The 56592-nt window shown below is 70.0% G+C and carries 53 protein-coding genes, 3 pseudogenes and 1 riboswitch (2 of these 57 running past the window's edge); of the genes and pseudogenes, 40 read left to right on the plus strand and 16 right to left on the minus strand.

The genetic code is table 11. The annotated features are described in order from the left end of the window. From rpsP to J7E87_RS27085, 16 genes and pseudogenes are all read left to right on the plus strand, one after another. A protein-coding gene (gene rpsP, locus J7E87_RS27010; RefSeq protein WP_215097146.1) for a 30S ribosomal protein S16 crosses the window boundary here: on the plus strand, positions 1-225 show its 3' portion. 216 nt of this gene lie to the left of the window's left edge; the window shows 225 of its 441 coding nt (coding positions 217-441); the start codon falls outside the window, past its left edge; its stop codon occupies positions 223-225. A 2-nt stretch (positions 226-227) separates the two neighbouring features. Continuing rightward, a complete protein-coding gene (locus J7E87_RS27015) occupies positions 228-467 on the plus strand; it encodes an RNA-binding protein (RefSeq protein ID WP_215097147.1) in 240 nt (79 codons plus the stop codon). 79 nt (positions 468-546) lie between these two features. Further along, positions 547-1101, plus strand: coding sequence for a ribosome maturation factor RimM (rimM, locus tag J7E87_RS27020; RefSeq protein ID WP_215097148.1), 555 nt, complete (start codon positions 547-549; stop codon positions 1099-1101). Next, positions 1101-1922, plus strand: coding sequence for a tRNA (guanosine(37)-N1)-methyltransferase TrmD (gene trmD / locus J7E87_RS27025; RefSeq protein WP_215097149.1), 822 nt, complete (start codon positions 1101-1103; stop codon positions 1920-1922). The genes rimM and trmD overlap by 1 nt, the downstream gene beginning before the upstream one ends. Positions 1923-2053: 131 nt before the next feature. Next, positions 2054-2404: a 50S ribosomal protein L19 gene (rplS, locus tag J7E87_RS27030; RefSeq protein ID WP_215097150.1), complete on the plus strand. Its 351-nt coding sequence runs from the start codon at positions 2054-2056 to the stop codon at positions 2402-2404. 71 nt (positions 2405-2475) lie between these two features. Continuing rightward, a complete protein-coding gene (gene lepB, locus J7E87_RS27035; protein ID WP_215097151.1) occupies positions 2476-3279 on the plus strand; it encodes a signal peptidase I in 804 nt (267 codons plus the stop codon). Further along, a pseudogene (gene lepB, locus J7E87_RS27040) lies at positions 3272-4280 on the plus strand (signal peptidase I). The gene lepB (J7E87_RS27035) and the pseudogene lepB (J7E87_RS27040) overlap by 8 nt, the downstream one beginning before the upstream one ends. Next, the gene (lepB, locus tag J7E87_RS27045; protein WP_374195232.1) at positions 4240-5169 is read left to right on the plus strand and encodes a signal peptidase I; all 930 of its coding nucleotides are present in this window, start codon (positions 4240-4242) and stop codon (positions 5167-5169) included. Before lepB (J7E87_RS27040) ends, lepB (J7E87_RS27045) begins: the two are co-directional and overlap by 41 nt. A gap of 72 nt (positions 5170-5241) precedes the next feature. After that, positions 5242-6024, plus strand: coding sequence for a signal peptidase I (gene lepB, locus J7E87_RS27050; protein WP_215097152.1), 783 nt, complete (start codon positions 5242-5244; stop codon positions 6022-6024). 55 nt (positions 6025-6079) lie between these two features. Then, positions 6080-6619 carry an NUDIX hydrolase gene (locus tag J7E87_RS27055; protein WP_251018072.1) on the plus strand — a complete coding sequence of 180 codons (540 nt, stop codon included), beginning with the start codon at positions 6080-6082 and terminating at the stop codon, positions 6617-6619. Between the two features lie 55 nt (positions 6620-6674). Next, complete coding sequence (locus J7E87_RS27060) at positions 6675-6983, plus strand: DUF2469 domain-containing protein (protein ID WP_005311352.1); 309 nt, start codon at positions 6675-6677, stop codon at positions 6981-6983. Positions 6984-7083: 100 nt separating this feature from the next. Next, positions 7084-7455: a YraN family protein gene (locus J7E87_RS27065; protein WP_215097153.1), complete on the plus strand. Its 372-nt coding sequence runs from the start codon at positions 7084-7086 to the stop codon at positions 7453-7455. Further along, positions 7455-9071: pseudogene (locus J7E87_RS27070) on the plus strand (YifB family Mg chelatase-like AAA ATPase). Before J7E87_RS27065 ends, J7E87_RS27070 begins: the two are co-directional and overlap by 1 nt. Beyond that, a complete protein-coding gene (dprA, locus tag J7E87_RS27075) occupies positions 9071-10264 on the plus strand; it encodes a DNA-processing protein DprA (protein ID WP_215097154.1) in 1194 nt (397 codons plus the stop codon). Before J7E87_RS27070 ends, dprA begins: the two are co-directional and overlap by 1 nt. 242 nt (positions 10265-10506) lie before the next feature. After that, positions 10507-11343: an RNA polymerase sigma factor WhiG gene (whiG, locus tag J7E87_RS27080; RefSeq protein ID WP_215097155.1), complete on the plus strand. Its 837-nt coding sequence runs from the start codon at positions 10507-10509 to the stop codon at positions 11341-11343. A gap of 61 nt (positions 11344-11404) precedes the next feature. After that, positions 11405-11962 carry a TetR/AcrR family transcriptional regulator gene (locus J7E87_RS27085; RefSeq protein ID WP_215097204.1) on the plus strand — a complete coding sequence of 186 codons (558 nt, stop codon included), beginning with the start codon at positions 11405-11407 and terminating at the stop codon, positions 11960-11962. A gap of 314 nt (positions 11963-12276) precedes the next feature. Here J7E87_RS27085 and J7E87_RS27090 read toward each other — a convergent pair. After that, positions 12277-12825 (minus strand): annotated as a pseudogene (locus J7E87_RS27090) (M23 family metallopeptidase); the annotation flags it as partial. A gap of 258 nt (positions 12826-13083) precedes the next feature. On the opposite strand from J7E87_RS27090, the gene rpsB reads away from it, so the two are divergent. The 9 genes from rpsB (at position 13084) to J7E87_RS27135 (ending at position 22923) form a co-directional block, all read left to right on the plus strand. Further along, a complete protein-coding gene (gene rpsB, locus J7E87_RS27095; protein WP_215097156.1) occupies positions 13084-14052 on the plus strand; it encodes a 30S ribosomal protein S2 in 969 nt (322 codons plus the stop codon). Positions 14053-14158: 106 nt separating this feature from the next. Next, positions 14159-14995: a translation elongation factor Ts gene (tsf, locus tag J7E87_RS27100; RefSeq protein WP_215097157.1), complete on the plus strand. Its 837-nt coding sequence runs from the start codon at positions 14159-14161 to the stop codon at positions 14993-14995. 159 nt (positions 14996-15154) lie between these two features. Continuing rightward, positions 15155-15937, plus strand: coding sequence for a UMP kinase (pyrH, locus tag J7E87_RS27105; RefSeq protein WP_215097158.1), 783 nt, complete (start codon positions 15155-15157; stop codon positions 15935-15937). 128 nt (positions 15938-16065) lie between these two features. Beyond that, on the plus strand, positions 16066-16623 hold the full coding sequence (frr, locus tag J7E87_RS27110; RefSeq protein ID WP_215097159.1) for a ribosome recycling factor: 558 nt from the start codon (positions 16066-16068) through the stop codon (positions 16621-16623). After that, positions 16623-17738 (plus strand): phosphatidate cytidylyltransferase, encoded by a 1116-nt coding sequence (locus J7E87_RS27115; protein ID WP_215097160.1) that lies wholly within the window; start codon positions 16623-16625, stop codon positions 17736-17738. Before frr ends, J7E87_RS27115 begins: the two co-directional genes overlap by 1 nt. An 88-nt stretch (positions 17739-17826) precedes the next feature. Then, on the plus strand, positions 17827-18933 hold the full coding sequence (rlmN, locus tag J7E87_RS27120; RefSeq protein WP_215097161.1) for a 23S rRNA (adenine(2503)-C(2))-methyltransferase RlmN: 1107 nt from the start codon (positions 17827-17829) through the stop codon (positions 18931-18933). Between the two features lie 19 nt (positions 18934-18952). Then, a riboswitch (TPP riboswitch) is annotated at positions 18953-19077 on the plus strand. 68 nt (positions 19078-19145) lie between these two features. Then, positions 19146-20237, plus strand: a complete 1092-nt coding sequence (locus J7E87_RS27125; RefSeq protein WP_215097162.1) for a thiamine ABC transporter substrate binding subunit — start codon at positions 19146-19148, stop codon at positions 20235-20237. A 38-nt stretch (positions 20238-20275) separates the two neighbouring features. Further along, on the plus strand, positions 20276-21892 hold the full coding sequence (locus J7E87_RS27130) for an iron ABC transporter permease (RefSeq protein ID WP_215097163.1): 1617 nt from the start codon (positions 20276-20278) through the stop codon (positions 21890-21892). Beyond that, positions 21892-22923: an ABC transporter ATP-binding protein gene (locus J7E87_RS27135; RefSeq protein ID WP_215097164.1), complete on the plus strand. Its 1032-nt coding sequence runs from the start codon at positions 21892-21894 to the stop codon at positions 22921-22923. The genes J7E87_RS27130 and J7E87_RS27135 overlap by 1 nt, the downstream gene beginning before the upstream one ends. A 1-nt stretch (position 22924) precedes the next feature. Here J7E87_RS27135 and J7E87_RS27140 read toward each other — a convergent pair whose 3' ends face one another. From J7E87_RS27140 to J7E87_RS27170, 7 genes are all read right to left on the minus strand, one after another. Continuing rightward, the gene (locus tag J7E87_RS27140; RefSeq protein ID WP_215097165.1) at positions 22925-23347 is read right to left on the minus strand and encodes a nuclear transport factor 2 family protein; all 423 of its coding nucleotides are present in this window, start codon (positions 23345-23347) and stop codon (positions 22925-22927) included. Positions 23348-23430: 83 nt separating this feature from the next. Then, positions 23431-24351, minus strand: coding sequence for a hypothetical protein (locus J7E87_RS27145; RefSeq protein ID WP_215097166.1), 921 nt, complete (start codon positions 24349-24351; stop codon positions 23431-23433). A gap of 84 nt (positions 24352-24435) precedes the next feature. After that, a complete protein-coding gene (locus J7E87_RS27150; RefSeq protein WP_215097167.1) occupies positions 24436-25563 on the minus strand; it encodes an LOG family protein in 1128 nt (375 codons plus the stop codon). An 89-nt stretch (positions 25564-25652) separates the two neighbouring features. Next, a complete protein-coding gene (locus J7E87_RS27155) occupies positions 25653-26816 on the minus strand; it encodes a hypothetical protein (RefSeq protein WP_215097168.1) in 1164 nt (387 codons plus the stop codon). Continuing rightward, positions 26798-27526 carry an ABC transporter ATP-binding protein gene (locus tag J7E87_RS27160; RefSeq protein WP_215097169.1) on the minus strand — a complete coding sequence of 243 codons (729 nt, stop codon included), beginning with the start codon at positions 27524-27526 and terminating at the stop codon, positions 26798-26800. The genes J7E87_RS27155 and J7E87_RS27160 overlap by 19 nt, the downstream gene beginning before the upstream one ends. Before the next feature lie 190 nt (positions 27527-27716). Beyond that, positions 27717-29096: an aspartate aminotransferase family protein gene (locus J7E87_RS27165; protein WP_215097170.1), complete on the minus strand. Its 1380-nt coding sequence runs from the start codon at positions 29094-29096 to the stop codon at positions 27717-27719. Then, on the minus strand, positions 29081-29572 hold the full coding sequence (locus tag J7E87_RS27170; RefSeq protein ID WP_215097171.1) for an Lrp/AsnC family transcriptional regulator: 492 nt from the start codon (positions 29570-29572) through the stop codon (positions 29081-29083). Before J7E87_RS27170 ends, J7E87_RS27165 begins: the two co-directional genes overlap by 16 nt. Before the next feature lie 180 nt (positions 29573-29752). On the opposite strand from J7E87_RS27170, the gene J7E87_RS27175 reads away from it, so the two are divergent. Then, on the plus strand, positions 29753-31192 hold the full coding sequence (locus J7E87_RS27175; protein ID WP_215097205.1) for a gamma-aminobutyraldehyde dehydrogenase: 1440 nt from the start codon (positions 29753-29755) through the stop codon (positions 31190-31192). Between the two features lie 128 nt (positions 31193-31320). Here the strand turns inward: J7E87_RS27175 and J7E87_RS27180 are convergent, their stop codons facing one another. The 5 genes from J7E87_RS27180 to J7E87_RS27200 all read right to left on the minus strand — a co-directional run bounded on the left by J7E87_RS27180 (position 31321) and on the right by J7E87_RS27200 (position 35034). Further along, positions 31321-31890, minus strand: a complete 570-nt coding sequence (locus J7E87_RS27180; RefSeq protein ID WP_215097172.1) for a TetR/AcrR family transcriptional regulator — start codon at positions 31888-31890, stop codon at positions 31321-31323. Next, the gene (locus tag J7E87_RS27185) at positions 31887-32249 is read right to left on the minus strand and encodes a DUF1304 domain-containing protein (RefSeq protein ID WP_215097173.1); all 363 of its coding nucleotides are present in this window, start codon (positions 32247-32249) and stop codon (positions 31887-31889) included. The genes J7E87_RS27180 and J7E87_RS27185 overlap by 4 nt, the downstream gene beginning before the upstream one ends. Before the next feature lie 199 nt (positions 32250-32448). Further along, entirely contained in the window at positions 32449-33237 is a 789-nt protein-coding gene (locus tag J7E87_RS27190; RefSeq protein ID WP_215097174.1) for an SAM-dependent methyltransferase, read from the minus strand. Positions 33238-33283: 46 nt separating this feature from the next. Further along, positions 33284-33988 (minus strand): glycerophosphodiester phosphodiesterase, encoded by a 705-nt coding sequence (locus tag J7E87_RS27195; protein ID WP_215097175.1) that lies wholly within the window; start codon positions 33986-33988, stop codon positions 33284-33286. 20 nt (positions 33989-34008) lie between these two features. Beyond that, positions 34009-35034 (minus strand): adenosine deaminase, encoded by a 1026-nt coding sequence (locus J7E87_RS27200; RefSeq protein WP_215097176.1) that lies wholly within the window; start codon positions 35032-35034, stop codon positions 34009-34011. Positions 35035-35190: 156 nt separating this feature from the next. Between J7E87_RS27200 and J7E87_RS27205 the strand changes: the two genes are divergently transcribed. After that, the gene (locus J7E87_RS27205) at positions 35191-35895 is read left to right on the plus strand and encodes a DUF4190 domain-containing protein (protein WP_215097177.1); all 705 of its coding nucleotides are present in this window, start codon (positions 35191-35193) and stop codon (positions 35893-35895) included. Here the strand turns inward: J7E87_RS27205 and J7E87_RS27210 are convergent. Next, positions 35885-36442, minus strand: a complete 558-nt coding sequence (locus J7E87_RS27210; protein ID WP_215097178.1) for an NADAR family protein — start codon at positions 36440-36442, stop codon at positions 35885-35887. The genes J7E87_RS27205 and J7E87_RS27210 overlap by 11 nt on opposite strands. Before the next feature lie 175 nt (positions 36443-36617). On the opposite strand from J7E87_RS27210, the gene J7E87_RS27215 reads away from it, so the two are divergent. The 8 genes from J7E87_RS27215 to J7E87_RS27250 all read left to right on the plus strand — a co-directional run bounded on the left by J7E87_RS27215 (position 36618) and on the right by J7E87_RS27250 (position 46267). Beyond that, positions 36618-38132, plus strand: a complete 1515-nt coding sequence (locus J7E87_RS27215; RefSeq protein WP_215097179.1) for a gamma-aminobutyraldehyde dehydrogenase — start codon at positions 36618-36620, stop codon at positions 38130-38132. Positions 38133-38204: 72 nt separating this feature from the next. After that, on the plus strand, positions 38205-39452 hold the full coding sequence (locus tag J7E87_RS27220; RefSeq protein WP_215097180.1) for a spermidine/putrescine ABC transporter substrate-binding protein: 1248 nt from the start codon (positions 38205-38207) through the stop codon (positions 39450-39452). Positions 39453-39490: 38 nt separating this feature from the next. Continuing rightward, the gene (locus J7E87_RS27225; protein ID WP_215097181.1) at positions 39491-40642 is read left to right on the plus strand and encodes an ABC transporter ATP-binding protein; all 1152 of its coding nucleotides are present in this window, start codon (positions 39491-39493) and stop codon (positions 40640-40642) included. Further along, complete coding sequence (locus tag J7E87_RS27230; protein WP_215097182.1) at positions 40639-41565, plus strand: ABC transporter permease; 927 nt, start codon at positions 40639-40641, stop codon at positions 41563-41565. Before J7E87_RS27225 ends, J7E87_RS27230 begins: the two co-directional genes overlap by 4 nt. After that, entirely contained in the window at positions 41565-42362 is a 798-nt protein-coding gene (locus tag J7E87_RS27235; RefSeq protein ID WP_215097183.1) for an ABC transporter permease, read from the plus strand. The genes J7E87_RS27230 and J7E87_RS27235 overlap by 1 nt, the downstream gene beginning before the upstream one ends. 20 nt (positions 42363-42382) lie before the next feature. Then, positions 42383-43795 carry an FAD-binding oxidoreductase gene (locus J7E87_RS27240; protein ID WP_215097184.1) on the plus strand — a complete coding sequence of 471 codons (1413 nt, stop codon included), beginning with the start codon at positions 42383-42385 and terminating at the stop codon, positions 43793-43795. 113 nt (positions 43796-43908) lie between these two features. Beyond that, a complete protein-coding gene (locus J7E87_RS27245; RefSeq protein WP_251018050.1) occupies positions 43909-44367 on the plus strand; it encodes a bifunctional DNA primase/polymerase in 459 nt (152 codons plus the stop codon). 49 nt (positions 44368-44416) lie between these two features. After that, on the plus strand, positions 44417-46267 hold the full coding sequence (locus tag J7E87_RS27250) for a chitinase (protein WP_215097206.1): 1851 nt from the start codon (positions 44417-44419) through the stop codon (positions 46265-46267). Here J7E87_RS27250 and J7E87_RS27255 read toward each other — a convergent pair. Next, a complete protein-coding gene (locus J7E87_RS27255; protein ID WP_215097186.1) occupies positions 46218-47027 on the minus strand; it encodes a phosphatase PAP2 family protein in 810 nt (269 codons plus the stop codon). The two genes, J7E87_RS27250 and J7E87_RS27255, sit on opposite strands and share 50 nt — an antisense overlap. 160 nt (positions 47028-47187) lie before the next feature. Beyond that, on the minus strand, positions 47188-48522 hold the full coding sequence (gene gabT, locus J7E87_RS27260; protein WP_215097187.1) for a 4-aminobutyrate--2-oxoglutarate transaminase: 1335 nt from the start codon (positions 48520-48522) through the stop codon (positions 47188-47190). Between the two features lie 366 nt (positions 48523-48888). On the opposite strand from gabT, the gene J7E87_RS27265 reads away from it, so the two are divergent. From J7E87_RS27265 to J7E87_RS27285, 5 genes are all read left to right on the plus strand, one after another. Next, positions 48889-50994 (plus strand): ATP-binding protein, encoded by a 2106-nt coding sequence (locus tag J7E87_RS27265; protein ID WP_215097188.1) that lies wholly within the window; start codon positions 48889-48891, stop codon positions 50992-50994. A 108-nt stretch (positions 50995-51102) separates the two neighbouring features. Further along, positions 51103-52671, plus strand: coding sequence for a PucR family transcriptional regulator (locus J7E87_RS27270; RefSeq protein WP_215097189.1), 1569 nt, complete (start codon positions 51103-51105; stop codon positions 52669-52671). A 104-nt stretch (positions 52672-52775) separates the two neighbouring features. After that, entirely contained in the window at positions 52776-53735 is a 960-nt protein-coding gene (locus tag J7E87_RS27275; protein WP_215097190.1) for an EamA family transporter, read from the plus strand. 186 nt (positions 53736-53921) lie between these two features. Further along, entirely contained in the window at positions 53922-55367 is a 1446-nt protein-coding gene (locus J7E87_RS27280; RefSeq protein WP_215097191.1) for an aldehyde dehydrogenase family protein, read from the plus strand. Positions 55368-55578: 211 nt separating this feature from the next. Further along, positions 55579-56592: the 5' portion of an acyl-CoA dehydrogenase family protein gene (locus J7E87_RS27285; RefSeq protein ID WP_215097192.1), read on the plus strand. 933 nt of this gene lie beyond the right edge of the window; only the first 1014 of its 1947 coding nucleotides appear in the window; the start codon lies at positions 55579-55581; its stop codon lies off the right edge, out of view.

Genomic DNA, 56592 nt, shown 5'->3' on the forward strand with positions numbered 1-56592 from the left:
ATTCTGAAGCTCACCGGTGACTGGCAGAAGCACAAGGGCCTGCCGGCCCCGGCGCCGCTGCTCGTCGCGGAGCCGAAGGACAAGCGCGCCGCGTTCGAGGCCTTCACCAAGAGCCTCGAGGGCGACGAGCCCAAGGGTGAGGCCATCACCCCGAAGGCGAAGAAGGCCGACAAGAAGGCGGACGAGGCTGCTGAGGCCCCGTCCACCGAGTCGACCGAGGCCTGAGCATGCTCGAGGAGGCTCTCGAGCACCTCGTGAAGGGCATCGTCGACAACCCGGACGATGTGCAAGTGGCCTCGCGCGATCTGCGCCGCGGTCGCGTGCTCGAGGTCCGGGTCCACCCCGACGATCTCGGTAAGGTGATCGGCCGCAATGGCCGCACCGCGCGCGCCCTGCGCACCGTCGTGGGCGCCATTGGTGGCCGTGGCATCCGCGTCGACCTCGTCGACGTGGACCAGGTTCACTGACATACGCAGCACCGGCACGGGCCGGGGAGGGCCTTTGGGCCGTCCCCGGCCCGTAGTCGTCGACAGGAGAGAGTGCGAAGTGCAGTTGGTAGTCGCCCGGATCGGCCGCGCCCACGGCATCAAGGGTGAAGTCAACGTCGAGGTGCGCACGGACGAGCCGGAACTCCGGCTCGGGCCCGGCGCCGTACTGGCCACCGACCCGGCCACCGCCGGACCGCTGACGATCGAGACCGGCCGGGTGCACAGTGGCCGGTTGCTGCTGCGCTTCGAGGGCGTGCGGGACCGTAGCGCCGCCGAAGCCCTGCGTAACACTTTGCTGATCGCCGAGGTGGACCCGGAGCAACTCCCCGAGGATCCGGAGGAGTTCTACGACCACCAGCTGATGGACCTCGATGTGGTCCTCGCCGACGGCACCGAGATCGGCCGCATCAGCGACATCAGTCATCTGCCCTCGCAGGACCTGTTCATTGTCGAGCGGCCCGACGGCAGCGAGGCGATGATCCCCTTCGTCGAGGAGATCGTGACCGAGATCGACCTCGAGAACCAGCGCGCCGTCATTGACCCGCCGCCCGGGCTCATCGACGACAGCCAGGCGGAGATCGCCTCGTCGCGCGATGCCGAGGACGAGAACTGATGCGGCTCGACGTCGTCACGATCTTCCCCGAGTACCTGGAACCGCTGAACGTCTCGCTCGTCGGCAAGGCACGCGCGCGTGGGCAGCTCGATGTCCATGTGCACGACCTGCGCGAGTGGACGTACGACCGGCACAACACCGTCGACGACACCCCCTACGGGGGCGGCCCCGGCATGGTCATGAAGACCGAGCCCTGGGGTGACGCGCTCGACGACGCGCTGGCGAGCGGCTACGAGGCGGGCGCGCACGGCCCGGTCATAGTCGTGCCCACACCCAGCGGCCGCCCCTTCACCCAGGAGCTCGCCGTAGAGCTCTCCGAGCGGCCGTGGCTGATTTTCACCCCCGCTCGGTACGAGGGCATCGACCGCCGGGTCGTCGACGAGTACGCGACCCGGATGCCGGTCTACGAGGTGTCCATCGGCGACTACGTCCTGGCCGGCGGCGAGGCGGCGGTACTGGTGATCACCGAGGCCGTGGCGCGGCTGCTGCCCGGGGTCCTGGGCAACGCCGAGTCGCACAGGGACGACTCCTTCGCGCCCGGCGCGATGGCCAATCTGCTCGAAGGGCCCGTCTACACCAAGCCGCCCGAGTGGCGGGGACGCGCCATTCCTCAGGTGCTGGTCAGCGGGCACCACGGGAAGATCGCGCGCTGGCGGCGGGACGAGGCGATCCGCCGTACGGCCTTCAACAGGCCCGACCTGATTGAGCGTTGCGACCCCGCCGCCTTCGACAAGAAGGACCGGGAGATCCTCTCCATTCTCGGCTGGGCGCCGGAGCCCGGCGGCCGATTTTGGCGCAGGCCCGAGGCCGTGGAAGAATAGGCCGCTGCTGTACGTCCAGCAGGCGCCCCTGCCACAGGGGGAACGACGCCCGCTCGATGTGGACAGCACCCTGACTCTCATCTCGATCATTCCGCTGATGACCTGTGGCATCGGCGAGGAAGCAGACCTTCATGGCCAGCCTGCTCGACTCCGTCAACTCCGCGTCGCTGCGCAGCGACGTCCCCGCCTTCCGTCCCGGCGACACCGTGAACGTCCACGTTCGCGTCATCGAGGGCAACCGCTCGCGTATCCAGCAGTTCAAGGGCGTTGTCATCCGCCGCCAGGGCTCGGGCGTCAGCGAGTCCTTCACGGTCCGCAAGGTCTCCTTCTCCGTCGGCGTCGAGCGCACCTTCCCGGTGCACAGCCCGATCTTCGAGAAGATCGAGCTCGTCACCCGCGGTGACGTCCGTCGCGCCAAGCTCTACTACCTGCGCGAGCTGCGCGGCAAGGCTGCCAAGATCAAGGAGAAGCGCGACAACTGAGCTACGGCTCACACCTCGCGGCGAACTTTGGACTGAGGAGCCACAGGGCGGCCGGATAGGCTCTGCCCCTGATGGACACCGAAGCGAAGCACATGGAGCGCGACCGCTCTTCCACCCTCGAAGCCGGGGAAAAGGGAGAGGGGTCGCGCTCTGTGCGTTCATCGCGCCCCTCCGAGGGCCTTGGCAGACGTCTCTCCGTCATGTCCTGGCGCAGCGCCGGGCTGCTCGGCGCCGCCTGCACCGTCGTTGTGCTGCTGTTCAGCCAATTCGTGGTGCAGCCCTTCCAGATCCCCAGCAGCTCCATGGAGCCCACCCTTCAGATCGGCGACCGGGTGCTGGTGAACAAGCTGGCGTACCGTTTCGGCTCCGGGCCCCAGCGGGGGGACGTCGTCGTCTTCGACGGCACCGGATCCTTCGTACAGGAGGGCCTGGAGGAGAATCCGGTCAGCGCCATGACGCGCGGCGTGTTCGCGGCACTTGGGCTGGCCGAGCCCGCCGAGACCGACTTCGTCAAGCGCGTCGTGGGTGTGGGCGGTGACCGCGTGGTCTGCTGCGACAAGGGGGGCAGGGTCGAAGTGAACGGCGCACCTGTCGATGAGGGATACCTCCATCCCGACGACGTCCCGTCCGAGGTCCCCTTCGACATCATCGTCCCGCAGGGAACTCTGTGGGTCATGGGAGACCACCGGAGCCACTCGCGTGACTCCCGCGACCATCTCGGGGAGCCCGGCGGCGGCATGGTGCCCGTCGACATGGTGATCGGACGGGCGGACTGGATCGGCTGGCCGATCGGGCGCTGGACCTCGCTCGAGGGGGCCGACGTCTTCGCGGGCCCGCCGGAGGCGGAACGAATGCCGGGCGGCGCCCATGGGTAACCGCGGGCGTCGTGCGAGTCACCGGTCCGACACCCGGCTGCCGACCGGGACAAGGCCGACAGACGGCGCCCGGACGCTGCCCGGCCGGGCGGAGCGGCGCAGGCTCGCGCAGAAGGTGAAGCGCAAGCGCCGCCGGGCGGCCGTGAAGGAGATACCCCTCCTGATCACCGTGGCGCTGATGATCGCTCTGGTCCTGAAGACGTTCCTGGTGCAGGCCTTCGTGATCCCGTCGGGTTCGATGGAGCAGACCATCCGCATCCAGGACCGCGTACTGGTGGACAAGCTCACCCCGTGGTTCGGCTCCAAGCCGCAGCGCGGTGATGTCGTCGTCTTCAAGGATCCCGGCGGCTGGCTGCAGCAGGAGAAGGCGCCCAAGAAGGACGACCCGATCGGCGTCAAGCAGGTCAAGCAAGGCCTGACCTTCATCGGGCTGCTGCCGTCCGACGACGAGCAGGACCTGATCAAGAGGGTGGTCGCGGTCGGCGGGGACACCGTCAAGTGCTGCGACAAGGACGGGCGGGTCACCGTCAACGGCGTACCGCTCATCGAGCCGTATCTGAACCCCGGAAACGTTCCCTCGACGCTGAAGTTCGAGGTCAAGGTGCCGGTCGGGCGGATCTTCGTGATGGGGGACCACCGGGCCAACTCGGCGGACTCGCGCTTCCACCTCGACGAGAAGGACCGGGGCACCGTCTCGGAGGACGAGGTCGTCGGGCGCGCGGAAGTCATCGCCTGGCCGGTCAGCCACTGGCGCAGACTGGAAGAGCCGGAGACGTACGCATCCGTCCCGAACGCGCGTGCCGGGTCGACCGCCGCACTCTCCCCGTCGAATAGGGTGTCACCTCAGGATCTGAACGGGATGATCCTGCTCCCGAGCCCTGCGGAACTCCCGCTCGTTATGGGAGTGGTGGGCCTGTACCGACTTCGGGGCAGGCGGTTCGCACGGAGTGAGGAGTGGACGTGGGGGATGTGGCCGTCGGCACACGATCCGGACACGATGAGCCGGAGGAAAGGCCAGGGAAGCTCACCGAGCCGCCCGCGGCGGTGACTGACGAATCGGCGGCTCGGACGCCGGGGACGGCGGGAATTATGGACGCCGAGAGCGGATCCTCCGAGGACAGCGGTACGGGACACAGGAAGCAGCGGTCCTTCTGGAAGGAACTGCCGCTTCTGATCGGTATCGCCCTGCTTCTCGCGCTCCTCATCAAGACCTTCCTGGTGCAGGCCTTCTCGATCCCCTCCGACTCGATGCAGAACACCCTGCAGCGCGGCGACCGGGTGCTGGTCGACAAGCTCACCCCGTGGTTCGGCTCGGAGCCCGAGCGCGGTGAGGTCGTCGTCTTCCACGATCCGGGCGGCTGGCTGGACGGTGAGCCCACCCCTGAGCCGAATCCTGTGCAGAACTTCCTCAGCTTCATCGGCCTGATGCCGTCGGCCGAGGAGAAGGACCTGATCAAGCGGACGATCGCGATCGCCGGCGACACCGTGGAGTGCAAGAAGGGCGGCCCGGTCAAGGTCAACGGGAAGGCGCTCAACGAGCCGTACATCTTCCCCGGCGACACCCCCTGCGACGACCAGCCCTTCGGCCCGTTCAAGGTGCCCAAGGACCGGATCTGGGTGATGGGCGACCACCGCCAGAACTCCCGGGACTCCCGCTATCACATGGAAGACGCGAACCACGGCTTCGTACCGGTCGACAAGGTCGTCGGACGCGCTGTCGTGGTGGCCTGGCCGCTGAACCGCTGGTCGACGCTGCCGGTGCCCGCCACCTTCGACCAGCCCGGGATCAACACCGCGGCCGCCGTCCTCTCGGCCGGTCCTCTCCTCGGAGTAGTGCCCTTTGCGCTGTGGCGTCGCAGGAGGCTGACCACAGGGCATACCGCCGGGTAGGGTGCGGTCCCAGATCGCCGATCTCCTGGGCAGGCTCTCGGGGACGGAATCTCCGAGACGGGGAGCGCTGGGATGAGCGGAACAGGACGTACGGAAGACGGCCGCGGCCGGCTCGGCAGCGCATTGTCGGGCCTGGCCGTGGCCGTCGGCTGCGTGCTCTTCCTCGGGGGGTTCATCTGGGGGGCCGTGGTCTACCAGCCCTACACCGTGCCTACCGACTCGATGTCCCCGACCGTGATGGCGGGTGACCGGGTGCTGGCCGAGCGGATAGAGGGCGACCAGGTGCGGCGCGGCGACATCGTGGTGTTCCGCGATGCGCAGTGGGGCGATATGCCCATGGTCAAGAGGGTGGTGGGCGTGGGCGGCGACAAGATCGCCTGCTGCGGCGACGGCGGCAATCTGATGGTCAACGGCACGGCGGTCGAGGAACCGTATCTGCGCACCAATGAACTCGCTTCGCCGGACAGCTTCACGGCCGCGGTCCCCAAGGGGCAGTTGTTCCTGCTGGGCGACGAGCGCAGTGGCTCGCTGGACTCCCGCGTACACCTCCAGGACCCGGGGCAGGGATCGGTGCCCCGCTCGGCGGTCACGGCGCGGCTGGACGCCGTGGCCTGGCCGCTGGACGGCGGTCTGCTGGAACGGCCCCAGGGCTTCGCGGCGCTGCCGGGCGGAGTGTCGCAGCCGGGGCCGGTAACGCTGGTCGTCGGGTCAGTGGCGGCCGGGGCTCTGCTGATCGTGGGCGGTGCGGCGTACGGTCCGATCGCGCGCCGGCTGTCGGGGCGGGGGCGCGGGGCCTCCGGTGGCGGCGGACGCGGGGGCGCGGGACGCGGAACGGCGACCGCCGGTGTCGGCTGAGGGCCGCGAGGGGCACGGGGACCGCGAGTCTGGGCTGCCTGCCCCCGACGGCGGGATGGGGGCCCACGAGGGCGAGCTGCGCGCTCGCGAGGGCGAGTTGCGGTCTCGTGAGGGCGAGCTGCGGAAGGTCGCACGGGTCGTTCTGCTCGATCCGACGGACCGCATTCTGCTGATGCACGGGTACGAGCCCGATGATCCGGCCGACCGCTGGTGGTTCACGCCGGGCGGCGGACTGGAGGGCGACGAGACCCGACAGGAGGCCGCGCTGCGCGAGCTGGCCGAGGAGACCGGGATCACAGAAGTGGAACTGGGGCCGGTACTGTGGCGCCGGACCTGCTCCTTTCCGTTCGACGGGCGGCGCTGGGAGCAGGACGAGTGGTACTTCCTCGCCCGTACCGCGCAGACCGGGACGGCCCCGCACGGATTGACGGAGCTCGAGCAGCGCAGTGTCGCCGGCCTGAGGTGGTGGACATACGCCGAACTGTCGGCGGCGCGTGAGACGGTGTATCCGACCAGGCTCGCCGAGCTGCTGCGCACGCTGTTCGACGAGGGTCCTCCGAGTGCGCCGGTGGTCCTGGCCCCAGAAATCGTCTAGGGGCGCAGGGGGCGGGAGCACAATAGGGGGACGCACGGCTGAAGGGGAACATGCCATGAGCGCCGAGGACCTCGAGAAGTACGAGACCGAGATGGAGCTGAAGCTCTACCGGGAGTACCGAGACGTCGTCGGGCTGTTCAAATATGTGATCGAGACCGAGCGTCGCTTCTACCTCACCAACGACTACGAGATGCAGGTGCACTCCGTACAGGGCGAGGTCTTCTTCGAAGTGTCGATGGCGGACGCCTGGGTCTGGGACATGTACCGACCGGCCAGGTTCGTCAAGCAGGTACGCGTGCTCACGTTCAAGGACGTGAATATCGAGGAGCTGAACAAGAGCGACCTCGAGCTTCCGGGCAGCTGACACTCGGGGTGGCCGAGTTATCCACAATGGATGGGTTGTCCACCAAGATCCACTAGAGGTGGTCTGACACGTCACAGTCGGTGCCGGAGGTGGTGCCGATATGAACGCGACGGGGGCACTCGGGCGGTACGGCGAGGATCTGGCGGCACGGCTGCTGGCCGATGCCGGCATGACGCTGCTGGCACGGAACTGGCGCTGCGGGCGGGCCGGTGAGATCGACATCGTCGCCCGGGACGGCGACGCGGTGGTGGTCTGCGAGGTCAAGACCCGCAGGAGCGGCACATACGGACCGTACGAGCACCCGATGGCCGCGGTCACGCCGACGAAGGCGGCGCGGCTGAGGCAGCTCGCCGAATGCTGGCTGGAGCGGCACGGCGGGCCGCCGCCCGGCGGGGTGCGCATCGATCTGGTGGGCGTGGTGCTGCCCAGGCGCGGCGCGCCGCTCGTCGAGCATGCACGGGGGGTGGCCTGATGGGGTTCGCGCGTGCCTGTTCTGTGGCACTGGTGGGCGTCGAGGGCGTGGTGGTCGAGGTCCAGGCCGACCTGGAGCCGGGCGTGGCCGCGTTCACGCTGGTGGGGTTACCGGACAAGAGCCTGGTGGAGAGCCGGGACCGGGTCAGGGCGGCGGTGGTGAACTCCGGCGCCGAATGGCCGCAGAAGAAGCTCACCGTGGGGCTCAGTCCGGCGTCCGTGCCGAAGAGCGGAAGCGGGTTCGATCTTGCGGTGGCCTGTGCCGTGCTGGGTGCGGCGGAGCGCATCGACCCCAAGGACATCGCCGATCTGGTGCTGATCGGTGAACTGGGTCTGGACGGCCGGGTGCGGCCGGTCCGCGGGGTGCTGCCCGCCGTTCTCGCGGCCGCCGAGGCCGGCTACCGGCAGGTGGTCGTCCCCGAGCAGACCGCGGGGGAGGCATCACTGGTACCGGGAGTCTCGGTCCTCGGCGTACGGAGCCTGCGACAGCTCATCGCCGTACTGACCAATGAACCGGTGCCTGCGGAAGAGCCGGTTCCGGAGGGCAGCCCGGACCCCATGCTGGCCGGGCTGATGGTGCCCGGCGCGGGGGTGGGCACGGGGTTGGCGAGGGAGTCGGCGGACGGCCCAGACCTGGCCGATGTCGCCGGGCAGCGCGTGGCCCGCATGGCTCTGGAGGTCGCCGCCGCCGGCGGCCACCATCTGCTGCTGCACGGACCGCCGGGCGCGGGCAAGACCATGCTGGCGGAGCGGCTGCCGGGGGTGCTGCCGCCGCTGACCCGACGGGAGTCCCTGGAGGTCACGGCCGTGCACTCGGTGGCGGGCATCCTGCCGCCGGGTTAGCCTCTGGTGCGCACGCCTCCGTACTGCGCGCCCCACCACTCGGCGACGATGCAGTCGCTGGTCGGCGGTGGCAATGGGGTGCCCAGGCCGGGAGCTGTCTCGCTGGCCCACCGAGGCGTGCTGTTCCTCGACGAGACTCCCGAATTCTCGGGCAAAGCGCTGGACGCCCTGCGGCAGCCACTGGAGTCGGGGCATGTGGTGGTGGCCCGCAGCGCGGGGGTGGTGCGGCTGCCGGCCCGCTTCTTGATGGTCCTCGCGGCCAACCCCTGCCCCTGCGGGCGGCACACCCTGCACGGGGCGGGATGCGAGTGCCCGCCTTCGGTGATTCGGCGGTATCAGGCCAGGCTGTCCGGGCCGCTGCTCGACCGGGTCGATCTGCGGGTCGAGGTCGAGCCCGTCAACCGCAGCGATCTGCTCTGCCAGGGAGGCCGGGGCGAGCCGACGGCGGCCGTCGCGGCACGGGTCCGGGAGGCCCGGGAACGCGCTGCCGCCCGGCTGCGGGACACCCCCTGGGGCGCCAACAGCGAGGTGCCGGGCCACGAACTGCGTACGCGCTGGCTGGTCGCGCCCGGGGCACTGGCCGCGGCCGAGCGGGACTTGGAGCGGGGGCTGCTCACGGCGCGCGGTATCGACCGGGTGCTACGGGTGGCGTGGACGATCGCGGACCTGGCGGCACGGGACCGGCCGCAGGCGTACGACGTGGACCTGGCCCTGGAGCTGCGCACCGGGATCTCGCGCGGTGCGCCCATGCCTGCCGGCGGGGGAGGGCTCTGATGTGCGAAGCGGGGGCGGGAGCGGGGGAGCAGGAACGGATCGCGCGGGCCGCGCTGACGCGGGTGATGGAGCCGGGCGACGCGCACGGCGGGCGGTGGCTGCGCGAGTTCGGGGCCCGGGAGCTCTGGGCGCGGCTCGCCTCGGCGGACCACGCGGACGCGGCGCTGACCGGGGCTACGGCGCTGACCGGGGCCACGGCGCGGCGACTGGCCGGCTATCGGATACGGGCGGCGGCGGTCGAGCCCGACCGGGATCTGGCGGCGATCGCCGCGGCCGGAGGGCGCTTCATCTGCCCAGGTGACCACGAATGGCCCACCCAACTCGACGATCTCGGGGACGCCAGACCCATCGGACTCTGGACGCGAGGACGGGCCGACCTGCGGAAATGGGCGCTGCGCTCTGTTGCAGTCGTCGGGGCCAGAGCCTGCACCCCGTACGGGGCGCACATGGCGGCCAGCCTCGGTTCGGGGCTCGCGGAGCGCGGCTGGGTCGTGGTGTCGGGGGCGGCGTTCGGGGTCGACGGCTCCGCGCACCGCGGCGCACTGTCCGCGGGCGGGGCCACCGTCGCTGTACTCGCCTGCGGTGTCGATGTCGTCTATCCGCGCGGCCATGCCGAATTGATCGGGCGCATCGCGGAACAGGGGCTGGTCATCGGGGAGTTGGCACCGGGCGACCATCCCACGCCCAGCAGATTCGTCCTGCGCAACCGGGTGATCGCCGCGCTGACCAGGGGCACCGTCGTCGTTGAGGCCGAGTACCGCAGCGGTTCACTGGTCACGGCGCGCAGCGCCCAGAAGCTCGGCCGCTTCACGATGGGAGTTCCAGGACCTGCCACCAGCGGGCTCTCGGCCGGTGTGCACGAACTCCTGCGCGGTGAGGGCGTGCTGGTCACCGATGCCGATGAAGTGGCCGAGCTGGTCGGCGGCATCGGCGAGCTGGCACCGGAGAGACGTGGTCCTGTGCTCCCCAGGGACCTGCTGGATCCCATGAGCGCCCGGGTTCTTGAGGCCCTTCCGGCCCGTGGCGCGGTCGGTGGGGAGCAGGTGGCCCGCGGCGCCGGGACGACGACCGACGAGACACTCGGCAGGCTGTACGAACTGCACTCGCTGGGCTTCGTGGAACGGCACGGGGACGGCTGGCAGTTGACGCCCACCGCCATTGGCGGTTCGAACGCGCGGCGAGGCGGTCCTTGACCTGGAGCATTCGGGTGAAAAGGTGTTGGCGATGACCTTTGCAGGCCTGTCGGCGACACCTGAGGGGCCGGCGTCAGCTGCGTCGGCTCCGGTTCGAAGGTATGGGCGACGGCAGGTACCGCACAGGTTCGTTCCCCCGTCCTTCGCCCACCGCAACACCGCAGTCACGCTACGCTCACCTTCGATTCCGGCCCAGACGCTCCTCCCCTCCCCCCTCACAGCAGAACGGCTCAAGGCAACGAATGCCCCAGCACACCTCCGGGTCTGACCGCGCGGCAGTGCCACCCGCTGCCCGTGGCACCGTGCGGCCCCCCGCTCCCTCGTCGGTCGACGAGCTGTGGCGGTCGTACAAGGCCACGGGTGACGAGCGGCTGCGGGAGCAGTTGATCCTGCACTACTCACCACTGGTGAAGTACGTCGCGGGCCGGGTGAGCGTCGGGCTGCCGCCCAACGTCGAACAGGCGGACTTCGTGTCCTCCGGAGTCTTCGGACTCATCGACGCCATCGAGAAGTTCGACATTGAACGGTCCATCAAGTTCGAGACATACGCGATCACCCGGATCCGCGGCGCGATGATCGACGAACTCCGCGCGCTGGACTGGATCCCGCGCTCGGTGCGGCAGAAGGCCAGGGCCGTGGAGCGCGCCTACGCCACGCTCGAAGCGCAGCTGAGACGCACGCCTTCGGAGTGCGAGGTCGCCTCCGAGATGGGCATCGCGGTCGAGGAACTGCATGTGGTTTTCAGCCAGTTGTCGCTGGCCAATGTCGTGGCACTGGAGGAGCTGCTGCACGTCGGCGGCGAGGGCGGCGACCGGCTCAGCCTGATGGACACCCTCGAGGACACCGCGGCCGACAACCCGGTCGAGGTGGCCGAGGACCGGGAGCTGCGCCGGCTGCTCGCGCGCGCGATCAACACCCTGCCGGAGCGCGAGAAGACCGTCGTCACCCTGTACTACTACGAGGGCCTCACCCTTGCCGAGATCGGCAATGTCCTGGGCGTCACCGAGAGCAGGGTCAGCCAGATCCACACGAAGTCGGTGCTCCAGCTGCGCGCGAAGCTGGCCGACGTCGGACGCTGACGCCGAATCGGCAATGCCCCGTCCGTAGAGTGGAGGCGTGCCCAGGATTCGAGCGGCCTCCGTGGCCGAGCACCGGACCATGCAGCGCGGCGCCTTGCTGGACGCCGCACGTTCCCTGCTGTCCGAGGGCGGTACGGAGGCGCTGACCTTCCCCGCCCTCGCCGAGCGCACGGGCCTGGCAAGGTCCTCCGTCTACGAGTACTTCCGCTCGCGCGCCGCAGTCGTCGAGGAGCTCTGCGCGGTCGACTTCCCGGTCTGGGCGGCGGAGGTCGAGGCCGCCATGCAGCAGGCCGACACGGCAGAGGGCAAGGTTGAGGCGTACGTACGCCAGCAGCTGGAGCTCGTCGGGGACCGTCGCCACCGGGCCGTTGTCGCGATCTCCGCGAGTGAGCTGGACGCCGGGGCCCGGGAGAAGATCCGTGCCGCGCACGGCGGACTGATCGCGATGATCGTCGAGGCGCTCGGCGAGCTGGGCCACGACCAGCCCCGGCTGGCGGCGATGCTGCTGCAGGGCGTGGTGGACGCGGCGGTGCGCCGTATCGAGATCGGCGCGGCGGAGGACCAGTCGGCGATCGCGGAGGCGGCGGTGTCGATGGCACTGCGGGGTGTGCGGGGCTGACCCCGCGGGGGCTCGCCGCCCCGCCTTCGCGCACGTACTTGGCGGACCCTTCCCTGCGCACCGGCAGCGCGGACCCGGCTGCCCGCACGCACCTGGCGGACCCGACTGCCCGCCGCCGACCGCCCGGCCCTCCCGACCCGGAGGGCCGGGCGGGCCGGGCCGGGCGGGCCGGGCTGCCGCGTCCGGCGCAGGGCCCGGTGCGCCAGTGCGACCGTGATCAACAGCAACCCCGCGTGCAGCGACGTCCCGGGCGCCCCCGCGAGAAGCGGCGCGGCCCCCCGCACGGCGACCGGAGCGAGCGTCGCCTCAAGAGGCGGGACGCCGAACACCGGCAGCAGCCGGGATGGCGAGCGGCGCAGCAGCCAGGGCGGGAGCAGGGACAGCGGATCCAGATACTCCGCGCCGCGCAGCAGCCCCCAGTGCAGACAGCCCGACGCACAGTGCGAAGGGCCCGGCTCCATGGTCGCCACCACCTGGCCGGCGCTCACCTCCGCGCCCTCGGTGAGCAGCGGGCGCACCGGTTCGTACGTTGTGCGCAGCGGGGGTTCACCCGTACCGGTGAGGGTGATGGAGAGAACGCCGCGGCCCGCTACCCGGCCGGCGAAGGAGACCCGGCCGGGCGCCGCCGCCAGCACGGCAGTACCAGGGGGTGCGGCCAGATCCACCCCGCGGTGCCCTGGCCCGTACGCCGAGTCCGGCGGCTCCCAGCCCCGTACGACCACGGGACGCGGCGGCCCCACGGGCCAGCTCCGGTCGCGATCGAGGGCGGACGCCGAGGGTGCGCCCACAACGAGCAGGGCACCGGCGAGGGAAACGACGACGGCGATTACAGGTACGAGAAGCCTGCGGATGACGCGGTACATGGCACAGACCGTCCCGCGAAACCCGGCGACCGCGTGGATCATGGTCCCGATCTGTGGACTACTGACCGGTTGTGGACAGCGCCGTCACCCGACACCGCGCCGGTCCCGTACACTTCTTCTGGCGATCCGGGTCACCGGGTCGACTTCGCACGCCCCGCCACCACACCTTCTTCAGGTCGGTGGCCGCGCTCCTCGGTCCTTTGTGGCACGGCGCGTCGGGGCGTCAGGACATAACCGAGAATCCAAGGAGATACGGCCATGGCCGTCGTCACGATGCGGGAGCTGCTGGAAAGCGGCGTCCACTTCGGTCACCAGACCCGTCGTTGGAACCCGAAGATGAAGCGATTCATCTTCACGGAGCGCAACGGCATCTACATCATCGACCTGCTCCAGTCGCTGTCGTACATCGACCGCGCCTACGAGTTCGTCAAGGAGACCGTCGCCCACGGCGGCTCCATCATGTTCGTCGGCACCAAGAAGCAGGCCCAGGAGGCCATCGCCGAGCAGGCGACGCGCGTTGGTATGCCGTACGTCAACCAGCGTTGGCTGGGCGGCATGCTCACCAACTTCTCCACCGTCTACAAGCGCCTTCAGCGTCTGAAGGAGCTTGAGCAGATCGACTTCGACGATGTGGCCGCGTCCGGCCTCACCAAGAAGGAGCTCCTGGTCCTCTCCCGCGAGAAGGCCAAGCTGGAGAAGACCCTCGGTGGTATCCGCGAGATGTCCAAGGTGCCCAGCGCCGTCTGGATCGTGGACACCAAGAAGGAGCACATCGCCGTCGGCGAGGCGCGCAAGCTCAAGATTCCGGTCGTCGCGATCCTCGACACCAACTGCGACCCCGACGAGGTCGACTACAAGATCCCGGGCAACGACGACGCGATCCGTTCCGTCACCCTGCTCACCCGCGTGATCGCCGACGCCGTCGCCGAGGGCCTCATCGCCCGTTCCGGCGTCGCCACCGGTGACTCCAAGCCGGGCGAGAAGGCCGCCGGCGAGCCGCTCGCCGAGTGGGAGCGCGACCTCCTCGAGGGCGAGAAGAAGGCTGACTCCGACGAGGCTGCCGAGACTGCCGAGGCTCCGGCCGCCGCCGAGGCCGACAAGCCGGCCGAGGCCGCTGCTGAGGCCCCGGCCGCCGAGGCCGCTGCTGAGGCTCCGGCTGCTGAGGCTCCGGCCGCTGAAGCCCCGGCCGCCGAGGCCGAGAAGCCGGCGGACGCCGAGCAGGCCTGATCGCACAGGTTCGGTAGTTGACGGCGGGGGACGGTGCCACAAGCACCGGCCCCCGCCGCTCACCCGTAGATCTTCGACTTTCGACTTTCGAGAGAGATTCAAGGATATGGCGAACTACACCGCCGCTGACGTCAAGAAGCTCCGCGAGCTCACCGGCGCCGGCATGATGGACTGCAAGAAGGCGCTGGACGAGGCCGAGGGCGACGTCGACAAGGCCGTCGAGGCACTGCGTATCAGGGGCCAGAAGGGCGTCGCCAAGCGCGAGGGCCGCTCCGCCGAGAACGGTGCCGTCGTCTCCCTGATCGCCGACGACAACACCTCCGGTGTCCTCGTCGAGCTGAAGTGCGAGACGGACTTCGTCGCCAAGGGCGACAAGTTCCAGGCCGTCGCGGGCGCGCTCGCCGCCCACGTCGCCGCGACCGCCCCGGCCGACATCGAGGCGCTGCTCGCCTCCGAGATCGAGCCCGGTAAGACCGTCCAGGCGTACGTCGACGAGGCCAACGCCAACCTCGGCGAGAAGATCGTCCTGGACCGCTTCGCGCAGTTCACCGGCGGGTACGTCGCCGCGTACATGCACCGCACGATGCCCGACCTCCCGCCGCAGATCGGCGTTCTCGTCGAGCTCGACAAGGAGAATGCTGAAGTCGCCAAGGGCATCGCGCAGCACATCGCCGCCTTCGCGCCGAAGTACCTCTCCCGCGAGGACGTCCCGGCCGAGGTCGTCGAGGCCGAGCGCCGCGTCGCCGAGGAGACCACGCGCCAGGAGGGCAAGCCCGAGGCCGCCCTGCCGAAGATCGTCGAGGGTCGCGTCAACGGCTTCTTCAAGGACGCCACCCTGCTTGGCCAGCCGTACGCGCTCGACAACAAGAAGTCTGTCCAGAAGGTCCTGGACGAGGCCGGTGTCACGCTGAAGCGCTTCGCGCGCATCAAGGTCGGCATCTGACCCGTTAAGCGATCGACACGGGAGCCCGCTAGGGTTCCTTACGCAGTCGCCGGTCGCACTCGCGACGGACGACCGCAGATCTGACGAGGAGGCCATTGCCGACAGGGATACCAGTACCCACGGCAATGGCCTTCTTCGTATGTGCACGAGGAGATCTCCATGAACAAGGGCGCGGACGCCAATCAGGCCGCCGACGACAACTGCGACCACGACGTCAAGAAGGTCGGGCGCTTCATGCTGAAGCTGTCCGGTGAGGCCTTCGCCGGCGGTGGGGGGCTCGGCGTAGACCCCGACGTCGTGCACGCCATCGCGCGCGAGATCGCCGCGGTCGTCCGCGACGGCGCTGAGATCGCGGTCGTCATCGGTGGCGGCAACTTCTTCCGCGGGGCCGAGCTCCAGCAGCGCGGCATGGACCGGGCCCGCTCCGACTACATGGGCATGCTCGGCACGGTGATGAACTGCCTCGCCCTCCAGGACTTCCTGGAGAAGGAGGGCATCGACTCCCGCGTCCAGACCGCCATCACCATGGGGCAGGTCGCGGAGCCGTACATCCCGCTGCGCGCGGTGCGCCACTTGGAGAAGGGCCGCGTCGTCATCTTCGGCGCCGGTATGGGGATGCCCTACTTCTCCACCGACACCACCGCCGCGCAGCGAGCCCTGGAGATCGATGCCGAGGCCCTGCTGATGGGCAAGAACGGCGTCGACGGGGTCTACGACTCCGACCCCAAGACCAACCCCGACGCGGTGAAGTTCGACGCGCTGGAGTACGGCGAGGTGCTCTCGCGCAACCTCAAGGTCGCCGACGCCACCGCCATCACGCTCTGCCGCGACAACGCTCTTCCGATCCTCGTCTTCGAACTGCTCGCCGAGGGCAATATCGCTCGGGCCGTCAAGGGTGAGAAGATCGGCACGCTCGTGAGCGACCAGGGCACCCGGGCCTGACCCGGGGGACGTCCCTCGAGGGATAGACAAAGTCCTGCCGGTCGGACACCGTGCAGGGAAAGACGCGACACGGGGTTCCGCCGGCCCAGTTTGACGCCGGGCCTACTCAAGACACGCAGGAGCAAGTGGTGATCGAAGAGACCCTCCTCGAGGCCGAGGAGAAGATGGAGAAGGCCGTCGTGGTCGCCAAGGAAGACTTCGCCGCGATCCGCACCGGACGTGCGCACCCGGCGATGTTCAACAAGATCGTGGCGGACTACTACGGTGCGCTGACCCCGATCAACCAGCTGGCCTCGTTCTCGGTTCCCGAGGCACGGATGGCCGTGGTGACTCCGTTCGACAAGAGCGCGCTGCGCAACATCGAGCAGGCGATCCGCGACTCCGACCTCGGCGTCAACCCGAGCAACGACGGCAACATCATCCGGGTGGTGTTCCCGGAGCTCACGCAGGACCGCCGCAAGGAGTACATCAAGGTCGCCAAGACCAAGGCCGAGGACTCCAAGATCTCGATTCGCTCCGTGCGCCGCAAGGCCAAGGAGACCATCGACAAGCTGATCAAGGACGGCGAGGTCGGCGAGGACGAGGGCCGCCGCGGGGAGAAGGAGCTCGACGACACCACCGCGAAGTACGTCTCGCAGGTGGACGAGCTGCTCAAGCACAAGGAAGCCGAGCTGCTCGAGGTCTGATGAACGACTCTTCCTGGGGGGCCCCGCCGAGAGCCGGTTTCTGGGGACCGCCCGACCAGGGGCCTGCCCCGGCGGGTCCCGCATACGATGAGCATGACGCACAGCAGACTCGGCCCATGCCCATCGTGCCGGACTTTCCCGACGCAGGTAGAGACGCCGAAGACCGCGGCGATCGCGATCACCGCGACGACAGCAACGACCGCGATCGGGGGGCCGCTCGGCTGGGTGGCCCCCCGATCCGCGACGAGATTCCGCAGGAGCCCATGCCCACCCCGCCGGCGGCGCCCGAACCGCAGAAGAAAAGGGCCGGCCGTGATCTGCGGGCCGCCATAGGGGTCGGCGCCGGTCTCGGCGCCGTGATCGTCGCGTCGCTCTTCATCGTCAAGGCCGTGTTCGTCGGCGTGATAGCGGTCGCCGTCGTGGTCGGGCTGTGGGAACTCACTTCGCGGCTGGAGGAGCGCAAGCAGATCAAGCCGCCGCTGGTGCCGCTCGCCGTCGGCGGCGCGGCGATGGTCGTGGCCGGTTATGTGCGCGGCGCCGAGGGGGCCTGGGTGGCCATGGCGCTCACGGCGTTGGCGGTGCTGGTCTGGCGGATGACGGAGCCTCCCGAGGGCTATCTGAAGGACGTCACGGCGGGCGTCTTCGCGGCTTTCTACGTTCCCTTCCTGGCGACTTTCGTATCGATGATGCTCACTGCGGACGACGGCCCGCTGCGGGTGCTCACCTTCCTGATGCTGACCGTGGTCAGCGACACGGGTGCGTACGCCGTCGGCTGGCGGTTCGGCAAGCACAAGCTCGCGCCGCGCATCAGCCCGGGAAAGACCCGCGAGGGCCTGGGCGGCGCGGTGGCGTTCGCGATGGGCGCGGGTGCGCTGTGCATGGAGTTCCTCATCGAGGACGGCACCTGGTGGCAGGGTCTGCTGCTGGGCTTCGCGGTCGCGGTCAGCGCCACACTCGGCGACCTGGGCGAGTCGATGATCAAGCGGGACCTGGGCATCAAGGACATGGGCACGCTGCTGCCGGGGCACGGCGGCATCATGGACCGGCTGGATTCGCTGCTGCCCACGGCGCCGGTGGTGTGGCTGCTGATGGTGATCTTCGTCGGGTCCGGCTGACCTATCTGACCTGCGCTTTTATCGGTGAGGGGCTCGTTGTTCACAGGCGGCGGGCCCCTCTTCGTATCTCTGCGACACTGGTAGCACCATGCCCAAGCCCGGAGAACTCACTTTCGTCGCGCCCCGCGGAGCCAAGAAGCCCCCGCGGCACCTCGCCGACCTCACGCCCGCCGAGCGCAAGGACGCCGTCGCCGCGATCGGCGAGAAGCCGTTCCGCGCCAAGCAGCTCTCGCAGCACTACTTCGCGCGGTACACCCACGACCCCACCCAGTGGACCGACATCCCCGCCGCCGCGCGGGAGAAGCTCGCGTCCGAGCTGCTGCCCGATCTGATGTCGGTCGTACGGCATATTTCGTGCGACGAGGACGCCACCCGCAAGACGCTGTGGCGGCTGCACGACGGCACGCTCGTCGAGTCCGTGCTGATGCGCTACCCGGACCGGGTGACGATGTGCATCTCGTCGCAGGCCGGCTGCGGGATGAACTGCCCCTTCTGCGCCACCGGGCAGGCGGGGCTCGACCGCAATCTTTCGACCGCCGAGATCGTGCACCAGATCGTCGACGGCATGCGCGCCCTCCGTGACGGCGAGGTTCCGGGAGGCCCGGCGAGGCTGTCCAACATCGTCTTCATGGGCATGGGCGAGCCGCTGGCGAACTACAAGCGTGTCGTGGGCTCCATCCGCCGCCTGACCGACCCCGAGCCGGACGGGCTCGGGCTCTCGCAGCGCGGCATCACCGTGTCGACCGTCGGCCTGGTACCCGCGATGCTGCGCTTCGCCGACGAGGGCTTCAAGTGCCGGCTCGCCGTCTCGCTGCACGCGCCGGACGACGAGCTGCGCGACACTCTCGTCCCGGTCAACACCCGCTGGAATGTACGGGAGGTGCTGGACGCCGCCTGGGAGTACGAGGCGAAGTCCGGCCGCCGCATCTCCATCGAGTACGCACTGATCAGGGACATCAACGACCAGGCGTGGCGGGGCGATCTGCTGGGCCGCCTCCTCAAGGGCAAGCGGGTCCATGTGAACCTGATCCCGCTCAACCCGACACCGGGGTCGAAGTGGACTGCCTCCCGTCCCGAGGACGAGAAGGCGTTCGTGGAGGCCATCGCGGCCCATGGCGTGCCCGTCACCGTCCGGGACACCCGTGGCCAGGAGATCGACGGAGCGTGCGGTCAGCTCGCTGCCACCGAGCGGTAATCTTGGCTCGAACATTTTCATATTCCGACAGGGGAGCGCCACAGCGCTGAGAGTGCGACCACCGCCGAGAACGAGCACAGCGGTCGCAGACCCTCTGAACCTTGCCCAGGTCATTCTGGGTAGGAAGTTCGGTCACCACTCAAGCTGTTGCGCCCTGCTCACTTGGTGAGCAGGGCCGCGTCTCTTCCTGGTCACTCCAGGAGGAAGTCTCAGTGAGCACCACCAAGAAGTTGACGGTCACCGCCGTCGCCGCCGCTCTCGGCATATCGAGCCTCGCGGCCTGCGGCGGGGAGTCCAAGGACTCCTCCGCCGGTGGTTCGAAGTCCAAGACCGTGACACTCGTCAGCCATGACTCCTTCGCCGCCTCCCCGGCCGTGCTGAAGGAGTTCACCAAGGAGACCGGTTACACGGTCAAGGTGCTCAAGAGCGGCGACGCGGGCGCGGCCCTCAACAAGGAGATCCTCACCAAGGGCTCCCCGCAGGGCGATGTCTTCTTCGGCGTCGACAACACCCTGCTCTCCCGGGCGCTCGACAACGAGCTGTTCACGCCGTACGTCGCCGAGGGCCTCGGCCAGGTGCCCGACGAGGTACAGCTCGACAAGGACAAGCACCGTGTCACGCCCGTCGACACAGGCGATATCTGCGTCAACTATGACAAGAAGTACTTCGCCGACAAGAAGCTCGCGCCCCCGCAGTCCTTCGACGACCTGATCAAGCCCGAGTACAAGAACCTCCTCGTCACCGAGAATGTCGCGACCTCGTCGCCCGGTCTCGGCTTCCTCCTCGGCAGCGTCGGCAGGTACGGCGACGAAGGCTGGCAGGACTACTGGAAGAAGCTGAAGGCCAACGGCGTCAAGGTCGTCGACGGCTGGGAGCAGGCGTACAACGAGGAGTTCTCCGGTTCCGCGGGTGGCAAGAAGGCCAAGGCGGACCGGCCGCTGGTCGTCTCGTACGCCTCCAGCCCGCCCGCCGAGGTGCTCTACGCCGATCCGCAGCCCGCCGACGCGCCCACCGGTGTCGCGACCGGAACCTGCTTCCGCCAGACGGAGTTCGCGGGTCTTCTCGACGGCGCGAAGAACGAGGCGGGCGGCAAGGCCCTCCTGGACTTCCTGGTCTCCAAGAAGTTCCAGGAGGACATGCCGCTGAACATGTTCGTGAACCCGGTGGTCAAGGACGCGAAACTGCCCGATCTGTTCACCAAGTTCGGCGCGGTCGTCGACGAGCCGGAGACCGTCGCGCCCGACAAGATCGCCAAGAACCGTGAGCAGTGGGTCCAGTCGTGGTCCTCGCTCGTACTGAAGTAAGCAGGTCCGTACGCGGGAATGCGGCGCGGCTCGGGCTGATGGCCGGGCCCGTCGCGTTCTTCGCGGTCTTCTTCGCCTATCCCGTCGTCGCGATCGTGGGCCGCGGTCTGGAGATCGACGGGGTTTGGCAGTTCGGGCGGATCAGCGAGGTGCTGGGCCGCCCGGACATTCAGCGGGTGCTGTGGTTCACCATCTGGCAGGCGCTCGCCTCCACCGCGCTCACCCTGCTGATCGCGCTGCCCGGCGCGTACGTCTTCGCCCGTCTCGCATTTCCCGGGAAGCGGCTGCTGCGGGCGGTGGTCACGGTTCCGTTCGTGCTGCCGACCGTCGTCGTAGGAACGGCCTTCCTGGCGCTGCTGGGTCGCGGCGGGCTGCTCGACGAGCTGTGGGGCGTCAGGCTCGACACGACCGTCTGGGCCATCCTGCTCGCCCATGTCTTCTTCAACTACGCGGTGGTCGTACGGATCGTGGGCGGTCTGTGGTCGCAGCTCGACCCGCGTCAGGAGGAGGCCGCGCGCGTCCTGGGCGCCGGGCGGTTCGCGGCCTGGCGGCGGGTGACGCTGCCCGCGCTCGCGCCCGCCGTTGCGGCGGCCGCCCTGATGGTCTTTCTGTTCACCTTCACCTCCTTCGGCGTCGTCCAGATCCTCGGCGGGCCGACCTTCGCCACGCTCGAGGTGGAGATCTACCGGCAGACGGCTCAGCTGCTGGATCTGCGCACGGCGGCCGTGCTCACGCTGCTGCAGTTCGCCGCGGTCGGCGCGATCCTCGCCGTGCACGCGCGGACGGTACGGCGGCGGGAGACCGCGCTGAAGCTGGTGGACCCGGCCCGGACCGCGCGGCGACCGCGTGGCCCGGGGCAGTGGGCGCTGCTCGGCGGGGTGCTCGCCACGATCCTGGTGCTGGTGCTGGCGCCGCTCGGCGTCCTGGTCGAGCGCTCCTTCGACGGTCCCGGAGGCTATGGCTTCGGCTACTACCGGGCGCTCGCCTCCAGTGACGCGAGCGGCGGGGTGTTCCTCGTACCGCCCATCGACGCCGTGTGGAACTCCCTGCGTTACGCGCTCGTCGCGACTGCCATCGCGCTCGCCGTCGGCGGCCTCGCCGCGACCGCGCTCACCCGGAAGGCCGGCCGACTGGTGCGCGGCTTCGACGCGCTGCTGATGCTTCCGCTCGGAGTCTCCGCGGTGACCGTCGGCTTCGGCTTCCTCATCACCCTCGACAGGCCGCCGCTCGATCTGCGCGGGTCGTGGATTCTGGTGCCGCTCGCCCAGGCGCTGGTCGGCGTGCCCTTCGTCGTACGTATCATGCTGCCGGTCCTGCGGGCGGTGGACGAGCGACTGCGCGAGGCCGCGGCGGTGCTCGGCGCGTCCCCGCTGCGTGTGTGGCGGGAGGTGGACCTGCCGCTGGTGCGCCGGGCGCTCTTGATCGCCGCAGGGTTCGCATTCGCCGTGTCGCTCGGCGAGTTCGGGGCGACCGTCTTCCTCGCCAGGCCCGACAATCCGACGCTGCCGGTGGCCGTGGCGCGTCTTCTCGGCCGGCCCGGTGAGCTCAACTACGGGCAGGCGATGGCGCTGAGCACGATCTTGATGGTGGTGTGCGCGGCGGCGCTGCTGGTACTCGAACGAATTCGTGCTGACCGAAACTCCGGAGAGTTCTGATGGCGTTGCTGCGGCTGGAAGGCGTGACCGTACGGTTCGGGGCGCGGGCGGCGCTGGACTCGGTGGATCTGGAGATCGCCGAGCACGAGATCGTCTGCGTGCTGGGGCCGAGCGGCAGCGGCAAGTCCACTCTGCTGCGGATCGTCGCGGGGCTGCAGGCCGCGGACGCCGGGCGGGTGCTGCTCGCCGGCGCCGACCAGGCCGGGGTGCCGGTGCACCGGCGAGGCGTGGGCCTGATGTTCCAGGACCACCAGCTCTTCCCGCAGCGAGATGTGGGCGGCAACGTCGCTTTCGGACTTCGGATGCACGGCAGTGGCCGGACCGAACAGGCCCGCCGCGTGGACGAGTTGCTGGAGCTCGTCGGCCTGCCTGCCGCGCAGAGACGGGCCGTTGCCTCGCTGTCCGGCGGTGAGCAGCAGCGGGTGGCGCTGGCCCGGGCGCTCGCGCCGGAGCCCCGGCTGCTGATGCTGGACGAGCCGCTCGGACAGCTGGACCGCGGACTGCGGGAGCGTCTCGTCGTCGAACTGCGCGGGCTGTTCGGGCGGTTGGGCACCACCGTGCTCGCCGTCACCCACGACCAGGGCGAGGCCTTCGCGCTCGCCGACCGCGTCGTCGTCATGCGGGACGGACGGATCGCGCAGGCGGGCACGCCGCTGGAGGTCTGGGAGCGGCCGGCCTCCGAGTTCGTGGCCCGTTTCCTCGGCTTCGACAACGTGGTGGCGGCGACAGTGTGCGGCGGCGCCGCCGACACGGTGTGGGGCAAGATCCCGGTGCCTGAGGGTTCGCCGCAGGGCGAGCGCAAGGTGCTGGTGCGGCCCGCCGGGGTGCGGCTGGCCGACGCCTCGGACGGACTGCCCTGCACAGTCGAGGGGCGTACGTTCCGGGGCAACCACGTCGCCGTACAGCTGCGGCCCTGTGACGGGCCGCGACTGGAGGCGGAGTGCTCGCTGCGGGACGCACCGGAGGAAGGGGCCCAGGTCGGGGTCGTGTTCGCCGCGGCCGACGTGGTGGTGCTGGACCCGGCCGGGTGAGCTACCGGCCCGCGCAGGCGGCCGCGATCGCGAGGCTGTCCTCGTACACCCGGTAGCGGGTGATCAGGCCGTCCTCGACGGTCAGACGCATCGCGAACGGCGACCGGAAGGACTTGCCGGTGGCCCGTACGGTGCCCGCGAGCCGCCCGGCCAGCATCGCCTCCCTACCGTCCACGACGATCACGTGGACGGCCGTGGCGTCCGGGTCCGGCGTCTGCCCCTCGGCCAGCGCGCGGAAGTGCTCCGCGACATCGGCGCGCGTCGAACGGGGCCGGATCCAGGGGACCGTGGGGTTCTCGGCGATCGCCCAGTCGACCTTCTCGGCGAACAGCGCGGCGATACGGTCGGGCTCGCCCTGCGCGATCCGCCCCAGGAAGTCCTGGACGGTGGCGCGGGTGCGGTCACTCGTGTCGGTACTCGTCATGGGACGAGCTTGCTGCTCGCCGCGGGAAGCGTCGATTACCTGCCGGGTAATGAACGGTCGGCCGACCGGGTAGTGGAGGCGGGTTAGGGGACGGAGAGCAGCTCATCGGGGTGCGCCTTGTCCGACTGCGGCTCCGTGCCGTGGGCCTCGGGCGCGCCGAACCAGGCCACAGCGACCGCGCCCGCCACCGCCAGTACGAAGCCGAGAATCGCGATCCAGGCGAAGCCGGGGCGGGACGAGTCGCCCAGCCACAGCACGCCGATCATGCCCGGCAGCACGGTCTCGCCGACGACCAGCGCCGCCGTCGCGCCGTTCACCGAGCCGATCTGCAGGGCGATGGTGTGCAGATACATACCGCCGATTCCGGCCACCAGGATCGCGTAGAGCGCCGGGTCCGAAAGCAGGGCGCCCAGGTCGAAGGGGTCGATGCCGTTCAGTACGCGTACGCCGACGCCCAGTGCGCCGAAGCCGAGGCCGGACAGCAGACCCGCCAGGATCGCGGCGCGCGCGCCGAGGAGGCGTACGACGACGGTGCCGCCGACCATCAGCAGCAGCGAGATCGCCAGCAGCCACCAGTGGGTCGCGATCGGGGTGTGGCCGCTGCCCTCCGGGCCGGCGGCCGTGGCCAGCAGCACCAGGGCCGAGCAGACGACGGCGATGGAGGTCCATTCGGCGCGGTTCAGCCTGATGCCCAGCAGTTTCACGCTCAGCACCGCGGTGATCACCAGATTCGCGCTGATCACGGTCTGCGACAGGAACAGCGGGAGCAGGCGGGCGGCCAGTGCGCCCAGGCCGAAGCCGACGAAGTCCAGGATCGTGCCGACGATGAACTCCCAGGTCATCGCCGCCTGCGCGGTGGAGGACAGGTTCGGCCCGCCGTGCTGGGTGACGCCCGCCGCGGCCGCAGTGCGGCGGGCGGCCTTGCGGGATCCCACGGCTTGCAGCACCGACCCCGTGCCGTAACAGATCGAGGCCGCGACAGCGGTCAGTAGGCCGATCAGCACCAGGGGGCTCCGTTCGCGTGAGGTCAGTCCAACTGCCAGACGTGAGTTCGGGGCCGGAAGTTGCTTCTGCTTAAGTGCCGCTCGTCACCCGAGGCCGGTGAGGCGGCGCAGCGCGTCAGGCGCCTCGTCGACCGAGTCGACGAGCGCGATACGCGACCCCATCGGGCGGCCCGCCGCGAGGGACTGGAGCAGCGGCCAGGTGGGGAGCCGCTCCGTCCAGTGCGTGCGGTTGACGAGGACCATGGGGGTCGGTTCGCCGCGGGACTCGTAGTAGTTCGGCGTCGCGTTGTCGAAGATCTCCTGGACCGTGCCGGCGGCGCCGGGCAGGAAGATCACGCCGGCGTTGCAGCGGGCGAGGAGGCCGTCCTCGCGGGTGGCGTTGGCGAAGTACTTGGCGATGTGACCCGCGAAGGCGTTCGGCGGCTCGTGGCCGTAGAACCAGGTGGGGATGCCGACGGAGTCACCGCCGCCGGGCCAGCGGCCTCGTACCTCGAACGCGGCGGCCGCCCAGTCGGAGATCGAGGGGACGAACGAGGGGGCCTTGGCGAGGAGTTCGAGCGCCTCGTCGAGCATCGCGTCGGGGTGCGGGGCGGCGTACGCACCGAGGTTCGCGGCCTCCATCGCACCCGGTCCGCCGCCGGTGGCGACGGTGAACCCGCCCCTCGCGAGGGCCTGTCCGAGGCGGGCGGCGCCGGCGTACGCGTCGGTGCCGCGGGCCATCGCGTGGCCGCCCATCACGCCCACGACGCGGGCGCCGACGAGGAGTTCGTCCAGGGCGTCGGAGATCGCGTCGTCGTGGATCGACCGGAGCATCGAGGCGAAGATGTCGCCGTCGGCTTTGGTCCGCTGGAACCAGTCGTAGGCGAGGGCGTCGGGGGTGGCTTCGTAGCCACCGGCGGCGAGGCCTTCGAAGAGCTCGTCGGGGGAGTAGAGGAGCCCGCGGTACGGGTCGAAGGGCAGGTCGGGGACGGGCGGAAAGACCAGCGCGCCGTCGGTCCTGACCTTGGCGGCGGCGTCCGGCTGCATGCGACAGCCGAGGAAGACGGCGCCGGCGGTGTCGGTGGAGAGCAGGGCGAAGGTGCGGTCCGTCAGGTCGACGGACTGGACGCGGTGCCCGGCGAGTGAGCCGTTGGCGACAAAGTGGTCGAACTCCTCAAGGGTCTCTGTCTCGCGATCGTGACTGTGGGCCTGCCGTCCGTGTCCATGCACCATGCGGCCACGATAGGCGCTGCGAGGTGGGGGCGGCGAGGGGCGGGTCTTTCCTGCGGGAGGTGTACCGCCGGCTGCCGCACACCACGCGCTCACGTTGCGAACGGGACCGCCGTCAGGGCTGTCACCCCCCACGTCAAGGCGGCGAAAACGGCCAGAAGTGCCGCCGCGCGCAGCACGGTTGCCTTGCGCAGGACCGTCGCGGGGACGCCGAGCCTGCGCAGGGAGTCCGTGGTCGTGGCGCGGGTCTGCCGGGCATCCAGGGCCGAGACCAGCAGCGTCGCCGTCGTGCATGTGACCACGAGCGCCGCGCCCAGGATCGTCAGGAGGCCGAAGGGCTGCTCGGCCCTGCCGCCGTAGAGCGCTTCGGCCGCGATCGCCGCCGAGGTGACCGCGCAGACCACGCCGAGCGGGCGGCCGATGCGGCTGGATTCCTCCATCAGGATGCGGCCCGCCAGCAGCCGGGTCGCGCCCGGGCGCAGCCACTGGAGGATGCGGCCGCTGAAGTGGGCGATGCCCGGGCCCGCCAGCGCCAGGCCCAGAGCGGTGAGGGTCCAGCCGACCAGGACGCCGGCCGGGTTGCCGTCGATCTCGCCGGGGATGGGGAGCGGTGAGCGGGCGCCGCCGCGGCCCGTGTACGTCTCGACAGCGAGGCCGACCGCCATCAGCGCGACGCCCCACGGCAGCTCGGTCGGCGCGGCGGACGGCGCGTCCGGCGGCGGAGGCACCCGGCGCGGGCGCAGGGCGAGCGCCGCCGCGACCGAGGCCAGCAGCGGCACCACCGCGAGGAGGGTCAGGGCGGCCGCCAGCGGCAGCGGCCGGCCCGCGGCCAGCAGCTCGGCCGCAGCCCCGTCGAACGGCAGCCGCGTCAGTTCGCCCCGTAGATGGAGATCGCCCCGTAGATGGAGGAAGACGAGCAGCGCGAGCGCGCTGCCGAGCGCGCCGGAGACGGCCGTGGAGACAGCGGCCAGCGCGGTGAGCCTCGCGGGCCCGAGGCCGACCGCCGAGAGGCCGGGCCTGGGCCGCGTACTTGGATCCGTACGCGCCACCGCCACCGCGAAGTGCACCGTCGCCGCGAGCGGGATCAGGCACCACAGCAGCCGGAGTCCGGAAGTGCCCGAGTCGGTGGGGTGGGACAGCGCGTACGTCAGCGTGCACAGCAGCAGGAAGCCCACGCCACCCGACGCCGCCACGACCATCAGCCGGCGCAGCAGGACAAGCGGGTGCGTACCGCGGGCTAGACGGAGAGCGAGCACTCGGCTCGGCCTTCCGCGTCGGCGGTCGCGAGCGAATTGACGCGCCGGCCGTCCACGAGCGATACCGAGCGGTCCGCGAGCGCCGCCACCTCCGGGTCGTGCGTGGCGAGCACGACGGTGATCCGGTGCGAGCGGGCCGCGGCGGTCAGCGTACGCAGAACCCCCGCCCGGTCCGCGCGGTGCAGTGTCGCCGTCGGCTCGTCGGCGAACAGCACTGACGGCGTGCTGACCAGCGCCCGTGCGGTGGCGACCCGCTGCCGCTGCGCCTGCAGCAGCGCGTGTGGCCGCTTCTTGGCGCACGCGCCGATGTCGAGCCGATCCAGCCACTCCATCGCCGTGGCCTTCGCGCCGCGGTGCGACCCGCCGCGCAGCAGCAGCGGCAGGGCCGCGTTCTCCCACGCCGTGAGCTCGGGGACCAGCGTCGGCTCGGGGTCGATCCACCCGAACCGGTGGCGCCGGAGCCGCTCGCGCAACACCGGCGTCAGTGTGTGCACGGGGGAGCTGTTGAACCACACCTCGCCCTTGTCGGCGACGAGTTGGCCGGACAGGCACCTCAGCAGCGTGGTCTTTCCGCTGCCGCGCGGGCCGTGCACAGCGAGGATCTCGCCCTCGCGCACACCCAGCGATACGCCCACGAGCGCGGGCGAGCCGCTGTGGGAGTGGTGCAGGGAACGAGCCCAGAGCACATCGTTGTCCGGCGGGGCCACCATGGCGTACACCTCGGTTCTGATCAGATTTCTCCTCCCCCGTACGGGGGAACGAAGTCAGGGCCGATCGGTCACTCGGCACGGTATGGATTCAGAACCGGTGTACGGGGAAGCACGCGGCCCGGGTGCACCCCTCCCACTCGGATGGCCGAATGAGATGGCGGGTGCCCCGGGCCGTATGCGACCGAAGGGGTCAGAGCTTCGCCCAGGCCTCCGTGAGGACCGTACGCAGAATCTGCTCGATCTCGTCGAACGTCGACTGGTCGGCGATCAGCGGCGGCGCCAGCTGTACGACCGGGTCACCGCGGTCGTCGGCACGGCAGTACAGACCGTTGTCGTACAGCGCCTTGGAGAGGAAGCCGTAGAGCACGCGCTCGGTCTCCTCGTCCGTGAAGGACTCCTTGGTGACCTTGTCCTTCACCAGCTCGATGCCGTAGAAGAAGCCGTTTCCGCGGACGTCGCCGACGATCGGCAGGTCGTGCAGCTTCTGCAGCGTGGACAGGAAGTTGCCCTCGTTGTCCAGGACGTGCTGGTTGAGGCCCTCGCGGTCGAAGATGTCGAGGTTGGCCAGGGCCACCGCGGCGGAGACCGGGTGGCCGCCGAAGGTGTAGCCGTGCAGGAAGGTGTTGTCACCCTTGTAGAACGGCTCTGCGAGGCGGTCGGAGATGATGCACGCGCCGATCGGGGAGTAGCCCGAGGTCATGCCCTTGGCGCAGGTGATCATGTCCGGTACGTAGCCGAACTTGTCGCAGGCGAACGTCGTGCCGAGCCGGCCGAAGGCACAGATGACCTCGTCCGACACGAGCAGCACGTCGTACTGGTCGCAGATCTCACGGACCCGCTGGAAGTATCCGGGCGGCGGCGGGAAGCAGCCACCGGCGTTCTGCACCGGCTCCAGGAAGACCGCCGCGACCGTGTCGGCGCCCTCGAAGAGGATCTGCTGCTCGATCTGGTCGGCGGCCCAGCGGCCGAAGGCCTCCGGGTCGTCGCCGTAGATCGGCGCGCGGTAGATGTTGGTGTTCGGCACCTTGCGCGCGCCGGGGACCAGCGGCTCGAAAGGGGCCTTGAGCGCGGGCAGGCCGGTGATGGACAGGGCGCCCTGCGGAGTGCCGTGGTAGGCCACCGCACGCGAGATGACCTTGTACTTGGTGTGCTTGCCCTGCAGCTTGAAGTACTGCTTCGCCAGCTTCCAGGCGGTCTCGACGGCCTCGCCGCCGCCGGTGGTGAAGAAGACCTTGTTGAGGTCGCCCGGGGCGTGGTGCGCGAGCCGCTCGGCGAGCTCGATGGCCTTCGGGTGGGCGTAGGACCATACCGGGAAGAAGGCGAGCTCCTGCGCCTGCTTGTACGCGGTCTCGGCGAGCTCTACGCGGCCGTGGCCGGCGTTGACCACGAAGAGGCCCGCCAGGCCGTCGAGGTAGCGCTTGCCCTTGTCGTCGAAGATGTAGGTGCCCTCACCACGCACGATGGTGGGGACGGGTGCGTTCTCGTACGACGACATGCGGGTGAAGTGCATCCACAGGTGGTCGTAGGCGGCTTTGGAGAGGTCCTTGCTCACGGCTATCGGGTTCCCCACATATAGGTCTGCTTCTTGAGCTTGAGGTAGACGAAGCTCTCGGTGGAACGCACGCCGGGGAGCGCGCGTATCCGCTTGTTGATCACTTCGAGCAAGTGGTCGTCGTCCTCGCAGACGATCTCCACCATGAGGTCGAACGAGCCCGCGGTCATCACCACGTACTCGCACTCGGCCATGGCTGTGAGCGCATCGGCCACCGGGTCGACGTCGCCCTCGACCTTGATGCCGACCATCGCCTGGCGTCGCAGGCCCACGGTGAGTGGGTCGGTGACGGCGACGATCTGCATCACGCCCTGGTCGAGCAGCTTCTGGACGCGCTGGCGGACGGCCGCTTCGGACAGGCCAACGGCCTTGCCGATGGCGGCGTACGGACGACGACCGTCCTCCTGGAGCTGTTCGATGATTGCGAGGGAGACGGCATCGACCGTCGAGGAGGATCCGCTGCCGTTCCTGGAGTCTGCGTTACGACTGGCCACGAGCTCACTCTGCCTTGCGACTCGTCTGTCCCGCAAGCCCTGAGTGATGAAATTCGTTGTTCTGAGGCCGCAATATCACTGAATCCGAAGTTGCGGAGGGTTGGGGCTGTCGAAAGCGTCACGTAGGAGATTAGGGTGGAGGTCTCACCCATCGGACATCTGACAGGAGGGGTGGCAACAGTGACCACCGAGCTGCGTCGTCTGCGCAACTACATCAACGGGGAATTCCGGGACGCCGCCGACGGCCGGACAATCGAGGTCGTCAACCCGGCCACCGGTGACGCGTACGCCACGTCGCCGCTCTCCGGGCAGGCCGACGTCGACGCGGCCATGGATGCTGCCGCGGCCGCCTTCCCCGGCTGGCGCGACACCACCCCGGCCGAGCGCCAGAAGGTCCTGCTGAAGATCGCGGACGCCTTCGAGGAGCGGGCCGAGGACCTGATCGCGGCCGAGTCGGAGAACACGGGCAAGCCGCTCGAGCTCACCCGCACCGAAGAGATCCCGCCGATGGTGGACCAGATCCGCTTCTTCGCGGGCGCGGCGCGGATGCTGGAGGGCCGGTCGGCCGGCGAGTACATGGAGGGCTTCACCTCCATCGTCCGGCGTGAGCCGGTCGGCGTCTGCGCGCAGGTCGCGCCGTGGAACTACCCGATGATGATGGCCGTCTGGAAGTTCGCGCCGGCGCTGGCGGCGGGCAACACCGTCGTCATCAAGCCGTCCGACACGACGCCCGCGTCGACGGTCCTGATCGCCGAGATCATCGGCTCGATCGTGCCGAAGGGCGTCTTCAACGTCCTGTGCGGTGACCGGGAGACCGGCCGCGCGATGGTCGAGCACCCGACGCCGGCGATGGCCTCCATCACCGGTTCCGTACGGGCGGGCATGCAGGTCGCCGAATCCGCGGCCAAGGACGTCAAGCGGGTCCACCTGGAGCTGGGCGGCAAGGCGCCGGTCGTCGTCTTCGAGGACACCGACATCCCCAAGGCCGTCGAGGACATCTCGGTGGCGGGCTACTTCAACGCGGGCCAGGACTGTACGGCCGCGACGCGGGTCCTCGTGCACGAGTCGATCCACGACGAGTTCGTGGCGGCGCTGGCGAAGGCGGCGAAGGACACGAAGACGGGCGCGCCGGACGATGAGGACGTGCTGTACGGCCCGCTGAACAACGCGAACCAGCTGGCGCAGGTATCGGGCTTCATCGACCGGCTGCCGGCGCACGCGAAGGTCGAGGCGGGCGGCCACCGGGTCGGCGACAAGGGCTACTTCTATGCGGCGACGGTCGTCTCCGGCCTGAAGCAGGACGACGAGATCGTCCAGAACGAGGTGTTCGGCCCGGTCATCACGGTCCAGTCGTTCGCGGACGAGGCGCAGGCGCTTGCCTGGGCGAACGGCGTGGAGTTCGCGCTGGCGTCGTCGGTGTGGACGAAGGACCACGGGCGGGCGATGCGGATGTCCAAGGCGCTGGACTTCGGGTGCGTGTGGATCAACACGCACATCCCGCTGGTGGCGGAGATGCCGCACGGCGGCTTCAAGAAGTCGGGGTACGGCAAGGACCTGTCGGCGTACGGGTTCGACGACTACACGCGGATCAAGCACGTCATGACGTCCCTGGACGCGTAGTCTCCCGGCGGCGGGGGTGGGGGATTTCCCCCACCCCCCCGCTTGCCGAAACCGGGGGCCGCGGCCCCGGACCCCTGGGCATGGCGGCTTCGCGGCGCGGCTCTGTCCGCGCGAACTGGCCGCCGGGCTCAGCTCGTCGGCGTGCGGTGGAGCGTTACCAGGAGTCGCCAGACCTGAGCGGCCATGTCGTCCGGCGTCGCGGTGATCGTGCCGTGAAGCCAGTCCGCCAGGACGCCCGCGAAAGCCGACGCCACCGCCGAGGCGATCAGGTCCGGCGCCGGTGCTCCCGCCAACTCCCGTTCCCTGCGGCTGCGTTCGCGCAGTTCGCGGTGGAGCAGATCGCCCAGCGGGCCGCTGCCACCCTCGCGCAACAGGGTGCGGTAGAGCGCGGCATGCGGAGCCAGGCCGGTGAAGAACGCCGTCAGGGCGGGCGGGGGAGTGGTCGGATCGGGGGCGCCGCGCCAGGCGTGGAGGGCCTCCACCGCGTCTCGTACGACCTCCGCGCAGGCGTCGACCGCCAGCCCCTGCAGGTCCGGGTAGTGCAGATAGAACGTGGCCCGGCCCAGGCCGGCCCTGCGTACCAGGGCGGCGACGCTCACCTCTTCCAGCGAGTGCTCCGCGCACTCCTCCAGCAGCGCCTCGCGCAGCCTGGCCCGGGTGCGCTCCGCGCGCGGGTCGCCGGTGGGTCCTGTGGTCATCCGGCCACCAGCACCGCTGCCAGCGCCAGGGCCCCCGGCAGCGCCTGGGCCACCAGGATGCGCCGGTTCGCGGTGAAGCCGCCGTACAGGCCCGCGATCACCACGCAGCTGAGGAAGAAGACCTGCACGCGGTATCCCGTCGGGTCCGCGGCGATCAGGCCCCAGATCAGCCCCGCCGCCAGAAATCCGTTGTACAGGCCCTGGTTCGCGGCGAGCGGGGCGGTCGCGCGGGCCATCTCCTCGTCGAAGCCGGAGAGGTCGCGGCCCGGCCTGCGCTGCCACAGGAACATCTCCAGAACCAGGAAGTACGCATGGAGCGCGGCCACCAGGCCGACCAGGACGTGTGCCGCTGTGTTCATCGCTGACCTCAAGTTCATGGACGGATGTCCAGTAACTATAGACACATGTCCATGACTGAGTGCGAGCGGGTGCGGGTGCGGGTTCTGGGGGCCGTTCACGGCATGGGCCGCGCACGACGCCGAGGAAGGTGGCCCAGGGCGATCGCGTCGGCCGCGGCGGCGCAATCCAGCCAGCGACGCGCCGCGGCTCGTGGCGGCGTTACGGCTTGCGGGCGACCGCGCCGAACTGGGCCACCAGTACCGGCTCGGCGCCGGTCGGCGGGTCGTGCCGCCAGTGTGCGCAGGACACGATGCCCGGCTCGAGCAGGTCGAGGCCCTCGCAGAACGAGGCGAACTCCGCGCGGCTGCGCGCCGTGATCGGCGGTGTCGCGTTCTCGTTCCAGAACGCCATCGCCTCGGCGTTGCCCTCGCCGCCCAGCTCCAGCGTCGGATGCGTGAGTACGAGATAGCTGCCGGACGGCACCGCCTCCATCAGCCGGCGCACGATCGAGCGCGCCTCGTCGGTGTCCATCACGAAGTTCAGGATGCCGAGCATCATCACCGCCACCGGCCGCGTCAGATCCAGCGCCGGCTCGACGGAGCGGACGATCGACTCCGGGTCGTGCGCGTCCGCGTCCAGATACTCGGTCGCGCCCTCGGGAGAGCTGGTGAGCAGGGCGCGGGCGTGGGCCAGCACTATCGGGTCGTTGTCGACGTACACGATCCGGGCGTCGGGCGCGATGCGCTGGGCGACTTCATGGGTGTTCTCGACTGTGGGCAGGCCGGTGCCGATGTCCAGGAACTGGCGTACGCCTGCCTCGCCCGCGAGGTGTGTCACCGCGCGGCCCAGGAACGCCCGGTCCGCGCGCGCCACTTCGCCGATGCTCGGGTACAGCCCGGTGACGTGGTCGCCCACCGCACGGTCGACCGGATAGTTGTCCTTGCCGCCCAGCCAGTGGTTCCAGACCCTGGCGTTGTGCGCTACGTCGGTGCGGATCCTGTCGCTCACGTGTCACTCCTCGGCCGGCTGCGTCGGAGCCATCATGCCGGACGGATCAAGTGGGCGCGGCGACAGGGGAGTTCGGCCGGACCACGGAGCGCAGTGTGTCCACGCGGTTGGTGGTGATCGCGTCGACGCCGTACTTCATCAGCCGGTGCATGGTGCGCCGGGTGTCCGCCGTCCAGGCCGAGACCAGCAGCCCGTCCCGGTGGATACGGTCCGTCAGGTCCTGACCGAGCAGCCCGAACCGGTAGTTGAGCCAGCGCGGCCGCACCGCTTCGAGCAGCGCGGGGCGCGGCGGCGCGAGCGTTGTCCAGGTCATCGCGATCTCGGCCGCGGGGTCGGCGGCCCGCACCGCGAGCATGGTGGCCGGGCCCGCGCAGTAGTACACCCGCTCGTCCGCGCCGCATTCGCGGACAGTGCCGACCACCTTGCGCACCGACTCCTCCGAGGCCCCGGGCAGATCGATCATCACGCGGTGCGTGCCGACCGCCGACAGCGCGTCGCGCAGCGTGGGCACCCGGCCCAGGGTCAACTCCTCGACCTCGGCCCGGGTGAGCTTCGCCAGCGGCCGGTCGGGACCCCACAGGCGTTTCAGCGAATCGTCGTGCAACAGCACCGGCACGCCGTCCCGGGTGAGGCGTACATCGATCTCCACCGCGTCCGCGCCCCGCTCGAGGGCAGAGCGGAGCGAGGGCAGGGTGTTCTCACGGAAGCGGTACGGATCGCCGCGATGGCCCACGACACTGACGGTGCCCATGGGCCCATTGTCGAGGGCGGTCAGCGGGCGGGCCACGTGGCGGTGTACGCGTCGATCTCCGCCACGATCCGCGCCTTGCCGGCCGGGTCGAGGAAGGACGCCTCCACGGCGTTCTTCGCCAGGTCGGCCAGTCCGCGCTCGTCCAGCTGAAGCAGCCTTGCCGCGACGGCGTATTCGTTGTTGAGGTCGCTGCCGAACATCGGCGGGTCGTCGCTGTTGATCGTCACCAGCACTCCGGCCGCGACCATCTCCTTCACCGGGTGCTCGTCGAGATCGCGGACGGCGCGGGTCGCGAGATTCGACGTAGGGCACACCTCCAGCGGAATGCGGTGCTCCGCGAGGTGGGCGAGCAGCGTCGGGTCCTGCGTCGCGCTGGTGCCGTGGCCGATGCGCTCGGCGCCCAGATCGTTCAGCGCGTCCCAGATCGTCTGCGGCCCGGTCGTCTCGCCGGCGTGCGGCACGGAGTGCAGGCCCGCCGCGATCGCGCGGTCGAAGTACGGCTTGAACTGCGGCCGTGGCACACCGATCTCCGGGCCGCCGAGCCCGAAGGAGACCAGGCCGTCGGGGCGCAGGTCCACCGCGAGCCGCGCGGTCTCCTCCGCGGCCTCGAGACCGGCCTCGCCGGGGATGTCGAAGCACCAGCGCAGTACGACGCCGAGCTCGGCCTCGGCAGCCTTGCGGGCGTCCTCGATCGCCGCCATGAAGGCGTTCTCGTCGATGCCGCGGCGGGTCGAGCTGAACGGCGTCACGGTCAGCTCGGCGTAGCGGATGTTCTGCCTGGCCATGTCGCGGGCCACCTCGAAGGTGAGCAGCCGTACGTCCTCCGGGGTGCGGATCAGGTCCACGACCGACAGATACACCTCGATGAAGTGCGCGAAGTCGGTGAAGGAGAAGTAGTCGGCGAGCGCCTCGGGGTCGGTGGGGACCTTGGAGTCGGGGTGGCGGGCGGCCAGCTCGGCGACGATGCGCGGGGAGGCGGAGCCGACATGGTGCACATGCAGCTCGGCCTTGGGAAGCCCCGCGATGAAGGGGTGCAGATCGGTCATCGGGGTCCTCCATGGGCATGGCGTGAGCGACAGGTGCGCGACGGGGTGTACGAGGGTGGGTCCGACCGGCTGTTCGGGTCAGGGATCATCGTAGGGGGGCCCGGTGAAGCGCGGACCGCAGCCCGTAGCATGACCGAACCACGATGGGGGAGAACCATGTCTGACAACCAGGCCCAGCCGCCGGGCGGGCCCGAGCCGCGCGACCGTGATCCCTGGGCTCCGCCGGAGAGCAGCGCGGCACAGGGCAGGGTGCCGCTGCACAAGCCCGCCGCCCCGACGCCGCCCGTGCACGATCAGCCGACGATGACCTCGATGCCCACCGGGCCCGTCGCCGACGCGGGTGCCGTGCCGCCTCCCCCGATAGCCCCGGGCGGACCGGCCCAGCCCGCCGCCGGACTGTACGGCTACCCCGCCGCCCCCAGCGCCCCGCAGCCCGGTCCCGGCGCCGGTCCGGGCCTGGGGGATCCCTACGGCGGCTACCCCGGATACCCGGGTTACCAGAATTACGGCCAGAGCGCCTGGCAGTCCGCTCCGGCGAACGGCATGGGCGTCACCGCGATGGTGCTCGGCATCCTTTCCGTCTGTCTGTTCTGTCTGTACGGGGTCGTCGGGATCGTCCTGGGTGTGCTCGCCCTGATCTTCGGCATCCTCGGCAGGAAGCGCGCCCAGCGTGGCGAGGCGACCAACGGCGGCATGGCTCTGGCCGGCATCATCCTCGGCTCCATCGGCATCGTCATCGGCCTCATCGTCGTCGGCCTGCTGGCCTGGGGGATCACCGAGGCGATGAACGAGGAGCGGGGCAAAGGCGACGTCTACGACGACTACTCCAACTCCCTCGTGATCGACGGCGTCAGCCGCTAGCCGGACCGGCCCGCAACTCCTCACGCGCCTCCATCAGGGCGAACCCCAGCAGATTGAGCCCGCGCCAGAGCGCGGGATTCTGCGCCCGCTCGTCGTCCGCGGCCAGCCCGATGCCCCACACCCGGTCAAGTGGGCTGGCCTCGACGAGCACCCGGTCCCCCGTGGCCAGCAGAAAATCGCGCAGCTCGGCATTCTGACCGAACTTGTGCACACTGCCCGCGCGCACAATCGCGGACCGCTCGCGCTCCCATATCGCTTCGTCGAAACCGCGCACGAGCCGCCCGGCCCGCTTGGCCGCCCCCGGACTGCCCGCCTCGAGCGCCTGCCGCTCGGCCTCCGCGTCCCCGAAGAGCCGGGCCTTGCCCGCCATCATCCAGTGCTCCGTCGTGGCGTAGCGAACGCCGTCGACCACGAAGGGTGACGGCCACCACTGGCTCAGACAGCTCGGCCCGATGGTGCCGTCCCGGCGCGGCGTATGCCCCCAAAAGAACAGATACTTGATTCGCCTGTCGGTGCTGACCTGCTCGATCAGCTCTTCCATCCCCATACACGCGAGTCTGGCATCCACCACTGACACTTCGTACGGGTATTGCCGGACCCACCCGACACATGGTCGACTGATTCCGTCGCGTAACCAAAAGGCAACAACGGAATCACTTGTTGGAGAGCCGGTGCTCTGCCAGGATCGGCACTCAATTCGATCTGGAACTACGGAGAGCGTCATGGGCAACCGCTTCCAGGTGCACGACCGCTATGCGGACGGCGCGCAATTCATCGGCGGGCGGCTTCGGCCCGGCACCTCAGGACGCAAGCAGAACATCGTGAACCCCGCCACCGGCGAGACGGTCCACAGCTATGAACTGGCAGGGGCCGCCGACGTCGACGCGGCCGTCGAGGCCGCCCGCGAGGCCTTCCCCGGCTGGGCGGGCGCCACCCCGGGGGAGCGCTCCGACGCCCTGCACAGCTTCGCGTCCGTCCTCGCGGACCAGGCCCCCGACCTCGCGTACGCGGAGTCCCTGCAGTGCGGCAAACCGATCAAGCTCACCACCGAGTTCGACGTCCCGGGCACCGTCGACAACACCGCCTACTTCGCCGGCGCGGCCCGCCATCTCCAGGGCCAGTCGGCCGGCGAGTACAGCGGCGACCACACCTCCTACGTGCGCCGGGAGCCGATCGGCGTCGTCGGTTCCATCGCACCCTGGAACTACCCGCTCCAGATGGCCGCCTGGAAGGTCCTGCCGGCGATCGCCGCGGGCAACACCATCGTGCTGAAGCCGGCCGAGATCACCCCGCTCACCTCGCTGATGTTCGCCGAGGCGGCGAAGGAGGCCGGGATCCCCGACGGCGTCGTCAACATCATCAACGGCGCGGGCAAGGACGCGGGCGAGCATCTGGTGGGCCACCCGCACGTGGCGATGACCTCCTTCACCGGCTCCACCCCGGTCGGCAAGCGCGTCGCCGAGATCGCCACCGCCACCGTCAAGCGCCTCCACCTCGAACTGGGCGGCAAGGCCCCCTTCGTGGTCTTCGACGACGCCGACCTTCAGGCCGCGGTCCACGGCGCGGTCGCGGGCTCGCTCATCAACTCGGGCCAGGACTGTACGGCCGCCACCCGCGCCTATGTCCAGCGCCCCTTGTACGACGCCTTCGTCAGCGGCGTCGCCGACCTGATGGCAACCGTCCGCCTCGGCGACCCCCTCGACCCCGCCACCGACCTCGGCCCGCTCGTCTCGCACCTTCAGCGCGACCGCGTCGCGGGCTTCGTCGACCGGGCTCGCGCGTACGCCACCGTCGTCACCGGCGGCGAAGCGCCGCAGGGAGTGCTGACGAGCGGCGCGTACTACCGTCCCACCCTCGTCGCCGGCGCCGCTCAGGACAGCGAGATCGTCCAGTCCGAGATCTTCGGCCCGGTCCTCGTCGTCCTGCCCTTCGACTCCGACGACGAAGGCATCGCGCTCGCCAACGACACCCCCTACGGCCTCGCCGCCTCCGCCTGGAGTCGCGACGTGTACCGCGCGAACCGAGCCACCCGCGAGATCAAGGCGGGGTGCGTCTGGATCAACGACCACATCCCGATCATCAGCGAGATGCCGCACGGCGGATACAAGGCGTCCGGCTTCGGAAAGGACATGTCGATGTACTCCTTCGAGGAGTACACGCAGGTCAAGCACGTGATGTACGACAACACGGCGGTGGTCAGGAAGGACTGGCACCGCACGATCTTCGGGGACCGATAGCTCAGCATCCGTTTGCGGCCACCGCCGCTCGGCCGCCCGACCAGCGGCCACCATCCCGAAAGGGCACAGCGCATGGAGCACAACGAGCCCGACCGCCTCTCCGCGGCCCAAATGGCCGCCGTGCGACGCAGCCTGGCGAACGGGCGGGGCGCACTCTCCCGTCGTTCACTGCTGCGCGCGTCGGGCGTCGGCGCGCTTGCGGCCGGCGGCGCCGGCATATTGAGCGGCTGCGGAATCCCGCCCGCGAAGCGGGAGGCCGGAGCAGCCGCCTCGAGCGACTACTCCGACCAGGAGAAGCTGATCAACTTCTCCAACTGGACCGAGTACATCGACATCAGCGAGGACGAGAAAAGCCATCCCACGCTGGTGGAGTTCAACAAGCGCACCGGGATCAAGGTCAAGTACACCGAGGACATCAACGACAACGTCGAGTTCTTCGGCAAGATCCAGCCGCAGCTCGCCGCGGGCCAGGACACCGGCCGCGACCTGATCAATGTGACCGACTGGCTGGCCGCCCGGATGATCCGGCTCGGCTGGGTGCAGAAGCTCGACGCGTCGCTGCTCCCGCACGCGTACGCCAACCTCTCGCCCCAGTTCCGCAGCCCGGACTGGGACCCGGGGCGCGCCTACTCCTACCCCTGGACCGGAATTCCGGCTGTCATCGCCTACAACATCAAGGCGACCCGCGGCCGCAAGGTCGACTCCGTCACCCAACTGCTGGACGACCCCACCCTCAAGGGCCGGGTCAGCTTCCTCACCGAGATGCGGGACACCGTCGGCCTCACCCTGCTCGACATGGGCAAGGACCCCGCCAAGGTCAACGACGCCGACTACGACGCCGCCATCAACCGGCTCCAGAAGGGGGTCGACAAGAAGCAGATCCGCCGCTTCACCGGTAACGACTACACCTCGGACCTCGACAAGGGCGACATCGCCGCTTGCGTCGCCTGGGCCGGTGACCTCATCCAGCTCCAGGTCGACAACCCGGACATCAGGTTCTCGATTCCGGCCGCCGGCTACATGACGGCCACGGACAACCTGCTGGTCCCGGCGCATGCCCGGCACCAGAAGAACGCCACCCGGCTGATCGACTACTACTACGAGCTGCCCGTCGCAGCCCAGCTCGCCGCGTACATCAACTATGTGACCCCGGTCGCCGGAGTCGCATCGGAGCTCGCGAAGATCGACCCGGAGCTGGCCAAGAACCCGCTGATCATCCCGGACGAGGCCATGGCAGCCAAGTCCCACTCCTTCCGCTCGCTCTCCTCCAAGGAAGAGACGGCGTACGAAGAGAAGTTCGCCAAGCTCATCGGCGCCTGACCTCCCCTGCTCCCTTCGACACACCGGGACCGCGACCCATGACTGAAAAGACAGAGGGCGGCGACGTCCGCCTCTCCGGGATCAGCAAGACCTACGGCTCCTTCACGGCCGTCCACCCGCTGGAACTGACCGTCCCGCAGGGCTCCTTCTTCGCCCTGCTCGGCGCCTCCGGCTGCGGAAAGACCACCACCCTGCGGATGATCGCCGGACTTGAGGACCCGACCACCGGGACCGTGTTCCTCGGCGACAAGGACGTCACCGGCCTGCCGCCGCACAAACGCCCCGTCAACACCGTCTTCCAGAGCTATGCGCTCTTCCCGCACCTCGACGTCTACGAGAACGTCGCGTTCGGGCTGCGCCGGCGAGGCGTCACATCGGTGAAGAAGCAGGTCGGCGAGATGCTCGACCTCGTGGAACTGGGCGACTTCGCCAACCGCAAGCCGCACCAGCTCTCCGGCGGCCAGCAGCAGCGCGTCGCCGTTGCCCGCGCACTCATCAACCACCCCCAGGTGCTGCTCCTCGACGAGCCGCTCGGCGCCCTCGACCTCAAGCTGCGCCGCCAGATGCAGCTGGAGCTCAAGCGCATCCAGACCGAGGTCGGCATCACCTTCGTGCATGTCACCCACGACCAGGAAGAGGCCATGACGATGGCCGACAGGGTCGCGGTGATGAACGGCGGCCGGGTCGAGCAGCTGGGCGCGCCCGCCGATCTCTACGAGAACCCGCAGACCACCTTCGTCGCCAACTTCCTGGGCACCTCCAACCTCATCGAGGCCGAGGTCGTGGAGAACAGCGGCGGCGACGTCGTCGTCACGGCCGCGGACGCCAAGCTGCGGCTGCCCGCCGAGCGTTGTGCCACCCAGCCGCGCACCGGCGGAAAGCTGCTGGTCGGCGTACGTCCGGAGAAGATCTCGCTGGCGCACGCGGATGACGCGGGCACGATCGCCGAGGGCCGCAACCGGTTCACCGGCAAGATCGCGGACTCCAGCTTCATCGGCGTGTCCACGCAGTACGTCATCGACAGCCCGGTGTGTCCGGAACTCGAGGTCTACGTACAGAACATCGAGCGTGACTCGCGGCTCGTCCCCGGGGCCGAGGTCGTCCTGCACTGGAACCCGGAGCACACCTTCGGACTCGACGCCGCTCAGGACATCGACGCCGGTGTGGAGACGGTGGAGGAGACCCCATGACCGTCACCGAGGCACCGCCCGCCCCGGGGCCGGTCGAACCGGTCGTCCACAAACAGTCCGTCCGGCGAAAGCTCGTCCCGTACTGGCTGCTGCTGCCCGGCATCCTGTGGCTGGTCGTCTTCTTCGCGCTGCCGATGGTCTACCAGGCGTCGACCTCCGTGCAGACGGGCTCCCTGGAAGAGGGCTTCTCGGTCACCTGGCACTTCCAGACGTACTGGGACGCGCTGACCGAGTACTACCCGCAGTTCCTGCGCTCGGTGCTGTACGCCGGCACGGCCACGATCCTGTGTCTGCTGCTCGGCTACCCGCTCGCGTATCTGATCGCGTTCAGGGCCGGCCGCTGGCGCAATCTCCTGCTGGTCGTGGTCATCGCGCCGTTCTTCACCAGCTTCCTGATCCGCACCCTCGCCTGGAAGACGATCCTCGCGGACGGCGGACCGGTGGTGGACGTGCTGGGCAGCGTCGGCTTCCTGGACGTCACCAGCTGGCTCGGGATGACCGAGGGGAACCGGCTGCTCGCCACCCCGCTCGCGGTGGTCTGCGGTCTCACGTACAACTTCCTGCCGTTCATGATCCTGCCGCTCTACACCTCGCTGGAGCGGATCGACCCGCGGCTCCACGAGGCGGCCGGCGACCTGTACGCGAAGCCGTCCACCATCTTCCGCAAGGTGACCTTCCCGCTGTCCATGCCGGGCGTCGTCTCCGGCACGCTGCTGACCTTCATCCCGGCCAGCGGCGACTACGTCAACGCCGAGCTGCTCGGCTCCACGGACACCAAAATGGTCGGCAACGTCATCCAGTCGCAGTTCCTGAGGGTCCTCGACTACCCGACCGCGGCGGCTCTGTCCTTCATTCTCATGGCGGTCGTGCTGATCATGGTCACTGTCTACATCCGCCGGGCCGGGACGGAGGATCTCGTCTGATGCGCTGGATACGGCACCACCTCGTGGTCCTCGCGGGCCTGATTACGCTCGCGTACCTGATCCTTCCGAACATCGTCGTGATGGTGTTCTCGTTCAACAAGCCGGCCGGCCGGTTCAACTACTCCTGGCAGGAGTTCTCGACCGACGCCTGGAAGGACCCGTGCGGCGTCGCCGACGTGTGCGGCTCACTCGTGCTGTCCCTTCAGATCGCCCTGTGGGCGACGATCGGCGCCACCGTGCTGGGCTCGATGATCGCCTTCGCGCTGGTCCGCTACCGCTTCCGGGCGCGTGGCGCGATCAACTCGCTGATCTTCCTGCCGATGGCGATGCCCGAGGTGGTCATGGCCGCCTCGCTGCTGACCCTCTTCCTCAACCTGGGCGCGGAGCTCGGCTTCTGGACCATTCTCATCGCGCACACGATGTTCTGCCTGAGCTTCGTGGTCGTGGCGGTCAAGGCACGTGTCCTGTCGATGGACCCCCGCCTTGAAGAGGCCGCGCGTGACCTCTACGCCGGTCCTGTGCAGACGTTCGTACGGGTCACGCTGCCGATCGCCGCTCCCGGCATCGCCGCCGGCGCGATGCTCGCGTTCGCGCTCTCGTTCGACGACTTCATCATCACCAACTTCAACTCGGGCAACACCGTCACCTTCCCCATGTTCGTGTGGGGCTCGGCCCAGCGCGGCACGCCCGTCCAGATCAACGTCATCGGCACGGCCATGTTCGTCATCGCCGTACTGATCGTGCTCTTCGCCCAGTTCATCAGCAACCGGCGGAAGAAGACCGCTCTACCCAAGTAGGCCCCGAAGGAGTGGAAACCATGGCCCCAGCTGCCATGACCTTTGCCTCATCACTATCCGACGCCCAGCCCGTCTCCTATTGGCTGGACGACCCCGCGAAGCCCGGCGCGCTCCCCGCGCTCACCGGTGACGAACACTGCGACCTCCTCGTCGTCGGCGGAGGTTACAGCGGACTGTGGACCGCGCTGCTGGCCAAGGAGCGCGACCCCGGGCGGGACGTCGTACTGATCGAAGGGCGCGAGGTGGGCTGGGCCGCCTCGGGCCGCAACGGCGGCTTCTGCGCCGCCTCCCTCACCCACGGCCTGGGCAACGGACTCGCCCGCTGGCCCGGTGAGCTGGCCGAACTGGAGGAGCTCGGCGACCGCAACCTCGACGCCATCGAGGCAGCGGTCAAGGCGTACTCGATCGACTGCGACTTCGAGCGCACCGGCGAGATCGACGTCGCCACCGAGCCCTACCAGGTCGATGAGCTCCACGAGACGTACGAGGCGGCGACCCGGCTCGGCTTCGGCGGGCTCGAACTCCTGGACCAGGACGCGGTACGCGCCGAGGTGAACTCCCCGACCTTCCTCGGCGGTCTGTGGGACAGGCGCGGGGTCGCCATGCTGCACCCCGCCAGACTCGCCTGGGGACTCAAGCAGGCCTGCATGGACCTCGGCGTACGCCTCTACGAGAACACCCAGGGCCTCGAACTCGCCTCGTCCGGCGCCGCAATGGTGGTCCGCACGCCGTACGGCCGGGTCCTCGCCCGTCGCGTCGCCCTCGGCACCAACGTCTTCCCGTCGCTGGTCAGGCGGGTGCGCCCGTACACCGTCCCGGTCTACGACTACGCCCTGATGACCGAACCGCTCAGCGCTCAGCAGCTCGCCGAGATCGGCTGGAAGCGGCGGCAGGGGCTCGGCGACAGCGCCAACCAGTTCCACTACTTCCGGATCACCGCCGACCACCGCATCCTGTGGGGCGGCTACGACGCGATCTATCCCTACGGCGGCAGGCTCAGCGCCGAGATGGACCACCGGCCCGAGACCTATCTCAAGCTCGCAAGCCACTTCTTCCACTGCTTCCCGCAATTGGAGGGCCTGCGATTCAGCCACGCCTGGGGCGGCGCGATCGACACCTGCTCGCGCTTCTCCGCCTTCTTCGGCACCGCGCACGGCGGCAGGGTCGCCTACGCCGCCGGATATACGGGTCTGGGCGTCGGCGCCACCCGCTTCGGCGCGGACGTCATGCTCGACCTGCTCTCCGGGGAGCGGACGGAGCGCACCGAGCTGGAGATGGTGCGCAGCAAGCCGCTGCCGTTCCCGCCCGAGCCTGTCGCGTGGGCCGGCATCGGCCTCACCAAATGGGCGCTGGCCAGGGCGGACGCCAACGGCGGCCGACGCAACGCGTGGCTGCGGACGATGGACAGGCTCGGCCTCGGCTTCGACAGCTAGAGGTGACGCGGCTCACCGCAGACTGGTGGCCGAAACCCGCGTAATCCCGCGCGCCCACCCCGCTCTCCCCGTGTGAACGCATCGTCTGCGCACACGGAATGGAGGCCGGGCAATTGACTGACTCGGGGGCCAGGACTGCGGTGGAGTGGCTGGCGTCGGTGGCTCCCGACCCGGACGCCTGCCGGTGGGAATGGGAGCGCAATCCCCTCGGCGTCGCCCTGCTGCCCGCCGGCCGGCGCTGGGACGTGCTGATCCTGACGGGCGAGCTGGGCTGTCCGACGCTCGATGTGCTGACCCGGCTGGTCGACCGGCCGGGACCGGTCCTCGGCGACCTCGACGATGGGCGCATGGGCTTCTTCGTACCGCCGGGCACCGCCGGGTGCTGGATCGGCACGGGCGTACGCGGCGTGGGCCTGGGGGCCTCGGTCGTCGTCCCGTATCCGGGGCGGGCCGGCGAAGGCGTGCGCTGGCTGATCCCACCCGATGGTTCCGGAACGCTCACCGATCCTTCGCTGCTGGAGCTCGCCATGCACGAGGCGGCGGCGGACCTGGCGCGCGGCGGCGGGTACTGAGACGGCCCGCGCGCTGCCAGAGGTCTTGACAACAGCATTGGTCTGGACCATGTTGTGCGCGCTCCCACTTGAATCCCCCCCATGCCCGGAGGCAGTTGTGGACCGCACCAGACTTTTGGCCGCCCTTTCGGCGGCCGCCATCGCCATCAGCGGGCTCGTCGCCACGGCGACCTCCGCGGGAGCGGCCGACACCGAACTCGCGCGCAATGGCGGCTTCGAGGCGGGACTGGAGGGCTGGAGCTGTACGGCGGGCAGCGGCGCCGTCGTCAACGCGCCCGTTCACGGCGGCAGTTCCGCACTGAAGGCAACGCCGGCGGGCAGCGACAACGCCAAGTGCGGCCAGACGGTCACGGTCAAGCCCAACTCCGACTACACGCTGAGCGGCTGGGTCCAGGGCAGCTATGTCTATCTGGGCGCGTCGGGCACCGGCACCACCGACGTCTCCACCTGGACGGCGTCCGCGCCCAGCTGGCAGCGGCTGACCACGACCTTCCGCACCGGCGCGGCCACCACCTCGGTGACGATCTACACCCACGGCTGGTACGGCACCCCCACCTACTACGCCGACGACCTCTCCCTGCTCGGCCCCGGCGGCGATCCGGTACAGATCCCGGCCGCCCCCACCGGCCTCACGGCGGGTTCCCCCGGCTCCACCTCGGTCCCGCTCAGCTGGTCAGGGTCCTCCGGCGCCACCAGCTACCACGTGTACCGGGGCGGCGCCAAGGTCCTCACAGTGAGCGGGACTTCGGCCACCGTCACCGGACTGGCCCCCTCCACCTCGTACAGCTTCCAGGTCTCCGCGGCCAACGCGGCGGGAGAGTCCCCGAAGTCGGCGGCGCTCACCGCGACCACCACGTCGGGCGGCGGCGGCAGCGGCGGTGACCTGCCCGCCCACGCCCTTGTCGGCTATCTGCATGCCAGCTTCGCCAATGGTTCCGGCTACACGCGCATGGCCGACGTCCCCGACTCCTGGGACGTCATCAACCTCGCCTTCGGCGAACCGACCTCGGTCACCTCCGGCGACATCCGCTTCAGCCTCTGCCCGGCGTCCGAGTGCCCGAATGTCGAATCGCTCGCCGACTTCAAGGCCGCCGTCAAGGCCAAGCAGGCAGCAGGCAAGAAGATCCTGATCTCCATCGGCGGCGCCAACGGCCAGGTCCAGCTCTCCACCACGGCCGCCCGCGACACCTTCGTCTCCTCGGTCTCGAAGATCATCGACGAGTACGGGCTCGACGGCCTGGACATCGACTTCGAGGGCCACTCGCTCTCACTGAACACCGGTGACACGGACTTCCGCTCGCCGACCTCACCGGTGATCGTCAACCTGATCTCGGCGATCAAGACCCTCAAGGCGAAGTACGGCTCCGACTTCGTGCTCGCCATGGCCCCGGAGACGTTCTTCGTGCAGCTCGGCTACCAGTACTACGGCTCGGGCCCCTGGGGCGGCCAGGACCCGCGGGCCGGGGCGTACCTTCCCGTCATCCACGCCCTGCGCGACGACCTCACCCTGCTGCACGTCCAGGACTACAACTCGGGCTCGATCATGGGCCTGGACAACCAGTACCACTCCATGGGCGGCGCGGACTTCCATATCGCCATGACCGACATGCTGCTGACCGGCTTCCCGGTCGCCGGCGACACCACCAAGGTCTTTCCCGCCCTGCGCCCGGAGCAGGTCGCCATCGGCCTCCCCGCATCCACCCAGGCAGGCAACGGCCACACCACGCCGGCGGAGGTGAACAAGGCGCTGGACTGCCTGACGAAGAAGGTGAGTTGCGGCTCGTACCAGACCCACGGCAGTTGGCCGTCCCTGCGCGGCCTGATGACCTGGTCGGTCAACTGGGACCGCTTCAACCAGTGGGAGTTTTCGAAGAACTTCGACGCGTACGGATGGAGCTGACGGTCAGCAGCAGCCCGCACAGGCACCAGCTGCCGATGACGTCCAGTGGCCAGTGATAGCCGCGCAGGACGAGTCCGATGCTCGTCGCCAGGGTCAGCGCCACGGCGACGGGCATCGCCCATCCGCGCCTGAGATACGGGGTGATGAGCATCGCCGCTCCGCAGTAGGCCACCATCGCGGTCGCGGTATGGCCGGAAGGGTAGAAGCCGGTTGCCCCGGTGAGTGGGCCCTGGCGGTCGATCAGGGTTTTGAGGGGCGCGACGAGCGCGGGAACGGCGGCCATGGCGAGCGCGGCGTACAGCGCCTCGGCCCGCCGGCCGCGACACACCGCGTACGCGATGGCCGCGCCCAGGACGGGGAGCGCGACCCCCATGCTGCCGAGGTCGGCCAGCAGACCGGTCAGCGTCCAGGGTCCGCGGCCGACGATCCTGAGCTCGACGCGTTCGTCCAGGGACCGCAACGGACCGTCCGCGGCCACCTGCCAGGTGATCACCGCGAAGACGACGGCATACAGCGCGGGAAGCCACGCGGAAAGAAGAGAAGCCGGCCGCCTCGGAACAGGGGGGGTTGTTCCGAGGCGGCCGGCCGGACCGGTTTGCCGCGCGCCCCGGGGGGTCTGGGGCGGGCGGCCATCCGATCGGTGAGGAGTTCCGGAGCCAGAAGCTCCAGTGGTGTGCGCGAGGGCACGACCAAGGCGGGGCTGGGGAGGCTCCATCCTGGCGTCGCCCGCAGTCCCCTGCGAGCGGGGTGTTTCTCTCATCTGCGGAAACCGTACGGCAGGGGCAGGGGGGACCGACAGACGGATTTCCATCCCGCCATCGCCCCCCCACAGCTTCTTCACAGGCTCTGACTGTTCCTCTTGGTCAGACGCGGATCAGGCGTTCTGTCAGGCCCTCGTCAGGCGTCGGTGCAGGCCTCGGTCACACGCCGGCGAAGGCCTGCTCGATGATGTCCAGACCCTCGTTGACAAGGTCCTCGCCGATCACCAGCGGGGGCAGGAATCGCAGCACATTGCCGTACGTGCCGCAGGTGAGGACCAGCAGACCCTCGGCGTGGCAGGCCTTGGCGAGCGCGGAGGTGGCGGCCGGGTTCGGCTCCTTGGAGTGGCGGTCCTTGACCAGCTCGATCGCGATCATCGCGCCGCGGCCGCGGATGTCGCCGATGATGTCGAACTTCTCGGCCATCGCGGTGAGGCGGCCCTTCATGACCTCCTCGATGCGCTTGGCCCTGCCGTTGAGGTCGAGCTCCTTCATGGTCTCGATGGCGCCGAGCGCGCCGGCGCAGGCCACCGGGTTGCCGCCGTAGGTGCCGCCGAGGCCGCCCGCGTGCGGGGCGTCCATGATCTCGGCGCGGCCGGTCACGGCGGCGAGCGGCAGACCGCCCGCGATGCCCTTGGCCGTGGTGATCAGGTCCGGGACGATGCCCTCGTCCTCGCAGGCGAACCACTGGCCGGTGCGGCAGAAGCCGGACTGGATCTCGTCCGCTACGAACACGATCCCGTTGTCCTTCGCGAACTGCGAGATCGCGGGCAGGAAGCCCTTGGCCGGCTCGATGAAGCCGCCCTCGCCGAGAACCGGCTCGATGATGATCGCGGCGACGTTCTCCGCGCCGATCTGCTTGTTGATCATGTCGATGGCCTGCGCGGACGCTTCGGCGCCGGCGTTCTCGGCACCGGTCGGCCAGCGGTAGCCGTACGCCACGGGCACCCGGTAGACCTCGGGCGCGAACGGCCCGAAGCCCTGCTTGTAGGGCATGTTCTTGGCGGTCAGCGCCATCGTGAGGTTGGTCCGGCCGTGGTAGCCGTGGTCGAAGACGACGACGGCCTGACGCTTGGTGTAGGAGCGCGCGATCTTCACGGCGTTCTCGACGGCCTCGGCGCCGGAGTTGAACAGCGCGGACTTCTTCGCGTGGTCGCCCGGCGTCAGCTCGGCGAGCGCCTCGGCGACCTCGACGTACCCCTCGTAGGGCGTGACCATGAAACAGGTGTGGGTGAAGTCGGCGAGCTGCGCGGTCGCGCGGCGTACGACGGCCTCGGCGGAGGCGCCGACGGAGGTCACGGCGATGCCGGAGCCGAAGTCGATGAGGCGGTTGCCGTCCACGTCCTCGATGACACCGCCGCCGGCGCGCGCGGTGAACACGGGCAGAACGGACCCCACACCGCTGGCGACCGCGGCGGTACGGCGAGCCTGCAGCTCGATCGACTTCGGGCCGGGGATGGCGGTGACGACGCGGCGCTCCTGCGGGATTGCGGTCATGAGGGGCTCCTGGGGGTGCTTTGGACGCTACTTCTCTTTCTCGCAGGCTAGGCGCGAGGGAGGGGGCCCGGCATGCGCCGTTCGGGAGTACTGGGGGTGTGTCCTTGTCCGCGCCGGACATAGGCGGGCGGAGGGCGGGCGGGGCGGGCCGTGCCCGTCGCCGGACGGCGGGGCCCGGTCCGGCGCCGACGGGGTCCGGTTCGGCGCCCGGACCGCCGGTGGAGAGCCCCCGCACCCCGACCGAGAACCAGGGCAGCAGGCACCGGCCGGACCACCGGGGCGAGGTGAATCGGTGAACTACCCCGGCAGGGGCACTAGATTGACGGGTGCACAGAGCGGGCCTGGCTGGTCAGGGGGCAGCGGTTAATGGATTCCGAAGGCACATTCGACGCACGCGGCACGCGGTCCGACCCGGTGCCACGGCCGGCGAGGCCACCAGTCGTCCCCGGGATCCCCGCAGTCCCCGGCCACGCGCCCACCACCCGCCCTGCCGTCGTGGACTGGCTGCGCACCCCGCGCCCCGCCGCCGACCCCGGCGTCTGGCGCCTCGGCCACCGCGCCCGTCCCGAGGAGGAGCCCGAGCTCGTCCCGGCCCGCCGCCTCTTCGCCGGCGCCGTCATCGCGCTGCTCAGCGGCTGGCTGCTGTGGTCCCTCCTGTGGAACGGCTATCTCGGCCGCTACTGGATCTGGCCGCTGCTGGTCCTGACCCCCGACTCCTGGCGTTCCGACCCGCCCACCTGGGCGACCGCCAGCTACATCTACTACGCGATCGTCGGCGGCGCCTTGCTGGTGTTCTTCGCCCGCATCGGCCACGTACCGGAGATCTGGCACCGCTATGTGCGCCGCGCCGACAAGCCGGTCACGGCCCCCCCGCCGCCGCCGGGGGCGGACCCCGCCGACTGGCCCGAGCTGCGCGCGGCCGGCCTGGCCGACGCGGCGCGGAGCCTCGCCCAGGCCACTCGCTCCGGCGCGCTCGGCGATGTCGACTACGCACGGATCCGGCGTGCCTGGCAGGGCGTCCACGCCCGGCCCGAACGGCTCGCCGCCTTCACCGACACAGTGCGCGAACACGGCCCGGCCGCCTGCGCCCACCCGTCCGGCGTACGCGACGTGCCCGTCCGCACCGCCACCCACGACCTGGCCACCGCCCAGGTCAAGATCGGCACCGCCGTCGACGACCCCCGCAACCCCTACGCCCGCCGTACCACCGGCGTCGCCCTCGAACCCGCCCTCCTCGGCACCTCGCTGCTCGCCGTCGGCCCCTCCGGCTCCGGCAAGAGCGTGCGTCTCGTGCGGCCCGTCGTCGAGTCGATGTGCCTGCTCGCCCTCGCCAACCGCGCCGCCGTCGTCGCCGTGACGGCGTACGGCACCGGCCTCGCCCCCGACGACGCCTTCGACCTCGTCATCGGCGTCGGCCGCCCCGACTCCACCCATGACCTGGACCTCTACGGCGGCGCCGACGACCCCGACGAGGCCGCCCGGATGCTCGCCGAGGCCCTCGTCGGCGATCTCGCCGCCACCCTCCCCGGCGGTGACAGCAGGCGCGCCGCCACCGCGCTGGCCCAGCTGATCGGGCCGTACCAGTGCGTCCACGGCCACTTCCCCGCCGTACCTGAGCTGCGCGAGCTGCTCAGCGCCGCGCCCGCCGCGGTCGGCGCGCTGCGCACCGCCCTGGAGAGTGCTGCCGACCCCGGCGCCGCCGCCCAGTTGCGTGAACTGGACGCCAGGGAGCGGCAGTCGGCCCGCGCCGACGACATCGGCGTACTGCTCGCCGAGCGGATCGCCTTCCTGGACCGGCCCGCGTTCGCGCACTTCTTCCGTACCGAAGGCGACGGCCGGCAGTTCTCCCTGCGCGCCATCGAGCACCCGCTGCGGGTCCGCATCGACCTGCCCGAGCGCGGCCACGCCGAGGCCTCGCGGATCATCGCGCGCCTGGTCCTCGCCCAGTTCACCGAGGCCACGCTGACCCGCTCCGACCGGTCGCTGTTCGCCTGTCTCGTCCTGGACGACGCGACGTACACCGTGACCGCCGACTCGGTGCGTGCGGTGCAGCGGCTGCGCTCCGCCAACGCCGGCGTGGTCTTCGCGCTGCGCACCCTGGAGGACGTGCCGGAGCCGCTGCGCGGCCCGCTGCTCGGCGCGGTCGGCTGCCGGATGGCGTTCGCCGGGCTCGCGCCCTGGGACGGCGGCCGGTTCGCCGAGACCTGGGGCACCGAATGGGTGCAGACCCGGGACGTCACCAACCGGCAGATCATCTCCGACGAGCCCCTCACCAAGGCGCTGCACATGATGCGCCGGCTGGTCACCGGTAAGGCGGCCACCGCCGAGGCGATCACCGTGCGGGAGGTCGAGCGGGCCCGCTGGTCGGCGTCCGACCTCGCGCACGCCGTGCCCGCCGGGCACGCGGTGCTCTCGCTGACGACCGTACGGGGCGAGCACGCGCCGCCCCTTCTGGTGGATCTGCGTACCTGAGCCGAGCCGCGGACTACTACGCCCTGGCAGAATCGATGTACGCCGTTCATACGGGACGGCGAAATCGTCCGCACCTGTGCGCGTCCGTTTTGAAGGGCTCAAGGTCCCATGCCGCCCACGCTCGCCTCGCTCGTCCAGCACTCGGCGCTCAAACTCACCGTGCGCGCCGGGGAGGACAGGCTTGAGACGCCCGTGCGCTGGGCGCATGTCAGCGAACTCGCCGACCCCGTGCCGTACATGGAGGGCGGTGAGCTGCTGCTCGTCACGGCGATGACCCTGGACGCCCAGGATCGCGAGGCGATGCGCCGCTACGTGCGCAGGCTTCTGGGCGCGGGCGTCGTCGGGCTCGGTTTCGCGGTCGGCGTGTACTACGACGACATCCCGGACGCGCTCGTCGAGGCCGCGAAGGAGGAGGACCTGCCGCTCCTCGCCGTACCCCGCAAGACTCCCTTCCTCGCCATCAGCAAGGCGGTCTCCGCCGCGAACGCCGCCGACCAGTACCGCGCGGTGACGGCGGGTTTCGAGGCGCAGCGGGAGCTGACGCGGGCCGCGCTCGCCGAGGGCCCCGGCGGCGTCGTCGCCCGCCTCGCAGCGCATGTCGACGGCTGGGCCGCGCTGTACGACGCGTCCGGCGCCGTCGTCGAGGCAGCGCCGGAGTGGGCCGCGCGCCGGGCCGCCCGGCTCACCGCCGACGTGGAGCGGCTGCGTGAGCGGTCAGCGCCCGCGAGCGCGGTGGTCGGCGACAGAGGCGACGACCGGGTCGAACTGCAGTCGCTGGGCAGCGGACGGCGGGTGCGTGGCGCGCTGGCCGTCGGCACCGGAGCGCCGCTGGGCACCGCCGAGCGGTACGCCGTGCATTCCGCGGTCGCTCTGCTGACCCTCGCCACGGAGCGCTCCCGCTCGCTCCAGGAGGCGGAGCAGCGGCTCGGCGCCGCGGTGCTGCGCATGCTGCTCTCCGGCCAGCAGGACCATGCGCGCGCGGTCGCCGGAGACCTCTACGGCGGGCTGCTCGACGCTCCCTTCCGGCTGCTGATCGCCGAGCCCGCGGGGGACCCGGACCCGTCCGCCGAGCACCCGCTGAAGGCCTTCGCCGAATCGATGGAGTCGGCGGCGGCCAGGGCGGGGGAGCCGCTGTTGGATGTGCCGGACATGGAGAACCGGCTGGTGGTGCTGGCCGCGGACGGCGGGGCGGTCGTCGCGGCCTGCACCTCGGCGTACGCGGAGAAGGAGGCCGAGGACGCCGAGGTGGTCGTCGGGCTCTCCGCGCCGACCGGGCCGATAGCCGCCGCAGGCGCGTACAAACAGGCCGAACAGGCGCTTTCGGTCGCCCGGCGACGCGGCCGCGCCCTCGTCGAGCACGAGGAACTCGCCGCCGGATCGGTCCTCCCGCTGCTCGCCGACGACGCGGTGCGTGCCTTCGCCGACGGGATGCTGCGCGCGCTGTACGAACACGACGCGACCGGCCGCGGCGACCTGGTCGCCTCCCTGCGCGCCTGGCTCTCGCGCCACGGCCAGTGGGACGCGGCAGCCGCGGACCTGGGCGTGCACCGCCATACGCTGCGCTACCGGATGCGCCGGGTCGAGGAGATCCTGGGGCGCTCGCTGGACGACCCGGACGTCCGGATGGAGCTCTGGCTCGCGCTGAAGACGACGGCGGGCGGCCCGGCGACGCAGTGACCGGCGACGGAGTGACAAGCGGGCGCGAGGTTTTTCCGCTTTTCTGCCCGAAGTCGGGCAGAAATATTGGTGGTTGATCGCCGAAGTGCCTAAGGTCCTGCCTCGTGGCCACCAACTCAAGCACTCCTGAGGCCGGCACCCCCGTCGTCGCTACCGTCGAAGCACCCCCGCCCGGCCGCCGGATATCCGGAGCCGTCTGGCTGGCGCTCGCCATCGTGTACGTCGTCTGGGGCTCCACCTACCTCGGCATCCGCATCGTCGTCGAGACCATGCCCCCCTTCCTCTCCGCGGGCGCCCGCTTCATCGTGGCGGGCCTGATTCTCACCGGGCTCGTGGCCTGGCGCCAGGGGACTTCGGCGCTCAAGGTCACCCCCGCCCAGCTCGCCTCGGCAGCCCTGGTCGGCCTGCTGCTCCTGCTCGGCGGCAACGGCCTCGTGGTGCTCGCCGAGACCTCAGTGCCCTCCGGGCTCGCCGCCCTGCTGATCGCCGTCGTGCCCGCCTGGGTGGTCGTGCTGCGCCGGGCCTTCGGCGAGCGGCCCGGCCTCGGCGCGTATCTCGGCGTCCTGCTCGGTCTGGCGGGCCTCGCCGTGCTGACCCTCCCGGGCCTCAGCGGCGACGTTCGCCTGTGGGGCGTCCTCACCGTGATCGTGGCGACCGTCATGTGGTCGGTGGGCTCCTTCTCCTCCTCGAAGATCCCGATGCCGAAGAACCCCTTCGCGGCCAGCGCGTACGAGATGGTCGCGGGCGGCATCGGCTGTCTGCTGGTGGGCCTCGGGCGGGGCGAGCAGTACGGCTTCGTGCTCGGAGAGGTCTCCGGCCGCTCCTGGACGGCACTCGGCTATCTCGTCGTCTTCGGCTCGCTCGTCGCGTTCACGGCGTACGCCTGGCTGCTGCACTCCGCGCCGCTGTCGCTGGTCGCGACGTACGCGTACGTCAACCCGGTCGTCGCCGTACTCCTCGGCGCGCTGGTCCTGAACGAGCAGCTGAGCTGGCCGATCGCGGTCGGTGGCGCGGTGGTGGTGGCGGGGGTCTTCCTGATCGTGTCGACGGAACGTCGACGCTGACCCTGGGGGCAAGCCCCCAGGCCCGTACGGCCTTCGGCCGTGTCCTCAATCGCCGGACGGGCTGAATCGGCACGCCAAAGCGGCGGATCCGGCCGGTCCATCACTCCACCCCGGACAAACGCCAGACCGGCCTCCCACCCCTACCGTGGGGCACAGACAACCCCACTACCTCGGAAGGGCCGGGACATGACCTCCACCCACGCCTTCTGGCTCGCCGGCCGTCAGGCCACCGGCGAGGCCACCTTCGACGTCACTTCCCCCTGGGACGGACGTCTCGTCGGTCAGGTCTCCGTCCCCACCGAGGCTCAGGTGGAGGAGGCCGTCGCCGCCGCGCAGGCCGTCGTGGACGAGTTCGCGGCGACCCCGGCGCACGTACGCGCCGCCGCCCTCGACCACGTGTCGAAGCGCCTCGTCGAGCGCACCGAGGAGATCGCCCAGCTGATCTCCGCCGAGAACGGCAAGCCGGTCAAGTGGGCCCGTGGCGAGGTCGGCCGGGCTGTCTCAGTCTTCCGGTTCGCGGCCGAGGAGGCCCGGCGCTTCAACGGCGGCGAGGCCCAGCGCCTCGACACCGACGCCGGCGGCCAGGGCCGCCTCGCGCTCACCCGCCGCTTCCCCAAGGGTGTCGTTCTCGGCATCGCGCCGTTCAATTTCCCGCTGAACCTCTGTGCCCACAAGATCGCCCCGGCCATCGCCGTCGGCGCGCCGATCATCCTCAAGCCGGCCCCGGCGACCCCGCTGTCCGGCCTGATCCTCGGTGAGCTGCTCGCCGAGACCGACCTGCCCGAGGGTTCCTGGTCCGTCCTCCCGGTCCCGAACGACAAGATGCCCGCCCTCGTCCAGGACGAGCGTCTCCCGGTCATCTCTTTCACGGGCTCCGACAAGGTCGGCTACGCGATCATGGACTCGGTGCCGCGCAAGCACTGCACCCTGGAGCTGGGTGGCAACGGCGCGGCCGTCGTCCTCGGCGACTTCGGATCCGAGCAGGACCTTCACTGGGCGGCGACGCGTATCGCCACCTTCTCCAACTACCAGGGCGGCCAGTCCTGCATCTCCGTGCAGCGTGTGATCGCCGACGCCGCGGTCTACGACCGTCTGCTGCCGAAGATCGTCGCGGCTGTCGAGGCCCAGGTCACCGGCGACCCGTCCGACTCCGCCACTGACGTCGGCCCGCTGGTCAGCGAGGACGCCGCCAAGCGTGTCGAGTCCTGGGTCGACGAGGCGGTCCAGGCGGGCGCGAAGCTGCTGGCCGGCGGCAAGCGCGACGGCGCGTCCTACGCGCCCACCGTTCTCGCCGACGTCCCCGCGGACACCACCATCGCCTGTGAGGAGGTCTTCGGACCCGTCCTCACGCTCAGGAAGGTCGACGGCGAGGCCGAGGCCTTCGCCGCCGTGAACGACTCCAAGTACGGCCTGCAGGCAGGCGTGTTCACGCATGACCTGCAGACTGCCTTCCGCGCCCACCGAGCACTCGAGGTCGGCGGCGTGATCATCGGCGATGTGCCGTCGTACCGCGCGGACCAGATGCCCTACGGCGGCGCCAAGCAGTCCGGCGTGGGCCGCGAGGGCGTGCGCTACGCGATGGACGACTACACGTACGAGCGGGTGCTGGTCTTCACCGGTCTGGCGCTGTAGCGCCCGTACGCAACGGATGACGGCCGGAGCCCACTGTGCGGGGGCTCCGGCCGTTTCCGTCCCCCCGTCGCCGTAGCTCCAGTGTCGTACGGAGACTGGTGGAGAGGGCAGGAATCGGGTACTACGGACGAGTAGCACCGGTCGGTACGGCGCGCCCGCGCGCCCCGGCCCAAGCCCCCGGAAGATCCCGACTCGCGGCGAGGTGAGCCTCATGTCCGCTCCACTCCAGAAGACCCAGCCACCGAAGGTCAGTGAGCGCGAAGCACGGCAGGTCGCCGAGGCCGCACGCGAACAGGACTGGCGCAAGCCAAGCTTCGCCAAGGAGCTGTTCCTGGGCCGCTTCCGCCTCGACCTGATCCATCCGCATCCCATGCCGGCCGGTGAGGACACCCGGCGGGGCGAGGAATTCCTCTCGAAACTCCGCCACTTCTGCGAGACGAAAATCGACGGCGCGCTCATCGAGCGCGAGGCGCGGATTCCCGACGAGGTGATCAACGGGCTCAGGGAGCTCGGCGCGCTCGGCATGAAGATCGACATCAAGTACGGCGGCCTCGGCCTCACCCAGGTGTACTACAACAAGGCGCTGGCCCTGGTCGGCTCGGCGAACCCGGCGCTGGGCGCCCTGCTCTCCGCCCATCAGTCGATCGGCGTACCGCAGCCGCTGAAGATCTTCGGCACGCAGGAGCAGAAGGATGCGTTCCTGCCGCGCCTCGCCCGTACCGACATCTCCGCCTTCCTGCTCACCGAGCCGGACGTCGGCTCCGACCCCGCCCGCCTCGCCACCACAGCCGTCCCGGACGGCGATTCGTACATCCTCGACGGCGTCAAGCTGTGGACGACCAACGGCGTCGTCGCCGACCTGCTCGTGGTCATGGCCCGCGTCCCCAAGTCGGAGGGTCACAAGGGAGGCATCACCGCCTTCGTCGTCGAAGCGGCGAGCGAGGGCGTCACTGTCGAGAACCGCAACGCCTTCATGGGCCTGCGCGGGCTCGAGAACGGCGTCACCCGCTTCCACCAGGTGCGTGTCCCCGCCGCGAACCGCATCGGCCCCGAGGGCGCCGGCCTCAAGATCGCCCTCACCACCCTCAACACCGGCCGCCTCTCGCTGCCCGCGATGTGCGTCGGCTCCGGCAAGTGGTGCCTGAAGATCGCCCGGGAGTGGTCGGCCACCCGGGAGCAATGGGGCAAGCCGGTCGCGAAGCACGAGGCCGTCGGCGCCAAGATC

Source organism: Streptomyces sp. ISL-1 (assembly GCF_018614585.1).
GTDB lineage: Bacteria > Actinomycetota > Actinomycetes > Streptomycetales > Streptomycetaceae > Streptomyces > Streptomyces maoxianensis.

Bases quoted from the DNA above. Each gene is read 5' to 3' on its own strand.
- J7E87_RS27195 (WP_215097175.1), bottom strand. From the start codon at position 33,988: ATGGGCACCGTCAGTGTCGTGGGCCATCGCGGCGATCCGTACCGCTTC.
- pyrH (WP_215097158.1), top strand. From the start codon at position 15,155: ATGAACAAGGGCGCGGACGCCAATCAGGCCGCCGACGACAACTGCGAC.
- J7E87_RS27060 (WP_005311352.1), top strand. From the start codon at position 6,675: ATGAGCGCCGAGGACCTCGAGAAGTACGAGACCGAGATGGAGCTGAAG.
- J7E87_RS27160 (WP_215097169.1), bottom strand. From the start codon at position 27,526: ATGGTGGCCCCGCCGGACAACGATGTGCTCTGGGCTCGTTCCCTGCAC.
- J7E87_RS27265 (WP_215097188.1), top strand. From the start codon at position 48,889: ATGGATTCCGAAGGCACATTCGACGCACGCGGCACGCGGTCCGACCCG.
- J7E87_RS27280 (WP_215097191.1), top strand. From the start codon at position 53,922: ATGACCTCCACCCACGCCTTCTGGCTCGCCGGCCGTCAGGCCACCGGC.
- J7E87_RS27055 (WP_251018072.1), top strand. From the start codon at position 6,080: ATGGGGGCCCACGAGGGCGAGCTGCGCGCTCGCGAGGGCGAGTTGCGG.
- lepB (WP_215097152.1), top strand. From the start codon at position 5,242: ATGAGCGGAACAGGACGTACGGAAGACGGCCGCGGCCGGCTCGGCAGC.
- dprA (WP_215097154.1), top strand. From the start codon at position 9,071: ATGTGCGAAGCGGGGGCGGGAGCGGGGGAGCAGGAACGGATCGCGCGG.
- J7E87_RS27270 (WP_215097189.1), top strand. From the start codon at position 51,103: ATGCCGCCCACGCTCGCCTCGCTCGTCCAGCACTCGGCGCTCAAACTC.
- J7E87_RS27220 (WP_215097180.1), top strand. From the start codon at position 38,205: ATGGAGCACAACGAGCCCGACCGCCTCTCCGCGGCCCAAATGGCCGCC.
- lepB (WP_215097151.1), top strand. From the start codon at position 2,476: ATGGACACCGAAGCGAAGCACATGGAGCGCGACCGCTCTTCCACCCTC.
- J7E87_RS27240 (WP_215097184.1), top strand. From the start codon at position 42,383: ATGGCCCCAGCTGCCATGACCTTTGCCTCATCACTATCCGACGCCCAG.
- trmD (WP_215097149.1), top strand. From the start codon at position 1,101: ATGCGGCTCGACGTCGTCACGATCTTCCCCGAGTACCTGGAACCGCTG.
- J7E87_RS27015 (WP_215097147.1), top strand. From the start codon at position 228: ATGCTCGAGGAGGCTCTCGAGCACCTCGTGAAGGGCATCGTCGACAAC.
- J7E87_RS27130 (WP_215097163.1), top strand. From the start codon at position 20,276: ATGGCCGGGCCCGTCGCGTTCTTCGCGGTCTTCTTCGCCTATCCCGTC.
- J7E87_RS27150 (WP_215097167.1), bottom strand. From the start codon at position 25,563: ATGGTGCATGGACACGGACGGCAGGCCCACAGTCACGATCGCGAGACA.
- J7E87_RS27210 (WP_215097178.1), bottom strand. From the start codon at position 36,442: ATGGGGATGGAAGAGCTGATCGAGCAGGTCAGCACCGACAGGCGAATC.
- J7E87_RS27115 (WP_215097160.1), top strand. From the start codon at position 16,623: ATGAACGACTCTTCCTGGGGGGCCCCGCCGAGAGCCGGTTTCTGGGGA.
- J7E87_RS27185 (WP_215097173.1), bottom strand. From the start codon at position 32,249: ATGAACACAGCGGCACACGTCCTGGTCGGCCTGGTGGCCGCGCTCCAT.
- J7E87_RS27205 (WP_215097177.1), top strand. From the start codon at position 35,191: ATGTCTGACAACCAGGCCCAGCCGCCGGGCGGGCCCGAGCCGCGCGAC.
- J7E87_RS27140 (WP_215097165.1), bottom strand. From the start codon at position 23,347: ATGACGAGTACCGACACGAGTGACCGCACCCGCGCCACCGTCCAGGAC.
- J7E87_RS27065 (WP_215097153.1), top strand. From the start codon at position 7,084: ATGAACGCGACGGGGGCACTCGGGCGGTACGGCGAGGATCTGGCGGCA.
- J7E87_RS27235 (WP_215097183.1), top strand. From the start codon at position 41,565: ATGCGCTGGATACGGCACCACCTCGTGGTCCTCGCGGGCCTGATTACG.
- J7E87_RS27200 (WP_215097176.1), bottom strand. From the start codon at position 35,034: ATGACCGATCTGCACCCCTTCATCGCGGGGCTTCCCAAGGCCGAGCTG.
- gabT (WP_215097187.1), bottom strand. From the start codon at position 48,522: ATGACCGCAATCCCGCAGGAGCGCCGCGTCGTCACCGCCATCCCCGGC.
- J7E87_RS27135 (WP_215097164.1), top strand. From the start codon at position 21,892: ATGGCGTTGCTGCGGCTGGAAGGCGTGACCGTACGGTTCGGGGCGCGG.
- rpsB (WP_215097156.1), top strand. From the start codon at position 13,084: ATGGCCGTCGTCACGATGCGGGAGCTGCTGGAAAGCGGCGTCCACTTC.
- rplS (WP_215097150.1), top strand. From the start codon at position 2,054: ATGGCCAGCCTGCTCGACTCCGTCAACTCCGCGTCGCTGCGCAGCGAC.
- J7E87_RS27250 (WP_215097206.1), top strand. From the start codon at position 44,417: ATGTTGTGCGCGCTCCCACTTGAATCCCCCCCATGCCCGGAGGCAGTT.
- rlmN (WP_215097161.1), top strand. From the start codon at position 17,827: ATGCCCAAGCCCGGAGAACTCACTTTCGTCGCGCCCCGCGGAGCCAAG.
- whiG (WP_215097155.1), top strand. From the start codon at position 10,507: ATGCCCCAGCACACCTCCGGGTCTGACCGCGCGGCAGTGCCACCCGCT.
- J7E87_RS27230 (WP_215097182.1), top strand. From the start codon at position 40,639: ATGACCGTCACCGAGGCACCGCCCGCCCCGGGGCCGGTCGAACCGGTC.
- J7E87_RS27215 (WP_215097179.1), top strand. From the start codon at position 36,618: ATGGGCAACCGCTTCCAGGTGCACGACCGCTATGCGGACGGCGCGCAA.
- J7E87_RS27180 (WP_215097172.1), bottom strand. From the start codon at position 31,890: ATGACCACAGGACCCACCGGCGACCCGCGCGCGGAGCGCACCCGGGCC.
- tsf (WP_215097157.1), top strand. From the start codon at position 14,159: ATGGCGAACTACACCGCCGCTGACGTCAAGAAGCTCCGCGAGCTCACC.
- J7E87_RS27225 (WP_215097181.1), top strand. From the start codon at position 39,491: ATGACTGAAAAGACAGAGGGCGGCGACGTCCGCCTCTCCGGGATCAGC.
- J7E87_RS27255 (WP_215097186.1), bottom strand. From the start codon at position 47,027: ATGAGAGAAACACCCCGCTCGCAGGGGACTGCGGGCGACGCCAGGATG.